Below are 50892 nucleotides of genomic sequence, written 5' to 3'. Positions count from 1 at the left end.
GTAGCCCACGCCCCAGACGGTCTGGATGTAGCGGGGGTTCGACGGGTCCGGCTCCAGCATCTTGCGCAGCCGGGAAATCTGCACGTCCAGGCTGCGGTCGAAGGGCTCGAACTCGCGGCCGCGGGCCAGCTGGGCCAGCTTGTCGCGCGACAGCGGCTGGCGCGGATGGCGCACCAGCGCCTTCAGCATCGAGAACTCGCCGGTGGTCAGTGTGATTTGGTCGCCGTCCTTGGTCAGGCGGCGCAGCGAGAGGTCGAATTCAAACGGCCCGAAGCTGACGACCTGCTGTTCCTTGGCCGGCGCGCCAGGCGCTTCCTGCGCCGGGCGGCGGCGCAGCACCGCGTGGATGCGGGCCAGCAGTTCGCGCGGGTTGAAGGGCTTGGGCAGGTAGTCGTCCGCACCGACTTCCAGGCCGACGATGCGGTCCACGTCCTCGACCTTGGCGGTCAGCATGATGATGGGCGTCGGGTCGCCGGCGGCGCGCAGCCGGCGGCAGATCGACAGCCCGTCTTCGCCGGGCAGCATCAGGTCCAGCACGATCAGGTCGATGGTCTCCCGGGTTTGCAGCCGGTTCAGGGCCTTGGCATCTTCGGCCAGCAGCACATCGAAACCTTCCTGCGTGAGGTAGCGGCGCAGCAGGTCGCGAATGCGGGCATCGTCATCTACAACGACGATGCGGTCCGGGCGGGTGTTGGCGTGGGTGCTCATGAGCGACTCCCAATTTGTAACAGCGGCGATTCTGACGGGCGGATCAGGGTCAAAACGGGATGCTGACGCGTTGTTACAAATGTTGCCCGAGCTGTCATCAGCCTTCAAATGACGGTCAGCGGCGCGGGTGCGGTCCCCGTTGAGGGAAGATGAAGCACATGCAACATCCCGTCTCCTCCCGCTTTTTCACTCCCGCGGCGATCCTGGTCGCCAGCCTTTGCGTGGCCGCTGCGCCGGCCCGTGCCGACGCGCCGCCGCCGTCTGGCGTGCTCACCCTCAGTGCCAGCGCCACCACCGAAGTCCCGCAGGACTGGATGCGCCTGAGCTTCGCGGTGCAGCGCGAGGGCAATGACGCCGTTGGCGTGCAGGCCCAGCTCAAGCAGGCGGTGGACGCAGCATTGGCCGAGGCCCGCAAGGGCGCCAAACCGGGCCAGGTCGAAGTGCAGACCACCGGCTTTTCGATCTACCCTCGCTACAACACCAAGGGTGCGATCAGCGGCTGGCAGGGCCGCAGTGAGTTGCTCGTCGAAGGACGCGACATGGCGGCCATCGGCGCCTTGTCCGGTCGCATCGGCACGATGACGATCTCGCAGGTCGGCTACAGCCTGTCGCGCGAAGCCCGCGAGACCGTGGAAGCGGCGGTCAGTGCCGAGGCCATCACCCGCTTCAAGGCGCGCGCCAGCGAGCAAGCCAAGCTGTTCGGCTATGGCAGCTACACGCTGCGCGAAGTCAGCACCAGCAGCGATGGCGGTGGGGCGCCGCAGCCGATGTTCCGCGCAGCCGCCGCGCCGAAGGCGATGCTGTCCTCGGCGGCCGACGGTGAATCGCTGGCGGTGCAAGCAGGCAAGGAAAGCGTCACCGCCACCGTCACCGGCAGCGTGCAGCTGAAGTAGCCCGGCGCTTATTGCGCGAGCCAGCCGCCATCCATGTTGATGGCGGTGCCGCGCATGTTGTCGGCCGCTGGCGAGCACAGGAAGACGGCCAGCGCGCCCAGTTCTTCCGGCGTGGTGAACTGCAGTGAGGGCTGCTTCTCGGCCAGCAGCGCGTTCTTGGACTCTTCCACGCTGATGCCCTGGGCCTTGGCGCGGTCGTCCACCTGCTTCTGCACCAGCGGCGTCAGCACCCAGCCGGGGCAGATGGCATTGACCGTCACACCGGTGGTTGCGGTTTCCAGCGCCACTGCCTTGGTGAAGCCGACCACGCCATGCTTGGAGGCGACATAGGCTGACTTTTGCGCCGAGGCGACCAGCCCGTGGGTGGACGCGACGTTCAGGATGCGGCCCCAATTGCGCTGCTTCATGCCGGGCAGCACCAGCCGCGTGCCGTGGAAGGTGGCGCTGAGGTTGATGGCGATGATGGCGTCCCAGCGCTCGACCGGGAAGTCCTCCACCGGTGCGACGAACTGGATGCCGGCGTTGTTGACCAGGATGTCCACCGGCCCGAGTTCGGCCTCGCAGGCCTTGACCATCGCGGCGATCTCGTCGGGCTTGCCCATGTCGGCGCCGTGATAGGCCACCTTCACGCCAAGCGCCTCCACTTCGGCCTTGGCGGCGGCGTATTCGCCGAAGCCGTTGAGCAGGATGTTCGCGCCTTGCGCGGCCAGGGCCTTGGCGATGCCCAGGCCAATGCCACTCGTCGAGCCGGTGACGATGGCGGTTTTTCCTTTGAGCATGTGCAGTTCTCCAATCAGCGATAGAAGCCGGGGTGCCACGCAGCGGACAAGGAAACTCGGGCACTGGCCATCGTTCTCCGCCGGGGGTTGCTACAGTCGATTATCTGGTCCCCAACCCAAAATCCGAGCCCTCCATGAACAAGCCTTTGCAGCTGCCGCGTGAACGCGAAGTCCAGTGCCTGGACGCCCGCGGGCTGCACCGCATGGCTTATGTGGAATGGGGCGACGCCGACAACCCCCGCGTGCTGGTCTGCGCGCACGGGCTGACCCGCCAGGGCCGCGACTTCGACACGCTGGCGCAAGCCATGGCCGGCGAGTTCCGCGTGGTCTGCCCGGATGTGGTCGGCCGAGGCCGCTCGGACTGGCTGGCGGACCCGGCCGGCTACCAAATCCCCGCCTACGTGGCCGACATGGTCACGCTGCTGGCACGGCTGGATGCGCAGCAGCTCAGCTGGGTCGGCACGTCCATGGGCGGCTTGATCGGCATGAGCCTGGCCAGCCTGCCGGGCTGCCGCTTCGAGAAGCTGGTGCTGAACGACGTGGGCCCGAAGATCGAATGGGCCTCGCTGCAGCGCATTGGCCAGTACCTGGGCCAGCCTTCGCACTGGGCCAACCTGGACGAAGCGGCCGATGCGTTGTGGGCCATCTCGCAAGGCTTCGGCCCCCACACCCGCGAGCAATGGCTGGCGCTCAGCGCGCCGCAGTTGAAGCCAGACGGCGACGGCTTCAAGCCCCACTACGATCTGGCGCTGGCGCAGCCTTTCCGCACCGTCACGCCCCAGGCAGCCACCGCCGGCGAAGCCATGCTCTGGGCTGCCTACGACCGCATTGCCTGCCCGACGCTGTTGCTGCGCGGCGCGGAGTCCGACCTGCTGGCGCGCGAGACCGCGGCCGAGATGACGCAACGCGGCCCACGCGCCACGCTGCACGAGTTCGCCGGCGTGGGCCATGCGCCGATGCTGGTGCAGGACGATCAGGTGGACGTGGTGCGCACCTTCCTGCTGGGCCAGTGAAAGACGAGTGAAAGCGAGCGCATGAGAAGCCAGCTCGGGCCGGACGGCGCCACCGCCCCCATTGTTTCCCTGGCCGGTGAGCTGGCCACGCCGCCGGGCGCACGGCCAGCCGAAGACGGCGCCAGCGGCCTTGCAAGAGCCCGTGCCTTTGCCGAGCCGCTGCTGGCCGGCCGCGCGCTGGACACCGGAGAAGACGCGTTTGATCACGCCGAAGGCATGGCCGCGCTGCTGGCCGGCATTGGCGGCGCGCCTTCGCTGCAGGCCGCGGCCTACCTGGTCTATGCCGCCGACTACCTGCAGCGGCCCGAAGAAGTGGTCGAGAAGGCTTTTGGCGCCTCCTATGCGAGCCTGGTCACGCTGACCCGCAGGCTGGTGCAGGTGCAGCGCGCCGCGCGCGAAGCGCAGGTCATGGGCACCGCACGCCAGGCCGAGCAGACCGAGCGTGTGCGCAAGATGCTGCTGGCCTTCTCGAAGGACTTGCGCGTGGTGCTGCTGCGCCTGGCCTCGCGCCTGCAGACGCTGCGCTGGTACGCGGCCAGCAAGCAGGGCTGCCCGGCGCTGCTGGCCGCCGAGTCTGCCCAGGTCTTCGCCCCGCTGGCCAACCGGCTGGGCATCTGGCAGTTCAAGTGGGAGCTGGAAGACCTGGCCTTCCGCTTCCTGCAGCCTGAGGAATACAAGCGCATTGCCAGGCTGCTGGCCGAGAAGCGCGTGGAGCGCGAAGCCGGCGTGGAAGTGGTGCGCAAGCAGATGGGCGCGGACCTGCAGTCGCACGGTGTGCCGGCGGTGGTCTACGGCCGGCCCAAGCACATCTACAGCATCTGGAAAAAGATGCAGGGCAAACACTTGCCGTTCGACCGCGTGATGGACGTGCGCGCGCTGCGTGTCGTCGTGGCCGACGTGCCGGCCTGCTACGCCGCGCTGAGCCGCGTGCAGGAACGCTACCGCGCGGTCGCCGCCGAATACGACGACTACATCGCCAAACCCAAGCCCAACGGCTACCGCTCGCTGCACACCGTGGTGCTGGGCGACGACGACCGGCCGATCGAGGTGCAGATCCGCACCCAGGCCATGCACGAGCATGCCGAATACGGCGTGGCCGCGCACTGGGCCTACAAGGAAGCCGGGGCCAAGGGTTATGCCGGCGTGGCCGCGGCAGGCGAGTTCGAAGAGCGTGTGGCCGAAGCCCGCAAAGCCGTGCTGCGCCAGTTGCTGGCCTGGGAACGCGACTTTGCCGGCCATGCCGAGCAAGGCCCCGAAGGGCGCTTCGACGACCGCATCTACGTCTTCACGCCGCAGGCAACCGTGATCGAGCTGACGGCGGGCGCCACGCCGGTGGACTTCGCCTACGCGCTGCACACCGACCTGGGCCACCGCTGCCGCGGCGCGAAGGTCGACGGCGCGATGGTGCCGCTGTCCACGCCGCTGGCCAACGGCCAGACGGTGGAGATCATCGCCGCCAAGGAAGGCGGCCCTTCGCTGGACTGGCTCAACAGCGAGCTCGGCTTCCTGCGCAGCCCGCGGGCCCGCGCCAAGGTCCGCGCCTGGTTCAACACGCAGGCCCAGGCCGGCACCATCGCGCGCGGTCGCGAGCTGGTCGAAAAGCTGCTGCAGCGCGAAGGCCGCACCTCATTGAAGCTCGCGGAGCTGGCTGACCAACTCGGCTTCAAGGACGCGGACGCGCTGTTCGAGCTGGTCGGCAAGGACGAATACTCGCTGCGCAACATCGAGCAACTGCTGCGCCCGCCGCCTCCGCCGCCGCCGGACAACGAAATGCCGGTGCTGCGCCGCCCGAAGGCAGACGGGCAGGGCGCTCGCGGCGGCGTGCTGGTGGTCGGTGTCGAAAGCCTGCTGACCAACCTCGCGCGCTGCTGCCGCCCGGCTCCGCCGGACGCCATCGGCGGCTTCGTGACCCGCGGCAAGGGCGTGGCCATCCACCGGCTGGACTGCTCGAACTTCCGCTACATGGCCCAGCGCATGCCCGAGCGCGAGATCGCCGTCGCCTGGGGCGCGACGCCCAAGGACCGCGTCGCCGCCTACCCGGTGGACGTGTCCATCGACTCGGCCGAGCGCCCCGGGCTGCTGCGCGACATCACCGAAGTCTTCTCGAAGGAAAAGATGAACGTGACGGGCGTGCACAGCAGCACCCTGAAGGAAGCCAGCGGCAGGAGCCTGCGCATGGTCTTCACCGTCGAGGTGAGCGACGCCGCGCGCCTGCAGCAGGTGCTGCGCCAGGTCGCCGCTGTCCCCGGCGTCCGCCAGGTCCGCCGAAAGTAATTGGAAGTTTTTTCAGCGTAGCTTGCCAATTTGCCGAAAGCCGGCATATACTGCGAGGCTCAGCAGGCGCGTAGCTCAGTTGGTTAGAGCACCACCTTGACATGGTGGGGGTCGTTGGTTCGAATCCAATCGCGCCTACCAAATTCGGTAGGAAGATCAAGCACTTGGCGGTAACGCCAAGTGCTTTTTTCTTGGTGCGCCCAGCATGGGCGCACTCCTGTCCTGCGGGTGCAATCCCGCCGCAAACTGACCACGGCGAGCGAAGTGAAGCGCAACTGCGCAACTGCATGAGGGCGACCGGGTGTGGGAAGGAAGCGTGGCGCGAAACCGGCATGTCGAAAGCTACAGTGGTCCAAGCGGACCGGGTTCCCCGCTCCCCTGGTCATTTTCCTGGCCGAGCAGGTCCGCCATCCGCACCAGATCAGGCACCGATTCGGCGCCCATTTTGCGCATCACCTGCCCGCGATGGAGTTTGACCGTGGCCTCCGCGATGCTCACTCTTTCAGCAATCTGCTTGTTCAGCAGGCCTGCGGTGACCAAAGCCATGACCTGACGCTCTCGGTCGGTCAGCAGCGCATGCCGGGCCTGCAGGGAAGTCATTCGTTCGACATCCTTGCGCCTCTTCGCTGCCTGTTTGATGGCTCGGTTGACGGCTTCCAACAAGTCCTGTTCACGCACCGGCTTGGCAAGCACATCGACGGCCCCGGCTTTCATGGCACGCACGGCCATCTGGACGTCGACGTGGCCGCTGATCAGGATGACGGCCTGAGGGGAGCCGCTTCTCGCCAGTGCCTCCTGAAATTCGAGGCCGCTTTGCCCAGGCAGTCGGATGTCGAGCACGACGCAGCAGGATCCGTCGGGCGGCTTTGCCGCAAGGAATGCCTGTACGGACCCATAGGTCTTCGTAGGGAGCCCAACGGACTCGAACAGGCCCCGCAGCGCCTCGCACACGCTGGTGTCGTCATCGATCACCACAACGCTTGGATCTCCGGTTTCCAACCCCTTGTTCATGCCATGGCCCCCACCGCCAAAGGCACCGTGAAGCTGAAGGTGCTGCCACGCGGCACCTCGTTCCGGGCGGAAACCGACCCACCGTGGGCTTCAACAATGGAGCGGCAGATTGACAACCCCATCCCGATGCCGCCGGGCTTGGTGCTGAAAAAGGCGTCGAAGATGCGGTCCATGTCGCCTCGCTGGACGCCCGTGCCTGTGTCGATGACGCTGACCTGACCGAACCCGTCTTCCCGCACGGCACTGCAGATCTTCAGGCGCCTGCCCACCTGCTCGGTGTCGGCCATCGATTCGACGCTGTTCATCACCAGGTTCAACAGCACCTGCTGCAATTGCGTACGGTCGCCGAGCACGATGAGCGGCTCCGCTCCGACGTCGAAGTTCGCATCGACGTTTCGGCGGCGGAATTCGCCGTTCAACACCAGCAACACGTCGCGAATCGCTTGATGCAGGTCCATGGGCTCCATGCGCGCGGGTGCCTTGCGGGCAAGCGCGCGAATGCCGGCCACGATTTCGCCTGCGCGATGTCCCTCTCTCACCACGCGTTCGGCTGCCTGCCGCGCGCGAGTGGCATCGAATTGCGCCTCGTCGAGCCAGCGCATGCAGGTCCCGGCATCGGTGACGATCGCCATCAACGGTTGATTCACCTCGTGTGCAATGGACACGGCCAGCTCTCCCAGGGTGGTCATTCGTGCGACGCGTGCCAGTTCGTTCTGGCTTTGGCGCAGCTCATCTTCCGCGCGTTTGCGATCTTCGATCTCGATGAGGGCCCCATACCACTTCACGACGTCTCCGTTGGCGTCCAGCAGCGGGCTCTGCCGAAACGTGAACCACCTGTATTCACCGTCGGCCCGACGAACGCGTGCATCGATCTCTTCGCCGCGCTTGATCGACCGCACGCGCTCCCAGCGGTGCAACATGGAGTCGACGTCATCCTGGTGGAACATGCGGCTGTAGCCTTCTCCCACAACGTCTTCGTACCGCAGCCCGCAAAAATCGAGCAGGTTCTTGCTGAAGAAATCGACGTAACCACCCGCATCAGAAGACCAAGCCATGACGGGGATGGTGTCGATGATCAACTTCAGTCGTTGCTCACTGGCCTTGAGTGCGTCTTCGGCGCGCTGAAGATCTTCGAAGTCGACATTGGCACCGACCCACCGGACCACGCCGTTCGCGTCGGTGATCTTCCGCCCGGAAAAATAGAACCAGCGGTACTCGCCATCGAATCGCCGGATCCGCCCCTTCAGGTCCATGCGGTCGCGCGTCTCGAGTGCGTCTTTCCATGTCTCGACCATGCCAGCCACATCATCGGGGTGGTAGAAGTTCAGGAAGCCCCACTCAAGGATCTGCTCGGCTTCCACGCCCGCGTATTCGGCCCAGCGTCGATTGACGAACTCGGCGGTGCCATCCGGACGGGCCACCCACGCCAGAACAGGAAGCGAGTCGACGATGAGGCGAATGTTCTGCTCGCTGGCCACGAGGGCCGACCTGGCATGCTTCAGGGCTTCTTCTGCGCGCTTGCGATCTTCGATGTCCAGGACAACGCCATACCACTTCGAGACCTTGCCGCTCGGGTCCAGCAAAGGGTTCTGCCGAAGTGTGAACCACCGGTACTCGCCATCGGCGCGCCGGATGCGGCCATCGATTTCCCTGGCGCGCTTGGACGCCATGATCTCCTGCCATGCCGCCAGCAGGTGCGGCATGTCGTCCGGGTGAAAGATGCGGTAGAAGCCCAGCCCCAGGATCTCGCTGGAAGAGAGTCCGACGAAGTCCAGGAAGTGCTGGTTGCAGAAGTCCAGCATGCCGTCCGGCGTTGCCGACCAGGCCATCGCGGGAATGGTGTTGATGATGAGGTTCAGACGCCATTCGCTTTCTGCGAGTGCCGCGCCGGTGGGTTTCTCCATGCGGGTGTCCGCCGGCGGCCGCAGGTCGTTCAGCTCGCGGATTTCCCGGCATGCCAGACCCGCCTGCATGGCCGCGACCTTCAGACGCAGCCATTCCGGACGCAGCGGGAAGCCGGTGCGCCGTGAGCCAACCACAAGCGAGCCCATGCTGGCAATCTCGCCCAGCGGCAACGCCGCCACATGCAACACCTCTTTCCCAACGGTCATTGCCGCTGACCCCAGCTCCGGATGGGTCCCAAGCCAGCTGTCGATCGAAGGGACAAGGTCTCCGGCGCTGTGCGTGGTCGAAAATGATTTGCCGATCCGCAGAAAGAGGTGGACGGTGTCGCTGAATCTAAGCGCGGCGAAGTCCAGTTCGAGAATGTCGACCAGCGCCTCAAGGAGGCTCTCGGCGATGGCCGTCGGGTCCAATCCCCGCCAGGTCGAGGCAAGCCGGAAGAGGTCTTCAAAGTGGTCATCGCTCCGCGGTGATGCCTTGTCGTCGGCGACCGCGTGTGGAAGCGTCGCCTGACGATCCGCGTCCATCGGGCCAGGCGGTGATTGTTCACTCACAGAAGTTCCTCGCGGCTTCCTCAGCCAGGACCATGTTCCATCCGTGCGAGCGCAGCCGCTTCTCGCGCTTGGTCGAAGACGACGAGCTTACCGTGCGCCCGATGTCGCATCCAACTCGACCATGGTCTAGGGCTGCTCGACCAATCGCCAGGGAGCCAGCGAATGGCAATGGCGCGACGGCGTGGCCGGTGCCTGCGCGTTGCAATCGCCAAGCGGTCTGCACAAAGAGGAGGTACAACTCGACCAAAGTCGAGCACCACCCCACCTCTCGCCGCCGATGGTCGACCAAAGAAGAATTGATTCGGTGTGCATCGGAAGATAGGCTTCGCCCGCCGAATTGATTTCCACAGTGTTTTGGATGTAAGGAGTACGCAGAGCCATGAACCATGCGGCGGAGCGTCCTCGCAGGGCATTCGCTTTCGGGCCATTCACCCTTTGGCCTGAACGACAGTTGCTGCTGAGAGGTGAAACGCCGCTGCGCATCGGTGGGCGTGCGCTCGACATCCTCACGGCGCTGGTGGAGCGCCCAGGGGAGATGGTGACCAAGCGGGGACTGATGGCGCGCGCATGGCCCACCACCATCGTCGACGAGAGCAATCTCAAGGTGAACATGGCTGGCTTGCGGCGCCTTCTTGGTGAAGAGGGCGGAGACCCCCGGTACATCGCGACCGTGATCGGCAGAGGGTATCGGTTCGTCGCCGATGTGCAGTTCTGGGGATTGGCAGAACCCTCCGTGAACCATGCGCAGCCCACGCGCAACCACAACTTTCCCACCGGCACCACACGCGTGGTTGGCAGGACGGAAACAATCGCCGCGCTGCAGCAGGACATGGAGGGAGCGCGGCTCGTGTCGATTGTCGGGCCGGGCGGGATCGGGAAGACGACCGTTGCGCTGGCGGTTGCCGAACGCGCGCTGCCGTTGTTCAAGGACGGGGCTTGGCTGGTGGACCTCGCGCCGCTGAAGGATTCGTCCTTGGTCCCCACCGCCATCGCGACCGCCGTCGGCATGGCGGCGCATTCGGCCAATGTGCTGGCCGCGCTTTGCGGCTTCCTGCGCGATCGCGAGATGCTGCTGGTGCTCGACAGCTGCGAGCACATCATCGACGCCGCCGCCGCTTGCGTGGACCGCCTCCTCACCGAGGCGCCGAATGTCAGGATCCTGGTCACCAGCCGGGAACCGCTCGGCTTGCAGGGCGAGCGGGTGCGAAGGCTGCCGGGATTGAAAACGCCACCTGTCGCTCCGGCGATGGACCGGGCGCAAGCCGTGGCCTTCCCGGCCGTGGAACTCTTTGTCGAACGCGCGGCCGACAGACTTGAGTCGTTCAAGTTGAGCGATGCGGACGCCCCCGCCGCGGCCGAAATCTGCCGGCGTCTCGACGGCCTCGCGCTGGCAATCGAGCTTGCCGCGACGCGAGTCGACGCCTTCGGCATCGACGAAATCCTGGCCTTGCTCAACGACCGCTTCCGGTTGCTGAAAGGGCGCCGGTCCGGTCCGGATCGGCACCAGACGTTGATGGCGACCATCGACTGGAGTTTTGACCTCCTGTCGAACAGCGATCAGGCCATCTTGTCTCGCTTGTCTGTGTTCGCAGGCGCGTTCACCTTGGCGTCGGCTTGCGCTGTGGCTGCTGACGACCACATCGATCGTGTCAAGGTTGTGGAAGGGGTGGCCAACCTTGTCGCCAAGTCGCTCCTCGCCGCGGAACCCGGCGAGATCGAGTTGGAATATCGACTGCTCGACACCACCCGCAGCTACGCATCGGAGAAGCTCGCCATGCACGACGAGCCGGACGGCGCTCGCCTGCGCCATGCCCTGCATTTTCTCGAGCTGGCGGAGCATGCAACGGCAGACGATGATCGTTTGACAGGGGCGGACTGGCTTGCCTGTCACGCCGAGAAAATCGACGACATTCGCACCGCGATTGACTGGGCTTTTGCCGGTTCAGCGCACGCAGCACTGGGGGTGAAGCTCACCGTTGCGGCAATTCCGTTCTGGGAACGCTTGTCACTTTTCGAGGAGTGCCGGCTGTTCGTGAAGCGGGCACTGGAGCGCAGCGCCAAGGCTGACCGAAGCACGCAAGACGAACTGACGCTGTACCTCGCTTCCGGTGGGGCGCAGTTGTTCACGCGCGGCCCCATGCGAGAAGTCAAAGACCTGTTCATGAAGGCTTTGGCGCTTGCCGAAGAAATGAACCGTGCGGACCTGCGGCTGGAATGCCTCAAGAGATTGTCGGAATACCATTTGTGGGAGGGCGACTCCCGATCAGCCTTGGCGCTTGCCGCCGAGATACGAGTGCTCGCCAGCGCGGAAGGTGACCTGATCGCGGTTGCCAATGCCGACGCTCACGCGGGATCCGCCTTGCACTACCTGGGCGACCTGTCCCAGTCGCGCCGCCATCTTGAAGATTTCCTTGCTTCACCGGTTCAAGCGCGTGCAGGCTGGGAAACCGCCCGATTCCAGTTCGATCAGCGTTTGGAAGCGCGCGGCTCGTTGGCGCTTGTGTTGTGGTTGCTCGGCTTTTCAGATCAGGCCGTCGAGACCGCGCGGCGCCAGCGTGCGGCGGCGGAGGGTTGCAATTACGCGGCGTCCGTTTGTTCTGCCATCGTGCTGACCTCGGCGCCCCTTGCCATCTACACAGGGGACTTCTCCGATGCGGACCATGCGCTGAATTTTGTCGAGAAGTATGCGTCCGAGCATGGCTTGCCGATGTGGGGTGCCATGGTGGCGTGCATGCGTGTGAAGTGGCTGCTCGATGCCGGCGGTGCCGTGGACTTGAAGCGCTACGAGGAAACGCTCATCCAGATCCGAGACGGGAGTCTTGGCATTCGATACGCGCCATTTCTGGCGAATCTGGGTCATGTGCTGTCGCTGCGCGGTGACACCACGGGCGCACTCGCGAGCATTGACGAAGCGATCGCGCTGTCGGTGAACAGCGGCCAGGTCTGGGGCATCCCCGAAATGCTGCGCTTGAAAGGAACGTTCATCGAAGCGGGCAAGCAAATCGGGTGGGCAGAGGCGGCGGCTGAGTGCTACAGCCAGTCGATCACCATGGCGCATGAGCAGGGAGCGCTTGCATGGGAACTCAGGTCGGCGACCAACCTGGCCGCGTTGTGGGCCGATGCCGGATTGCGCGAGCAGGCCAGGGACATGCTGTGGTCCATCTACCAGCGATTCAGCGAAGGGTTTGAAACGACTGACCTGCGAAGAGCACGAAGCCGTCTCGAAACGATGTGACGGTGACGCGACGCGTGTCCGCGGACCACCACGGCCAGCGCCCGTCGCCGGCTTTTGGCTTCGTCATGCATCGGTGGGGCCTGCGCGCTTGGTACTTGTGCCTGATGCAGGCCTTTGCGGTCATTGCGCTGACTTGTCCGGCCGCGCATGCTTTGCCTGCTCAATACAACATTTCGCAGCTGTATCACACGCAGTGGACCGTCCACGATGGTGTGCCGACTGGCATCGAGGCCATCGCCCAGACCTCGGACGGTTTTCTGTGGCTGGGCACCTCGGGTGGCTTGTTTCGCTTCGACGGCGTCGCCTTCGAACGCTTCTCCGGCACCAATGCCGTTGCGCTTCTGTCGCAGGACATTTTTTCCTTGCATGCGACCCCGGAAGACGGCCTGTGGATCGGGCATCACCTCGGCGGCATCAGCCACTTGCAGGGTGGCCACCTGGTCAACTATGGCCGGGCAGAGGGGCTGCCCGCTTCGTCCGTGACAGCCATCGGGCACGCAGGGGACGGGACGGTGTGGGCCGGGACGACACGAGGGCTGTTCCGACTCGAACGCGGGCTGTGGCAGTTGGCTGGTGCCGCCTGGAACGCACCGACGGATCCTTTGGAGGCGCTTGTTGTCGATCGCGACCGCACCCTGTGGGTGAAGGGCAACGAGCAGATTTTTTATCTCAGGGACGGCGCGACCCGGTTCGAGAAAATGCCGATCGCGCTCGGCAAATCCAACTTCATCACGATGCTCCTGGCACCCGGCGGCGCAGCCATGCTGTGCACTTCCGGGCACGTGCGCACGCTGGCGCTGAAAGTGCCGCTCGGCGCCAGCGCGCTGGTGCCGGAATGGCACGACAGGCAGGTCAGCGTCAGCGAGGAAGCCGCATGTGCTTTCGACAGGGAAGGCCACCTGTGGGTTGGCGGAAGCGAAGGCGCAGGCCGTTTCCCACCGCCCTCGGAGAACACAGCGTCCACTGTCAAGGCGTGGCGCGGCTACAAGACCGATCTCGCGCCATTGACTGGCGAATCCGTCTCGGCCGCGCTTGAAGATCTCGAAGGCAATCTGTGGTTTGCCACCCGCGCGGGCCTCGACCGCTTTCGAGCGCCGGCCCTGTTAAAATTGCCGCTTGATGTCGGATCGAACGAGTTTTCGCTGGCGCCTGCAGGTGAACGCGACGCATGGATCGGCACCTCGCGGGGCAACATCTTCCGCGCCGGTCCGGCCTCCCAGGCGCAGATCGACTTCAACAAGTTGGCGAGCGTGGGAGTGGATACCGTCTACAGCAGCGCCGAGGGTTCGCTGTGGGTGGCCGGCGGCGATTCGATCTGGGAGCTTCAGCCTGATCGACATTGGCGGCGTTCGGCCCGGCCTGGCGCGCAGGGTGGCCCGGCCGCCTACGCCTATTCCAACATCCAGACGATGACGCAGGACGCCCACGGTGCCATGTGGGTGTCCGTGCTGCGGGTGGGTGTGTACCGGGTGGTCGGGGACGCGTGGACCTTGTGGGGCGGGCGCACCGACATGCCCACGCAGAACACGACGGCCTTGTTCACCGACGCGCAGGGTCGGGTCTGGTTCGGTTACGACGATGGCACGGTGGCAGTTCTTGACAGTGACCGCCTGACGATCGTGACTTCGCCGCGAGACGCGCGGCCGCAAGCGAACCTCGGTGCCGTGAATTCATTCGTGCAGCAAGGCAGCCACATCTGGGTCGGCGCTGAAAAAGGTCTGTGGCACCTGGAGGGCCGCGTGCTGAGACCCATCACGGGAACTCGCGGCGCATTCATCGGGGTCTCCGGCATCGTGCCGGGTTCAAACGATGACCTGTGGCTGAGCACGGTCGACGGCGTGGTGCACATCGCGGCCGACGAGCTGGCGCAGGCGCTTGGCCGGCCCGAACATCCCGTCCGCCATGCGCTGCTGAACCACCTGGATGGCTTGCCGGGGCTGCCGGCAACCGCCATGGGCAACGGCGGCCGCATCTGGTTTTCAACGGTCAACGGCGTTGTCTGGACCGAGCCCTCGCGCATGCCGCGCAACGCCGTCGCCCCCTCCGTGATGGTGAAGACCATCGTCGCGGACGGCATTTCCTACGCATTCGAACCGGATGTGCCAACACAGTTGCCAATGCACACGCGCGACCTGAAGATCACCTACACGGCGCCCAGCCTGACGATGCCCGAACGCGTGATGTTCCGCTATCGCCTTGGCGAGGCGAATGCCGAATGGCAGGAGGTCGGCACGCGCCGGGAAGCGTATTTCAGGGACCTGCCGCCAGGCCACCATCGGTTCCAGGTCCTCGCTGCCAACAACGACGGCTTGTGGAATGAAACCGGCGCCAGCATCGACTTCGTCATTCCCCCCACTTTCGTGCAGACGCCCTGGTTCCTCGCGCTGTGCGGGGCGGCAGCGGCTGCGGCATTGGGGTGGCTCTACTGGTTGAGGCTGCGTGCCGTCAAGGCTCGCTTGCGCCTGCGCCTGGAAGAGCGGATGGTCGAACGCGAGCGCATCGCGCGCGAGTTGCATGACACCTTCCTGCAAGCCGTGAATGGCTTGGTGTTGCGGTTCCATGCCGTGATGGAACAGATCCCGTCGCAAGAGCGCGCCAGGGGCTTGATGCAAGACGCGCTGGATTGCGCCGACGAAGTGATTGCGGATGGACGCGATGCGGTGACCGATCTTCGGCTGTCGACGGACCGGTCGATGGGTTTCTCCCAGGACCTGCGGCTGATCGGCGAGCGGTGGTCGCAGGACTCGGGCGTTTCGTTCGACATGAGCATTGACGGCCCGGTCCGCGAGCTTGATCCGGTGGCCGTGCAGGAATGCCAGCGCGTTGCCACGGAGGCCATGAGCAACGCGTTTCGCCACGCCCAGGGCACGCGCGTCCAGCTGCACATGGCCTATGGGCCCAAGCAGTTCCTGCTCCAGGTCTCAGACGACGGCCACGGGTTCGACGCGAATCAGCCGCACGCCCGGCGTTGGGGCCTTGTCGGCCTGCGGGAACGGGCGGATCGCCTGAACGGGCGCCTGCGTGTCAGCTCGGGCGAGCGGGGCACGACGGTCGCCCTTGAGGTTCCCGCCAGGATTGCCTACAAACGCTGGCGACGCACTTGGGTCGAGCGGCTCATCGGCGTGCGCGGCCGTCTTGCCAGGTTCTCGCTGCGGGCATGACGAGATTTAACCGCGGTTAACTGGCACTCGATGCCACCCGGCGCGACCATGCAGGCTTCCAGACAAAGGAGCGATGCCATGGCTTTGTTCACCCCCGCAGTCATCGAGGTCACGCACGAGAACGCCGTCGTCGAGGCAGGGCTGCGCCGCATTCTTGGCGCCTGGCCCGAGTTCGAAGTGCGCGGTGCCAAGGGCGCCAGTGGCTTCACTGCACCAACAGGAGATCCTGACGTGATCGTCCTGGACCATGCGAGCGGGATCCAGTGGGCCAAGAACCTGCAGCGGCACCCGCGCACCAGCATCATGGTCGTGTCGATGACGGGACAGGAGACCGATGTGCGCAGCGCCCTGGCGGCGGGCGTGCGCGGCTATGTGTTGATCGACTGCTCGGCGGACGACATCGTCAACGCGGCGCGGGCGCTTGCCGCGGGGCGCCGGCATCTTTGCACTGCCGCCACCCTCCTGATGGCAGACAGCCTGGCGCAACCCACCCTGACGATGCGCGAGAGCGAGGTCCTGGCCCTGGTCTTCCGCGGCAACAACAACAAGGAAGTGGCGCGTGCCCTGGACATCTCCGTGGGCACGGTCAAGTCCCACGTGCGAGGGCTCTTGATGAAGCTCGGGGCACGGTGCCGGACCGAGGCCTTGTGGATCGCGTCGCAGCGGGGGTTGATCGCGCGGCCGATGGATGCGGTGGCTGACCTCAGCGCAATGTCCCGGCAGTCCTCATCCGATGGCAGCAGCGCTGCACTGCGGGTGACTGCTACTCGGCCCCGAACCTTGCCGACCTTGGGTGCCTTGCAAGTCTCGGCCGCATGGGGTTTGAGAAGGGCGGGATGAAACCGTGTTCGTGACGAGCGTGTTGGCGCTTGTGTTTGAAACTTGACCGAGGTTGCCTTGAATTCGAAATTGACAGCGCCGCTAGCAGCAGTGGCGATTTTTCTCTGTGGCTGGGGCCCATCGGCTTCCGCTGAATTGCCTGCCGGTGGCATCGACCTGAGCGCCCGCGACCTGCAGGTGCGCCCGGGCGACGACTTCTGGCGCCACGCCAACGGCGCCTGGGCCGCGCGCACCGAGATCCCGGCCGACCGCGAAGTGGTGGGCACCAGCGCCCAGCTGTCGGCCGACGTGGAGGCGCACCTGCGCGAGCTGCTCGAAACCGCCGCCGCCCATCCTGAAGGTGCCAGCGCCTCGATGCGCAAGGCCGGCGACCTGTACGCCAGCTGGATGGACGACACCGCCATCGGCGCGCGCGGCCTGAAGCCGCTGCAGCCTTACCTCGCGCGCATTGCCGCAGCGCACAGCAAGGCCGCGCTGCAGCTGCTGTTCGCCGCACCGGAGTACGCCTCGCCCATCGCCGTCGAGGTGATGCCCAGCTACGAGCACCCGGACACCCAGGTCATCGGCATCGGCCAGGGCGAGCTGGGCATGGCGCGGGACCAGTACCTGCTCGACGGCCCGCAGTACGCGGCCACGCGCAAGGCCTACCGCGGTCACGTGCAGCAAATGCTCGAGCTGGCCGGCGTGGCGCTGGCCGGGCCGAAGGCAGACGCCATCGTCGCGCTGGAAACCGCCATCGCCAAGGTGCAGTGGTCCGGTACACAGTCGCGCGACGAAGCGCGCATGAACGACCCGAAGACGCTGGCGGCGCTGCAGGCCGCCGTGCCGCAGTTCCACTGGGCGCAGCTGCTGGCCGCGTATGGCTTCAAGCCGCCGCGCAGCGTCGTGCTGGGGCACAACACCGCGGTGGCCGCCATCGGCCGCCTGTATGCCGACACGCCACTGCAGACCTGGCAGGACTGGCTGGTTTTCCGCTTCGTCAACGACAACGCCGACTACCTGCCCAAGGCCTTCGGCGAAGCGCATTTCGATTTCCACATGAAGACGCTGTACGGCGTGCAGCAGCAGCGGCCGCGCTGGGTGCGCGGCGTGCAACTGGTCAACGCCGTGATGGGCGAAACGCTGGGCCAGGCCTACACCGCGCGCTGGTTCCCGCCGGCCGCCGTGGCACAGGTCACCGAGATGGTGGACAACCTGCGCGCGGCCTACGGCACGCTGATCCGCCAGTCCGGCTGGATGGACAAGGCGACCCAGCAGAAGGCGCTGGCCAAGCTGGCCGCCTTCGAAGCGCGCATCGGCGCGCCGGCCGAACCGCCGAACGACGCTGGGCTGCAGGTCGACCGCAGCAACCTGCTGGCCAGCATGATGGGCCACGCCGGGCTGGCGCGCCGGCAGGTGGTGGCGCAGCTGGACCGGCCCGTGGACAAGCGCCGCTGGCTGATGCTGCCGCAGACGGTGAATGCCTATTACGACCCGTCGAGCAACCAGATCACCTTCCTCGCCGCGATGTTGCAGCCGCCTGCGTTCGACGCTGCCGCGGACCCGGCGGTGAACTACGGCGCCATCGGCACGCTGATCGGCCATGAGATGGGCCATGCCTATGACGACCAGGGCAGCGGCCACGGTCCCACCGGCAAGCTGGAGAACTGGTGGACCGCCGCCGCCAAAACGGCCTACCAGGCGCGCACCACGGCGCTGCGCCAGCAGTACGAAGGCTACGAGGTGCTGCCGGGCCTGAAGCTCAACGCCGCCTTCACGCTGGGCGAGAACATCGGTGACCTCAGCGGCATGGAAGCTGCGTACCTCGCCTACCAGCGCTACCAGCAGCAGCACGGCCCGGCGCCGGTGCTGGACGGCCTCACCGGCGACCAGCGCTTCTTCCTCTCGCACGCGCGCTTCAGGCGCTCCAAGATCCGCGAGGGCACGCTGCGCCAGCTCACGCTGATCGACACGCACGCACCGCCCGCCATCCGGCTCAACGCCATCGTGCGCAACATGGACGCCTGGTACCGGGCTTTCGATGTGCAGCCCTCCGATGCGCTCTACCTCCCGCCGGAGGCGCGCGTGCACCTCTGGTAGCGGCCCGTGGGCGGGTCCCGTTCAGCTCCGGCATCAATGCGACGTGCCATGTACTTGGCCGCTCGCATCCTTTTCGTCATTCGTCAGGAAATTTGACATGCGCTCACCCCTGAACCGTCTCCGCTGGCTGTCCACTTTTGCCATCTCGTGGCTCTTGGCGGCGGCAAGCGCCTTTGCGGCCGCGCCCACCAATGCTGGCGCTGTCGTTCGACATGAATTCGCCGAAGTCGATGGCCACAAGATCTTCTATCGCGAGGCGGGGCCTGCGGAGGCGCCGGTCGTGTTGCTGCTGCACGGGTTCCCCAGTTCGTCTCACCTGTTCAGGGAATTGATCCCCAAACTTGCGGGGAAATACCGCGTGGTCGCGCCCGACCTTCCCGGCTTCGGTTTGACCGAGGTGAAAACCGGCGTGCCCTTTCAATACACCTTCGACGAACTGACGCAAGTCGTTGACCGCTTCACCGAAGTGAAAGGGATCCGGCGCTACGCGCTGTATGTCTTTGACATCGGAGCCCCCATCGGTTGGCGGCTGGCCGTCGCCCATCCCGACCGGATCACGGCCATCGTGTCTCAAAACGGGAATGCCTACGAGGAGGGGCTCAGCCCCGCCTGGGCACCGATGCGGGTGTTCTGGGAGGACCCTTCGCCGCAGCGCCGCGATCCCTTGCGCATGCTGTTCAAGCTGGAAACCACCAAGTGGCAATACTTCGAAGGCGTGAAGGAGCCGTCCCGCATCGCCCCGGATGGCTACCTGCTTGACCAGCAGTTCCTGGATCGCCCGGGCCAGCAGGACATCCAGCTGGCCATCCTGCTGGACTACCGGTCCAACCTGAAGCAGTACCCGGCCGTGCACGCGTACTTCCGCAAGTACCAGCCGCCGCTGCTGGCCGTCTGGGGCGCGGCCGACCCGTTCTTCCTGCCCGCCGGGGCAGCGGCATTCAAGCGCGACCTGCCCAAAGCCGAGGTCCACATGATCGAGGGCGCCGGCCATTTCGCATTGGCATCGCATGGTGACGAGGTCGCGCGTCTGATGTTGGCGTTCCTCGACCGCAATCTCCATTGATGCCCAGCACCGGTCAAGAGGCCGATGCTGAGCTCGTCACACGGACGCGAGGAAACGCAGCAGGTGGCCGAAGTAGGCTGCCTGGTCGTCCCACACGGCCAGGTGGCTGCCGTTGGGGCAGATGGCCGCCTTGGCGTTCGGCATCATCTGCGCCATGCGCCGGATGTCGTTCGGATCCATCGTGTCGTGCTCAGCGCCGAGGAGCAGGGTGCGGGTCCTGATCTCCTTCAGGCGGTCCCAGCGGTCCCAGTCCTTCAGGCTGCCGCTCACCTCGAACTCGCTCGGCCCCTGCATCTGGACGTAGATGTCCTTGTTCATGTGCTTGAAGCTGCGCATCAGCGCATCGGGCCAAGGGTCCAGCCGGCAGATGATCTTGCTGTACAGGTGCGCCATGATGATCTGCGCGTACGCCGGATTCTCGAAGTCCTTGGCCTGCTCGAGCGCGTTGATCTGCTTCAGCAAGGGCGCGGGCAGCAAGGTCTCCTTGAGGTGATTGACCCGCTTCAGGTAGGCCTGCATGCCGGCCACCATGTTGGAGATCACCAGGCCCTTCAGAGCCTCCGGATGCTTCAGCGCGTACTCAATGGCCAGCACGCCGCCCCACGAATGGCCAAACAGCACGAACTTGTCCAGGCCCAGGCCGCGCCTGACTTCTTCCACTTCCTGCAGGTAGCGCGGCACCGTCCACAGCGAGGCGTCGGTGGGTTGGTCGGAGTTGTTGACGCCCAGCTGGTCGTAGAAATAGATCTCGTGGCCGGCCTCGGGCAGGAACGCGGCCATGACTTCCAGGTACTCGTGCGAGAAGGCCGGGCCGCCATGGAGCAGCAGCACCTTGGTCGCGCCATTGCCGACGCGTTTGGTCCACACCTTGTACTTGCCGCCGACCACGGGGATCAAGCGCACGCCTGCCGTGCGCACACCCACGGGATTGATGCCGTCGGGCACAAGGGTGGCAATGTCGGACGGTCCTCGCTGCGCTGCCAAGGCTGGCGTGGCGGTGAGCGCGACCGCAGCCGCGGCGCCGGTGGCGTTCAGAAAGTCTCTTCTATCGGTCATGAATGATGATGGGTGGTGTGTGTGAGGGGTGGTTCGGCCCTGTCGGACACCCGTCGTGGGGCTTTCCATTTGGGCCGTGCCGAGTGCTTGGCGGTGCTGGCGAGCGTGGGCGTGCAGCCCGTGCATCGTGGGTGAAGTCGTCTGCGGTGATCGCCGGGTCAAGGGGCTTGCCATCGGCGATGGTGTGGACGACCTGGCCGAGGTGGCTCGACAGGTGGCGCGAGTGCCTGGCAAGGACCAGGTGCTCTTCGTCACTCTGCCTCAAGCGCTGGCGGCTGCAGTGACGCGTGGTCCCGTGCAGAAAGTAGCGCGACTTGGCAGGACCCAGGTTCCCCGAGATGAGTGACTTGGCAGCGAGCTGCGCCAGGATCTCTGTCACCGAGGCAAGTGCCAGGTTCGAGACGGCCGACGCGCCCACGCAGTCAAACTCGCCCTCGAACACCGAGACCGCGCGCAGGACCGCTGCTTCGTCTGCTGAAAGAAGGTCGTAGCTCCAGTCGAAGCTCGCGGCCAGGCTTCGATGGCGCGCCGAACCCGCGCGGCGCCCCGTCAGCAGGTGCGTGTGATCATCGAGCTGCGACAACAGGCCGTTGAGGCCGAAGGCCGGGAGGCTTGTCACGGCGAGTTCGATCGCCAGTGCCAGGCCATCGAGCCTGCGGCAGACTTCGGCAATCGGATCGGCGTGCGAGTCGCGGAATTCGAACCGCTCGGAACTGGCGCTTGCCCTTTCAACGAACAGCTGCACCGCGGGGAAGCGCAGGGCCTGCGCAGCACTCAGGCCGGCCGATGGTGGCGGTGCGCTCAACCCCGCCAGCCTGCGCACGCGCTCTCCCGCAACCTGCAAGGGTTCCCTGCTCGTGGTCAGGATCTTGATTCCGGCCGCATTCGCCAGAATTTCGGCGGTGCAGCGGGCCGCTTCATCGATGAGGTGCTCGCAGTTGTCGAACACCAGCATCAGCTCGCGCTCGCGCAGGTGCCCACACAAGGCCGCCAGCGCGCCGGTGTCCTGCGCCGCGAAGCCCACCGCGCTGGCGATGGCGCCGGGCATCGACTCGGGGTGGGTGAGCGATGCCAGATCGATCCACCACACGCCGTTCCTGAACGCCCCGACCGCCTGCCTTGCCACGGCGAGCGCGACCGTGGTCTTGCCAACACCGCCGGCCCCGACAATGGAAAGCATGCGGGATTGCGCCAGCGCTTCCCAGGCTTCCTCGATCACCTCGGTCCGCCCCAGGACAGTGGTGCGGCTGGCGGGCAAGTTGTGGCTGCGGACCGTTGGCGCAGAAGCATCTGGCATGGCGCCGGGCGTGGCGCCTGGCTTGACGTCCGCGATGAACCGATACCCACGTCCGCTCACGGTCGCGATGTAGCGGCTTGCCGTCGGCGCGTCGCCGAGCACCCGTCGCAAGGCCGCCATGTGGGCCTTGAGGCTGCCATCCTCCACCACGGTGTCTGCCCAGACGCGCGCCAACAGTTCGCGCTTGGTCAGCAGTTGGCCCGCGCCACCCACCAGAACCGTGAGCAGCTCCAATGCGCGCTGACCGATCCGGACCTGCGTGCCGTTTCTGAAAAGCGCTTGACGCTCGGGAACGAGCACGAACTCGCCGAAGGCGTAAGACCTCGGCGTCGCTGCGATGGGTTCGTGTTGGATGATGGACCTCGCGTTGGTGAAACCGCCGTGCCAGGGCAGGCGCCAATGCCGGCGTCTGGCTGGGCGGGTGCGCGGCCCCGTCTGCAACAGGTCGTGAGTTCCTTGGCCGCATGCGCTGACTGGATGCGTCAGGACTTTAGGGAGCCCCAGCTCGCGTCGCCAGCCGTCATGCAGGGACGGGCGCCTCACTCGACCGAGGGAGGCGGGTCTTGTGGTTGTCGACGATGATTGCTCCGGGGCGTTAAGGTCCCGCAAGAACTTTGAACGCCCAAGGCGCGCCGCGCACATGTCCGAGACTACCGACCGCCCCATTCGCCTCCTCGTTGTCGACGACCATCCGATGGTCCGGGCCGGCATTGGGGCGGTCATCGCCGGCCAGCCGGACATGACCCTGGTCGGCGAGGCGGGTGACGGCATCGAGGCGCTGGCCCTGTTCGAGCAACACAGGCCGGATGTCACGCTGATGGACCTGCAGATGCCACGCATGAATGGCATGGCGGCGATGGGCGAGATGCTGAGCCGGGACCCCGCGGCGCGCATCGTCGTGCTGACCACCTACCGCGGAGACGTGCAGGCCCTTCGGGCGCTCAAGATCGGGGCCAGCGGCTACCTGTTGAAAAACACACTGCGCAAGGAGCTTGTCGCTGCCGTGCGGACCGTGCATGGCGGCAAGCGGTTCATCGCGCCCGAAGTGGCGCAGGAACTCTCGCTGCGCCTGGCTGACGAAGCACTCTCACCGCGCGAGGTCGACGTCATCACCCAGGTGGCTGCGGGGGGCGCCAACAAGCAGGTCGCGGACCGGCTCGGCGTATCGGAGGAGACCATCAAGACGCACATGAAGAGCATCCTCGTCAAGCTCGGTGCGAGTGACCGCCTGCAGGCCGTCGTCATCGCGATGCGTCGGGGCATCCTCAACGAAGAACTCTGAGCGGCCGCCACGTTTGCGGCAGCCGGTAGCGCGACGAATCCTTGGGCCATCACGCATCGTCGTCTGAAGGCGGTCGGCTGCCGCTTGACCCAAACTTGTAGGCAAGCGATGCGGAGATGATCAACTCGACTTCAGTGCCCGCACCGGGACGACTCCAGATGTCGAGCTGTGCGCCGATTCGTGCAGCGCGCGTCTGCATGCCAAAGACCCCGCCGTGATCGTCGACAGCCTCGCCCTCGAACATGCGCGCATCGATGCCGGTGCCATCGTCGCGGACGCGGATGCGCAGGCGGGTGTCGGTGTAGACGATCTGGACCTCGATGTTGGCCGCATGCGCGTGGCGAAAGGCGTTGAGCAGCGCTTCTCGGCCAATGCGATAGACCTCGGCCTTGACCTTGGGGACGAGTTCCTGTGCCGTGCCGTCGACGATGGTCTTGAAGGTGACATTGCGGCCTTGCCTCAGCGCCTCGCCGGTGGCGGCGTAGGCGACAGGCAGGTCGCCCAGCGGCTCTGCCGAGATGCGCAGGTCGAGCACCCGCTCGCGCCCCACAGCCAACACTGCATCGACACGCTCCAGCGTCTCGACCAATGCGGCACGCGCCGGATCTCCCTGCGGCATGTTGTCAAGCACCACCTGGAATTGCAGGATCAGCCCCTGTGTACTTTGCAGCAGCGTGTCATGCAGTTCGCGCGAAATGCGCGCTTGCTGTGCCATGCGTTGTTCCCAGCGGCCATGCATCCTGGTGGCGAGCCGGCGAACGCAGATCCGGAAGACCGCAACGAGCAGCAGGCCGAGGCCCATCGCGCAAACGACGAGGAGCCAAGCTCGTTGGACGATGGTTGGCTGGTTGGCAAGTTCGAGCATGGTGCCGATCCCGTCCCATTGCGAATTTGTGCATGCCGAGCGGCGGGCACACAAGTCCGAACCACGGCGGCGGGCAGGTCGCTCAATGCGATCTACGCGGACCTCGGTGACCTTGGTGACCTTGGTGACCTTGGTTAGGCCGACTCTACCGAGCAGCACTCGGCGCGCCATCAATCGAAAGGATGAATGGGTCCTAACTCGGATTGGCATTGGCTTTCCGGCGATGCCCTCATAGCGTGCGAGCCCATGCAAAGACTGTTTACCGGCTTCCCGGCGGGGCTGCCCGGGCTTGCGTTGTTGATCATGCGGGTTGCACTCAGCGTCCTGCTGTTGGCATGCGTTCTGCGGCAGCCTGGATGGCTTGGCTCGGGCGCGGCATCGCTGGCGCCGTGGGGCGTGGCGATCGCGCTGTGGGCCGGGCTTTTCACGCCGGCCATTTCAGCGCTGTGCATCCTCTGCGTGTTGCCGATGCTGCTGAATCAGGCTGGCGAGTGGGACGCAGTGGGCGCGGTGAGCGCTTGCACGATCCTTGAGGCTGCGGCGCTGTCGCTGTTGGGGCCAGGGGCGTATTCCCTGGACGCCAAACTGTTCGGGCGTCGGCGAATCATCCTTGCCCAGCATGGCGGAAGAGACCAGATTTAACCGCGGTTAACTCGCTCCGGTGACCCCTGTGGACGACGATGGGGAATCTCAATCCGGAAGGAGCAATCCCATGTCTTTGATCACACCCACGGTGGTGCAGTTGCATCACGAAAATGCCGTTGTCGAGGCCGGGCTTCGCCAGTTGCTTGGCGCATGGTCCGACTTCGATGTGCAGCCGCCTGCGAGCGAGGGCCACATGGCCTCGCCGCAGCCGAGCGTGCCGGACCTGCTGGTGGTCGACCACGACAGCGGCGTGCGGTGGGCCTTGAACCATCGTCTTGACCCGGTCGCGCACACCAAGGTCATGATTGTTTCGATGCGCGGGCAAGAGGCCGATGTTCAGCGTGCGCTGGAGGCGGGCGTTCGGGGATACGTGCTGATCGGCGGTTCGGCGGACGAGGTCGTGAGTGCTGCGAGAGCGGTGGCTGCGGGGCGCCGATACCTGTGCACCACCGCAACGCATCGCATGGCCGACGGCCTCGCCCGACCTACGTTGACCCGGCGGGAAAGTGAGGTGCTTGCCTTTGTGTTCCGCGGACGCAACAACAAGGAGGTGGCGCGCTCACTTGGGATTTCGGTGGGCACGGTCAAGTCCCATGTGCGCGCACTGCTTGGAAAGCTGGACGCCAGGTGCCGGACCGAGGCGGTGTGGATCGCGTCTCAATGTGGACTGGTCGGGGCGGTCGACCTGAGGCCGATTTCGACTCGGCCACATGGCGGATCAGCGGTCGCCGCGACGCAATGACACTGGTGAGACGGTCGTGAACCGACCGTGAAATTCCAACACTTGTCACTGTCACCCGAAAGGATGCCCCATGCCCATCGCCGCCAAGGCCACCGCTGCTGCCGGTCTTCTGACCCCCAAGGATCACGCCCTGCTGCTGATCGACTTCCAACCCCAGATGGCCTTCGCCACCACCTCCATCGACGCCACCACCCTGCGCACCAATGCGGCCATCATCTCCCGGGCGGCCGCTGGCTTCAAGGTTCCGACGGTGCTGAACACGGTGGCCGCGAAGGGCTTCTCCGGGCCCATGTTCAGCGAGATCACCGAGGCATTCCCGGGCCAGGAACTGCTGGACCGCACGTCGATGAACTGCTGGGAAGACGAGAACGTCATCAAGGTGGTGAATGCCATCGGCAAGGATCGCCTTGTCTTTGCCGGCCTGTGGACTTCCGTCTGCATCGTGGACCCGGTGCTGTCGGCCATCGAGCAGGGATTCGAGGCCTATGTGATCACCGATGCCTGCGGCGACGTGTCGGCCGAGGCGCATGAGCGTGCAGTGACGCGCATGGTGCAGGTCGGCGCCCGGCCGATGACTGCGATGCAGTACCTGCTCGAACTGCAGCGCGACTGGGCGCGCAGCGAGACCTACGATCTGACCACGGCCATCGCGCAGCAGGTCGGCGGGGCCTATGGGCTCGGCATCCTGTACGCCAAGTCCATGTTCGGCGCACAGGAAGGCTGAACCTCGGTTGCGGCGCGGACACCTGCCTGGGTGTCCGCGCCGAGCGTCGTCGACGCGTTGTCACATCCCGAGTACGCTCAGGCCCGGGTGATCGTCCGGCCGCCGGCCCAGCGGCCAGAAGAACTTTCGATCTGCTTGCGCGATGGGCAGGTCGTTGATGCTGGCATGCCGATGCGTCATCAGGCCCGCTGCATTGAACTCCCAGTTTTCATTGCCGTAGCTGCGATACCAGTTCGTGGCCTCGTCATGCCATTCGTAGGCGAAGCGAACGGCGATCCGGTGGCCCTCGAAGGCCCAGAGTTCCTTGATCAACCGGTACTCGAGTTCCCGCTGCCACTTGCGCTGCAACAGTGCCTGTGCGGCCGGCCGTCCCACAGCGAACTCGGACCGATTCCGCCAGCGGGTGTCCTCGCTGTAGGCCAGCGCCACGCGGGCCGGGTCTCGCGTGTTCCAGCCGTCCTCGGCCAGGCGAATCTTCTGAAGCGCGGTTTCACGCGTGAAAGGCGGCAGTGGCGGACGTGTTTCCATCGTTGTGTCCCAGGGGTTCTGAAGTTGAGGTACCCCATTCTTGACAAGGCCACTGAAGCAGTCATCCCGCTGGCGGCATAGCGGCTCCTGCGTCCGAGTGAGGGGCCTGCTTTTTTCCGCGGCGTCGGGCCGTAGCCTGGCCGCGCGCAGCCGTTTCCGTTCATTTTCTTGTTGTCAACCCATTCAGGAGATTCCATGGCACGCGCATTTGCAGAGATCACGTTCACACCGTCGGTGAAGGCGGCGCAACAGCGCTACGGTTCCCGGCAGTCCAACCGGGGGCTTGAGGTTTCGAGGGTGCGGCAGGACGAGCTGACCGAGGACGAAGCCCGGTTCATCGAGCGGATGGACGGCTTCTTTCAGGCCAGCGTCGGGGAGTCGGGCTGGCCCTACGTCCAGTTCCGCGGTGGGCCTCGCGGCTTCCTGAAGGTGATAGCCCCGAAGACCATCGGGTTCGCCGATTTTCGAGGCAACCTTCAATACGTCAGCGTCGGCAATCTCGATGCCGATGGGCGCATCGCGCTCATCCTGATGGACCACTCGCATCCGAGTCGGCTCAAGATCTGGGGCCAGGCACGGGTCGTCGATCGTGCTGTCGACGCCGACCTTGTCGAGTCGCTTCAGGTCCCTGGTTACGCCGCCAGGGCAGAGCGCGCCATCGTCATCGACGTGCACGCCTTCGACTGGAATTGCCCCCAGCACATCACGCCACGCTTCACCGAGGCGGAGGTCCTTGAGATGACCGCGCCGATGGTTGCGGAACTGGCGACGCTGAGGGCGAAGGTCGCAGCCGTGTCTGCAGCGGATCCGAAGCAGGATTGACCGCTGGCGCCAGCGGGCGGGCCTGTCCGAAGGTCACCCTCGACACCACCCTTGGCGGGATGTCATGGACAGGATCGGCGCCTACGCTGAGACCCGTCGACATCGCATACCGAGAAAGCGATGTCGCGACAACCACTCCCCGGCGCGCGGCATCCGTGAGTCGGAGGAGACCCGCAATCATTCACGAGGAATCACATGAACACGCCCATTGCCAATGGCGCTTCGCCGAACCCGATCCGCCATGAGCGAGTGAAGGTCGACGGTGTCGAGGTCTTCTATCGCGACGCAGGCCCTGAGGATGCCCCCGTGCTCCTGCTGCTGCACGGCTTCCCGACGTCGTCGCAGATGTTCCGCAACCTGATTCCGCTGCTGGCGGACAAGTTCCGCGTCATCGCGCCCGACTACCCGGGCTATGGACAGAGCGAGATGCCCGATCGCGCGAAGTTCGCCTACACCTTCGAAAACTACGCAAACCTCGTCGACAAGTTCACCCAGCTGCTCGGCCTGGACACCTACGCGCTCTACGTGATGGACTACGGCGCACCGGTGGGCTTCCGCTTGGCGGTGAAGCATCCCGAACGCGTCACCGCATTCGTGGTCCAGAACGGCAACGCCTACATGGAAGGCTTTGGCCATCCGTTCTGGGACGGCATCATGGCCTACTGGGAGACCGGCGCGGCCAAGGAGCGGGAGGCCATCCGTTGGTTGACCACGATGAAGGCCACGTACTGGCAATACAGCACCGGGTTCAAGGACATGAGCCTGGTCAGCCCGGACGCCTGGACGCTGGACCAGGCCTTGTTGGATCGCCCGGGCAACGACGAGATCCAGCTCGACCTGTTTTATGACTACCGGACCAATGTGCCGCTGTATCCGTCCTGGCACGAATACTTCAGCAAGCACCAACCACCCATGCTGATCACCTGGGGCTCGAATGACGAGATCTTCCCGGCAGCCGGTGCGGCACCGTACAGGCGCCATCTGCCGGACGCCGAGATCCACATGCTCGACACCGGCCACTTCGCCCTTGAAGATCACGGCGCGTTCATTGCCGGCCGGATCCGGGAATTCATGCAGCGCGTGGTTCCGGCGGCCGGCGCCAAGTAATTCGCAGCGGGCGGGTTGTGATGAGGCCCACGCCGGTAGGCGCCGGCCTCAGTCGCCGCTAGTCGGCGAGCGCTTTCGGCGAGCGCTTCAGCGAACCGTCTGGTCCACCGCACAGGTGGCGGTGGCGGGCCTCTCGCTTCGCGAACCAGCGGTCCGTGGCGATGTAGCCCAGGGTCATGGCCACCACCAGCAGCGCGCCCGCCAGGACCGGCGGTGCCGGTGACGGGACGCCGGTCCAGCGGCACAGCGCCCCAATCGCAAAGCCCAGCAGCAGCCCGAGCGCGATCTTGGTCTTCTGCGTTGCGGCGGTGTTCATGCCCGGCCTCGCATCAGTTGGTCGACGCCCATGAAGCCGAAGGTGATCGCCAGCACCAGCAGGGCGCCCACCAGCTTGGGCGGGGCCGGCAGCGGCAGGTCGAACCATCGGCAGGCAACGCCAATGCCCAGGCCGAGTGCAAGCGAGATCATCAAGTCATTCATCGGTTCATCCTCAGGTTGGAAGGTGCAGCGAACAGGCGTGCACGCGCGGGCACCGCTGTCCTCCCGGAGTGTGTTCGGCGCGTGGCTTCGGTCCGTGTGCATGGAGGAGGGCGGCACGGTGGCCAAAAGGCGCACCAAGCCTGGCGGCCTTGCCGAGCGCCGGAAAAGCCGCCGGAGCTCAACGACGAAGGACATGCCGAGTGCCACCTATGGAAGAGCCGGCACACGCCCCAGGGAGGACGCGGATGCGCCCGCATCAAAGGACATTGGCGTCACTTCATTTGATGATCGGACCCGCGATGACCCCCCCGCTTTTTCCCCGGCTGTCTGCCCTGACGATTGCGACAGGCCTGGCGCTGAGTTCCTGGTTGAATCCTGGCATCGTCGCCGCAGCGCCAGCCGAATCGCCTGGCCAACAACTCTCCGTGGTCCTGGTGCACGGCGCCTGGGCAGACGGTTCCTGCTGGAACGACGTGATCCCGCTGCTCCAGCAGAAGGGGTTGACGGTGGTCGCGGTGCAGAACCCGCTCAGTTCGCTGGCCGACGACGTGGCGGCCACGCAGCGCGCCATCGACCGGCAGCCGGGCAAGGTGCTGTTGGTGGGGCATTCCTGGGGTGGTGTGGTCGTCACCGAGGTGGGCCGGCAAGAGAAGGTGGCCGGCCTGGTTTATGTCGCAGCCTTTGCGCCAGCTGACGGTGAATCCGTGAACGACCTGTCCTCGAACAAGGACCTGCCGCAGCCGCCTGGCCTGGCCGGCATCGAGCCCGATGCGCACGGCTACCTCTGGATGAGCGCCAGGAACTTCGGCGAGCACTTCGCGCAGGACCTGGCCGTTGCCAGGACAGCCCTGATGGCCGTCACCCAGAAGCCGATTGCGGCCCGGAGTTTCGGCGACAAGGTAAGCGTGCCGGCATGGCGGAGCAAGCCGAGCTGGTATGTGCTGGCAGCGCAGGACCACATGATCCCGCCGCCCGCGCAGAAGGCAATGGCGGACCGGGCCCAGGCGAAGCTCACCAGCCTGGAGGCAGGCCACGCCGTGATGATGAGCAAGCCAGCCGAAGTGGCCGCGGTCATCGTCGCCGCCGCGCAGAGCCTGCGCCGCTAGTCACCCGACCCTTTGGCGAGGACCCGGGCCAGCCCTGTTCGCGCCAGTGGCGGCGCTGTTGGCCGTGCTGCTCACGGACCCGGGCCTAGTCGCGCCCGTTTACGTGGGCGTGTTCATGGACAAGATGGTGCAGTTCGTCAAACTGTACTTTCCGGTGTTCATGATGGGCGCCCTGTTCGGCAAGCTCATCGAGATCTCCGGCTTTGCCAGGGCCATCGTCGCGGCCACGATCCGGTTGGTGGGCAAGGCGCGCGCGATGTTGTCCATCGTGCTGGTGTGCGCCGCGCTCACCTACGGTGGCGTGTCGCTGTTCGTCGCGGTGTTTGCCGTGTACCCGTTCGCGGCCGAACTGTTCCGGCAGCTCGACATCCCCAAGCGCCTGATCCCCGGCACCATCGCGCTGGGCGCCTTCAGCTTCACGATGGACTCGCTGCCGGGCACGCCGCAGATCCAGAACATCATTCCCACCACCTTCTTCCGGAGTTTGGCGCCGGCATGAAGCACTGAGACGATCCCTCCAACATCCGGCGCTGGGGCAGGGCCGGAACCGAGGTGCAAAACAGGCTCAAGTGGCTGTCCAACTTGTCGAAATGTCCAAGAGACGCTGGTGCCCGCTCCATGTCAGCAAGACGCGGTGTGTTGATGCCGCGCCCACCTGGAGAAGACCCATGAAGATTCGACAGCGCCTGTGGACGCCGGCCGCCGGCTGGACAGACGGATCTCCTGCCGCCGGCGCCCTCGATCAACTCGTGCTTGCCTTCGGTTCACCCGGCACTCTTCGCCAACAAGGGCTATTCGATCAGTTGCGGGCGTGGCACCCGAACGCCCTGATCGCCGGTTGCTCGACCGCCGGAGAAATCCTCGGTACGCGTGTGCACGATGACTCCCTGGTGACGACGGCCGTGCAATTCGAGCGCAGCGCGATCGACTGGGTCCTTGTTCCGGTCGCCGAAGACACGGATGGCCGGGAAGCGGCAGAACAGATCGCGCTCAAGCTGGTGCGCCCGGGCCTGCGGCACGTGATGACGTTTTGCGACGGCCTTGTCGTCAACGGCACGTCGTTCGCCAAGGCTTTGCGCGAGCGCCTGCCCGAGGGTATTTGCGCTACCGGTGGGCTGGCGGCCGACGCCGACAGGTTCATGGAAACCTTGGTGATGTGCAACGGCATCGGGCAGAGCCGGCAGGTCGTCGGCATCGGCTTCTATGGCGACGACTTGCTTGTCGGATACGGCAGCGTCGGTGGCTGGGACAGCTTCGGGCCCCTTCGCACCGTGACTCGCTCGCGAGGCAACGTGCTTTTCGAGCTGGACGGCAAATCGGCACTGGAGCTCTACAAGATCTACCTGGGTGAACACTCGTGCGGATTGCCCGCAACGGGTTTGCGCTTCCCGTTGCTGCTGGAAGACGGGCGCGGCGGCGCCGGGCTGGTACGCACCGTGCTGGGCATCGACGAAGCCTCCGGCAGCATGACCTTCGGGGGTGACATCCCCGAAGGGGCCAAGGCCCGCCTGATGAAGGCCAACTTCGATCGCCTGGTCGATGGTGCGTCCGGTGCCGCGTCCGAAGGGCTGCGGCGGCTGGGCCGCGACAATGCGCAATTGGCGGTCCTGATCAGTTGCGTCGGCCGAAAACTCGTGCTTCGCCAGCGCATCGAGGAAGAGATCGACGGCGTTCGCGAAGTGCTTGGCGATACGGCGCTTGCCGGCTTTTACTCCTACGGCGAACTCTGCCCTCAGGGGACGCTTGGTGGATGCGAGCTGCACAACCAGACGATGACGATCACGACTTTCTCAGAGGTATGAGCTCCTCCCATCACAAGTTGCTTCGACGTCAGTTGCGGCGCGCATTCGGCGATACCTACTCGGTGCCCACCGGGCTGGAGCTGCTGCTGGGGGCTGTCAGCCAGGCGTACGAAGATGCGGACGGGGAGCGCATGCTCATCGAGCGGGCGCTCGAAATGATGTCTCTCGAACTCAACGAGCGCAATGAACAGCTGCGAGCCGACCTGCGCGAGCGTCAGCAGGCGCGTGACGAATTGCAGCGCCGGACCGACGAACAGCAGGTGCTGATCAAGCGTCTGGAGGAGGCCCACCATCAATTGCTCCAGTCCGAGAAGATGGCTGCCATTGGTCAGCTCGCCGCCGGAGTGGCGCACGAAATCAACAATCCGATCGCCTTCATCACGTCCAACCTCGGCACCCTGCGCGACTATTCGAAGTCGCTGCTCTCCATCGTTGCCGCGTACGAGGCGCAGGAGCATGTATTCAGTGCGGTGACCTTGTCGGAACTGCACCGGGTCAAGGACGTCAACGACTACGCATTTCTGAGCCAGGAGGTGCTGCAACTGGTGGACGAATCCAAGGACGGCGCCCTGCGAGTGAAGCAGATCGTCCAGGATCTGAAGGACTTCTCGCATGTGGGCGAGCAAGGCTGGCAGTGGGCAGATCTCCACAAGGGGCTGGACAGCACCCTGAACATCGCCAACAACGAGATCAAGTACGTCGCCGAGGTCAAGCGCTGCTATGGCAACATTCCGCACATCGAATGCTTGGCGTCGCAACTGAACCAGGTGTTCATGAATCTGTTGGTCAACGCCGCACACGCGCTTCAGGGCATGACGGGATGCATCGTCATCACGACCGGGCGCGAAGGCGATGACCGCGTCTTCATCGACATCTCCGACAACGGTTGCGGGATCCCGCCCGAGAATCTGAAGCAGATCTTCGATCCTTTCTTCACCACGAAGCCAGTCGGCAAGGGCACCGGTCTCGGGCTGTCGCTCTCGTACGGCATCGTCCGCAAGCATGGCGGCCACATCGCAGTCACCAGCGAGGTCGGCGTCGGCACCAGCTTTCGCATCTCGCTGCCGGTGCGGCAGGTTGCCGCCAGCGCACTCGACGACACGCACGCGCCATAGACCACCCCGAAGCCCGATCACTGCCAAGGGGCGACCTTGAACCGTGCAAATGCCAAGAGGTCCTGCGATGTGAGGTGGCCAGAGCGCTGGCTGTCGTTGCCTTGGCCTGCCCGTGCCTACCAGGTGGGAATGCTCAACAGGATGAACAGGATCAGCAGCGCCAAGGCGGCCAGTGCGAGTTTGCGGAAATTCGACATGTAGGAAGCTCCGAGTGAATGGGGCAGGGATCGCACGGTCGAGCCAGCGTCTGAACGCGATGCTGCACCGCGCCAGGATGCAGGCGCGTCGCGGATACGGTGCTTTCCGGCCAAGCCTGCATTCACGGGTTGCCTGCTGCTTCAGCCGCCCCACGCATGCATCAAAGCCGGGATTTCCTGGGGCAGCTCGCGTGCCAGGAAACCGATCGGGCCCAACCGTTCGGCCAGCACCCGGCCCGCTGCGGCATGCAGCGCAACGCCCCATGCGGCAGCCTGTTCCAGGCTGGCGCCACGCGCAGCCAGTCCGGTGATGATGCCGGCCAGCGCATCGCCCGAACCCGAGGTGGCCAAGCCTGCGTTGCCGGCCTCGTGCTGCCAGCAGCGGCCGTCCGCGGCGGCGATGCAGGTGCAGGCGCCTTTGAGCGCGACGGTGGCATGCCACCGTCGCGCCGCGTCCAGCGCAGCAGGCAATGGGTTGGCCAGGATGGCTTCTTTGGCGTTGCCGGTCAGGTGCGCCATTTCGCCGGCATGCGGCGTCAGCAGCACAGGACTTTCAAAGCGCGGGTGGCCGTTCACCGCGCCCATGGCGCCCGCGTCGAGAACCACCGGCGTGGCCACTTCGGCAAGCAAGGCATGCACGAACGCACAGCTTGCCGGCTCGTCCAGCATGCCGGGGCCAATCAGCATCGCGTGGGCGCGCTTTGCGAAAGGGGCCAGCAGCGACGCGCCTTCTGCGGTGAATCCGCCGGCCGCCGTCTCCGGCAATGCGACGACCCTGGCCTCTGGCATCGCCACTGCCACGCGGCTCGCCAGGCGCTCAGCAGTGGCGATCACCAGCTTGCCGGCACCGGCGCGCAAGGCCGCGGTTCCGGCCAGGATGGCCGCGCCGGCCATCTCCCGGCTGCCCGCGATCACCAGCGCGCGGCCGCGGCTTTCCTTGTCTTCCGTGCACGCGTGAACCGGCAGCGGCCAGTCGCGCAAGGTGGCCGGGGAAACAAGGTCAGGCGTGACGGGCCGATGCATGGGACGGATGCCTCGCCAGCAGCCACTCAGGATTTCGGCGCCGCCGGCACGTCGGCTTCGACGGTGACCGGCGCGCCGGCCCGCCGCAGCGGCGAGACGAAGTTGGCCACCTGCAGGACCAGCTTGCCCTTGGGTTTCACGGTTTCGTCGAGCACGTAGGTGGTCACGCCGCAGTTCGGAATGTCCCCCTGCCGGTCCATGGCCAGCACACGCGCCTCGTCCAGTTGGTCCAGCAGGTAGCGCATGCAGTTGACGATGACCTGGTGCCCCATGATCAGCACCCGTTGCCCGCCGTGTTCTCGGGTGACCATCTCCACCACGCTGCGCAGCCGCAGGATCACATCGCACCAGCTCTCGCCGCCGGGAGGGCGGAAGTAGAACTTGCCTACGTGTGCGCGTTGTTCGGTGAGCTCCGGGTATTTCTGGGAAATGCCGAGGTGGGTCAGGCGGTCCAGCGCGCCGAATTCCTTTTCACGCAAGCGCTCGTCGACCAGGAAGCACACCCGGTCTTCGCTCAGGCCGGCGGCCTTCATCAGCAGCCGGGCGCTGTCATGTGCGCGCACGTAGGGCGAACACAGGATGACCTCCGGCTGTTGGTCGGCCGGCTGGCTGCCGAACCACTCGCCCAAGGCCATCGCCTGCTGCTCGCCCAATGCAGACAGCGGTGTGTCCATGTCGCGTGTGGCGATGTCGATCAATGGCAGGCCGGCCGCCTCGGCGTTGTCCCGCGCGACATTCCCGGCGCTCTGGCCGTGCCGCACGATCCACAAGGTCTGGGGCCAGTGTTTCTCCAAGGCGCGTGCTCCGTCCCATCGGTTGCGTGTTCGTGGCGCGGTTCGTCCATGGTCACCTCGGTCGAGCCGCAGGCTTGGAACGCGCCGCGGTGCCGTTGCGGGCAAGCCTCATGCCCAACGGCCGGCAGCCACGGCGAGCGCCGGGAACGTTGCGGAGGCGGGTCGATGCCGAGATCCCCGGCTTCCTGCGGCATGGCCATCCGGCGTGACAGCCGACGAGGCCTGAATCCATCGGCGGCCTTGGGAAATCCGTGGGAAAGGGTTGCAGCAATCGCGCACCGGCGTCCGGCTGGCCGCTTTGCCGCAGCCATGCGACGCAAGGAACATGCATTGCTGTAAGCCCACCGCGAGGCCGATCGGCGTCGCGGCCCGCATGCCGACCGCATCACGGCATCAACCGGGCCCCACTTTTCAGGAGAGCACCATGAGCAAATTGACCAAGCTTCTCACCACCGCTGTCACGGCCGGCCTGGTGGCCAGCGGCAGCGTCCTGTACGCGCAGTCGGCTGGCGGCACGGGCAACACCGGCGGCGGCTCCGGTTCCAGCGCCACCACCGGCAGCGGCCAGTCGGGCAGCAACAACCTGAACGGCAGCTCGCAGAGTGGCAGCAGCTCGAGCGGCAGCGGCATGAGCGGCAGCACCGGCACGAGTGGCACGAGTGGCAGCACCGGCACCAGCGGCACGGGCGGCATGAACAACAGTTCGAGCAGCAGCGGCACCAGCAGCACCAGCGGCATGGGCAGCAGCAGCGACACCGGCAGCAGCGCGTCGGGCACGTCCTCGTCCGGCGGTGCCGGCGGCTCCAGCTACGGCGCCGGTTCCGGGACCGGCGACGCCCTGTCGGCCCGGCCAGACCGCAACTGAGCATGCGCCTGCATCCTCCGCCGGCCCCCCCGGCCGGCGGGCCGGTCGCGGCTTCGGTTTCGCGGCTCGCCGGGTGCCGGACCTTCCGGACACCCGCTGCCATGACACCGAAGCCGCTGCTGCCCTGTTGCCTCGCCGTCGCGTTGGTCGCCTGCGATGGCGGCAAGACGGCCTCGCCCGTCGATGCGCCGGGTCCGCCGACCTCGCTGAAGACGCGCGCGCTGGATGCTGGCGCCGCGCTGCTGCAATCCCGGCTGCCGGTCGACGCGCTCAATGCCTACCTGGACGGCTTCCACTTCTACAGCGGCCAGCCCGGCCAGCAGATGGAGGCGCACCACTACTGCAGCGAGCTCAACGAAGCGCTCACGCAGTGCGTGATCTTCGACGGCAACCAGCGCGACGCGAAGATCATGGGCGTCGAATACATCGTCAGCGCGGCGCTGTTCGCCACCCTGCCAGCCGAGGAGAAGCGGCTCTGGCACAGCCATGTGCACGAGGTGCACTCGGGCCAGCTGGTGGCGCCCGGCATTCCGGCGCCGGCGGAACACGCGCTGATGCAGAGGCTGGTCTCGACCTACGGCAAGACCTGGCACACCTGGCACACCGACCTGCAGCAAAGCCTGCCGCTCGGCGTGCCGCAGCTGATGATGGGCTTTACCGCCGACGGCCAGGCCGACCCGGCGATGGTGGCCGCGCGCGACCGGCGCCTGGGCGTGGACAGCGCCGAAAAGCGGCAGGCGCGTGCCGACCTGCCCAGCCCGCCGGTCGATCCGCAGGCCAACGGTGGCCAGGCTACGCCGTTCCAGATCGCCGACCCCACGGGCCATGTGCACGCAGGCCAGCGCGCGGCAACGCAACGCGCGCTCGCCGGCGCCCCGCCCGATGCCGCGGCCTCGAACGCGCATGCCGCTTCTCGCTGACCGTCCAAGGCCGGCCATGCACAACGCTCGACTGGTCGTGATCGGCGCCTCGCTGGGCGGCGTGGCCGCGCTGCGCGAGATCTGCCGCGGCCTGCCGGAAGACTTCGGCGCGGCCATCGGCGTGGTGCTGCATGTCGGCGCCTACCGGAGCGTGCTGCCGGCGCTGCTGAGTTCGGCCGGCCCGCTGCCGGCCGTCCATGCGGAGGACGGGGCGCCGCTGCAGAAAGGCCGCATCCATGTTGCGCCGCCGGACCAGCACATGCGCGTCGAAGGTGACGTGCTGCGCTTGCTCAGGGGGCCGAAGGAGCATCACTCGCGCCCCGCCATCGACCCCTTGTTCCGCTCCGCGGCGCTGTCCTTCGGTGCCCGCACCATCGGCCTGGTGCTGACCGGCATGCTCGACGACGGCACGCCCGGCATGCAGGCCATCAAGGACCTCGGCGGAACCTGCGTGGTGCAGGATCCGTCCGAAGCGGAGGCGCCCAGCATGCCGTTGAGCGTGCTCAGGCATGTCGCGGTCGACCACTGTGTTCCGGTCCGCGAGATGGCCCCGCTGCTTTGCAAGCTGATCGATCAACCTGTCGAGGAAAGCCCAGTGCCAATGCCGCAGCGCGATCGCACCGTTCATGAGGAGGCCGTGTTGCTGGGCCAGGGCGACGTCATCGCCCACCTGCGCGCCATCGGCCAGCCTTCGACCTTTGCCTGCCCGGACTGCGGCGGCACGCTGTGGCAGCTCGCCGGCACGTCGCCCCAGCGTTTCCGTTGCCACACCGGCCATGCGTTCACGCTCGAAACGCTGCGCGCGTCCCAGTCGCTTTCGACGGACGAGGCGCTGTGGTCGTCGATCCGGGCCTTGCAGGAAAAAAGGGAACTCGTGCTGCAGGCCGAAAAGGCGGCCGCGGCGCAAGGCAACACCCGGCTGGCCTCGGCACTGGCCAGCGAGGCGGCCACGCTGCACGATCACACCAGCGCACTGCGCGGGCTGGTGCAAGGCATTGGCGAAATCACCACAGCGAGATGTGAATGAGCCTGGAGAGGCCCGCGGAGGCCAGAGCCCTCAGGCCGCGGCAGCCGGCCGGGTGCCGCTGGCGCGCAGCGGGGTGCCGAAGTCACGCCCGGCCCAACGCTCGAATTCCAGGCTGTCGTGCGAGCGCCACCAGCAATGCGGCGGCGCGCAGCGGTTCATGGCAGCGAGAAGACATACAGCGTCCCTCCCTTGCCGGTGTGCTGCGGCAGGTCGGCCATCGCGCCGACAAAACCCTTGGCCAGCTTCGCGCGGCCTGCCGATCCAGGCATGTGCGTTGCCAACCGGGTGCTCCCGCTGCCGCCCGCTACACGGAGATGCCATGGCCTTGCCGCATGCCCAACTGCTCGATGTGATCAATGTCTCGCCGCTTGGCGCGCGGTTGCCTGGCAGTGCCAGCAGCAGCCTGCTGAAGACCGACCGGTTGCAGTTGCTGCACCTGGTGCTGGCCGCGCACCAGTCGCAGCCGGAACACCATGTGGATGACGAATGCACGCTGCATTGCCTGGAAGGCGAAGTGGAGGTGCAGATGCCGGGCGGCCTGCGTCACCTGCGTCCCGGCGAACTGCTGGCCTTGCCGGCCCGGCAGCCGCATGCGCTGAAGGCGCGTAGCGACGCCGCCTTGCTGGTCACGCTGGTGCTGCGCGACGGCGATGCCGGCGACGGCGGCGGCAGCAGCCGGCACCGTCCCGGATGAAGGCGCCGGCGCCGCTGATGTAAAGCCGCGTTGCCCTGGAACCTCCCTTGCCACGTGGCCAGGCTGCCTTCCTTTTCAACCCTCTCTGTCAACTTTCTATTGATTGGAATTTCCATGTTTGCTCACAACAAGCGACTGCAATACACGGTGCGTGTCAACGAATGCAACCCGGCGCTGGCCAACCTGATGCTGGAACAGTTTGGCGGGCCGCAGGGCGAACTTGCCGCGGCCTGCCGCTACTTCACGCAGGCGCTGGCCGAGGACGACCCGGGCCGCAAGGACATGCTGATGGACATTGCCACCGAGGAGCTGAGCCACCTCGAAGTGATCGGCACCATCATCGCGATGCTCAACAAGGGCGCCAAGGGCCAGCTTGCCGAAGCCACCGCCAGCGAGGCCGAGCTGTTCCGCTCGCTGCAGGGCGCCGGCAATGACTCGCACGTCACGCAGCTGCTCTACGGCGGAGGCCCCGCGCTGGTCAACTCCGGCGGCCAGTTGTGGAACGCCGGCTACATCGACAGCATCGGCGAACCGACCGCCGACCTGCGCTCCAACATCGCCGCCGAAGCGCGCGCCAAGATCATCTACGAGCGCCTGATCAACGTCACCGACGACCCCGGCGTGAAGGAAGCGCTGGGCTTCCTGATGACACGCGAAGTGGCGCACCAGAAGTCCTTCGAGAAGGCGCTGTATTCCATCAGCCCCAACTTCCCGCCGGGCAAGCTGCCGGGCAAGCCCGAGTTCGCCAGCGTCTACTTCAACATGTCGCAAGGCGAGGGCGACATGCGCGGCCCGTGGAACAACGAGCCGGCCTTTGCCTACGTGTCCGACCGCGAGCAGCAGATGGCCGTGGACGGTGGCGGCGGTGGCGCCTCGGTGCAGCTTTCCGCCGTCGAGGAACAGGCCTGTGAGCAGATGAAGCTGCGCAGTGCTTCGGACCCGCTGAGCGAGCCGGTCACCGGCGCCGAACTGGGCGCCGGCCTGACGCCGGTCGACGCGGCCACCGCGGCGATGACGCCGCCTGCCGCGCCGAATTGAACGATGGCGCGCGCATCTCAACCGGGAGAGGCCGCGCCGCCGGTTGCGTTGCCGTGGCGGCGCCTGCTGGGCTTCGGCATCGTGCTGCTGGGCGCGGTCGTCGGGCTGGCGGACCTGTTGCGGCAACTCGCGCCGTCAGGCTCGCTGGCGGCGGCGGCGTTGATGGCCGGCGGCATGGCGGCGCTCGCCACTGCGCTGGGCACGCTGCCGATGCTGCTGTCGCAGCGCTTTTCGGCGCGCAGCTTCGGCATGATGATGGGCTTTGGCGCCGGCGTGATGCTGGCCGCCTGCGCGTTTTCGCTGATCGTGCCGGCGCTGGCGCATTTGCGCCGGCTCGGCGCGCCGTCATTGTCGGCCGGCACCACCGTCGGCCTGGCGATGCTGCTGGGCGCGGCGCTGGTGCACTTGGCCGACCGTCTGCTGCCAGACGTGCATTTCCTGCACGATGAACACGGCCACGCCGATCCGGCGCTGCGCCGCACCTGGCTGTTCGTGCTGGCCATCTTGCTGCACAACGTGCCAGAAGGGCTGTCCATCGGCGTGGCCTTCGCGGGCAGTGACGCATTGGGCGCGAAAGCGCTGGCCACCGGCATCTCGATCCAGGACATCCCCGAGGGCCTGGTCGTCTCGCTGGCCTTGCTGGCCGCCGGTTATGGCCGCTGGCCGGCCGCGCTGATCGGTGCCGCGTCGGGGCTGGTGGAGCCGCTGGCCGCGCTGATCGGCGTGCTGGTGATGGGGCTGTCGGCCAGCCTGCTGCCCTGGGGCCTGGCAGGTGCCGCCGGCGCGATGCTGTACGTGATCTGCCACGAGGTGATCCCCGAATCGCACCGCGAGGGCCGGCAGGCCGCGGCCAGCGCGAGTTTCATGGCGGGCTTCGTGCTGATGATGTTCCTCGACACGACCCTGGGTTGAACAGCCTCCTGGCCAGTCGCGGCAGCCGCCATGCGGCGGCTGATCCGACGACCTGGCTGGAGGCCTGTGGGAGGCGAAGCTCGGGGCTGGCATCTCCTTGCGCGAACTGCCATCGAGCGGATCCTGCGATGGCACTCTTGAAAACATCCGGCCCGCAGCCATTTGGCCGGTTCATGGAGGTGACGGCTGCCTGGGCGCCGTGCCTCATGCCACAAGGGGAACCTGAACATGAGCTCTCGACGCATGGTGGTGCGCGATGGCGAGCGTGTCATCGCCCACACGATCAATGGCCAACCCTGCCGGCTGCTGCCCGGGGAATACGAGGTGCACTTGCTTCCCAGCAAGGTGCCAGGGCTGGCGCCAACCTTGCGGATCATTGCCGCTGGACCGCGTGGGCAGGATCTGCACATGCGGCTGTCGCCAGCGGATGAGCCGCACGCGTGGCAGGCGCGAGCGCCCTCTTGCGAGCCCGGTCTGGCGGCCAGGCTCGGCGGGGCGATCAAGAAATTCGCAGACGGCCCGGGCCGCCGGCCGGTCCAGGCCTCGTGAACCGGCCGCCAACAGCCGGGCCGCCTGCGTCAGCGAGGCGATGCTGGTGGCACGCGCATTGCCCACGGTGCGGACGCTTTGCAAGGACCGCACATGGCACTGCATTCTTCATCCGGGTTCGACCGCCTCGCGACTTCACTGGCGTTGGCTTCCGCCGCGCTTTGCCTGCCTGCCTGGTCGCAGCAGGGGGACGGCACCAACGTGCCCATCCGCACCGCCGTCTTCAAGCCGGACAAGGTGGCCGCCACGCCGGAGCGCATCGGCCAGCTCAGGTCGCCACCCGGCTTTGCCGTCAACGTGTTTGCGCAAGGGCTGAAGAACACCAGGATCCTGGCTGTGGCGCCCGACGGCACGGTCTATGTCAGCCGCCGGGACCAGGGCGATGTGCTGATGCTGCGCGACACCGATGGCGACGGCCGGGCCGATGGCGTGCCGGTGCAGGTGGCCACTCGCGCCGGCGCGCATGGCCTGGCCATCAAGGACGGCAAGCTCTACCTGGCGACGGTGAAGGAAGTCTTCGTTGCGACCATCCAGCCGGACGGGCTGCTCGGCCCGCTGGAGATGATCATCGGCGACCTGCCTGACGCGGGCCAGCATGCCAATCGAACGCTGGCCTTCGGGCCGGACGGCATGCTCTACATCAGCGTTGGCTCGACCTGCAACGCGTGCAATGAAACCAACCCCGAGAACGCCACGCTGCTGCGCGCCTCGGCGGACGGCAAGAGCCGGACGATCTTCGCCACCGGGCTGCGCAACACCATCGGCTTCGACTGGCAGCCCGGCACCGGCGAACTCTGGGGCATGGACCATGGCATCGACTTCCTCGGCGACGAGGTCCAACCCGAAGAGCTGAACCGGATCGAGAAGGGCAAGCAATATGGCTGGCCGCACATCTGGGGCGACGGCGGCGAAAACCCGCAGAGCACGCCGGTCGGCGACATCACCAAATCCCAGTGGCGCGAATTGAGCACGCCGATGGTCCTGGGCTACGCCGCCCACGCGGCGCCGATGCAGATGGTGTTCTACCAAGGCACGAACTTTCCGGCGGCGTACCGGGGCGATGCATTTGTCACCATGCGGGGTTCCTGGAACCGCAACCCGGCTTCAGGCTACGAGGTGGTGCGGGTGAAATTCGCCAACGGCCAGCCGCTTGGCTTCGAGCCTTTCCTTGCAGGCTTTCTCACCGATGGCGGGCGGACGCACATGGCCAGGCCGGTAGGGCTGGCGGTGGCCAAGGATGGCGCCTTGCTGATGGCAGACGACGCCAATGGCGTGATCTACCGGGTCGCCTACAACGGCACCGGCGCGAGGGCGCAACCCGGCGCACCGGCGCCCGCCGCCGCGATGCTCGCGCAGGCCGGCCGCGGCATTGGCGTGCCGCTGGCGATGCTGCGCGACGAAACCCGTGGCGGCACGTCCGGTCTCGGCCTGAGCGCACCGTCGTTTGCTGCGAATGGCGCGATGCCGCAGCGCTTCAGCGAGTATGCGGACGGCGTGTCGCCCGCACTGAGCTGGACCGCAGTGCCGCAGGCGCGGTCCTACGCGCTTGTGCTCGAAGACCCGGACGCCAAGCCCATCACGCCGTTTGTGCATTGGGTGGCCTGGAACATTCCGGGCACCATGACCGCGTTGCCGGAGGGCTTGCAGGAGCAGCCCCGGCTGACCGAGCCCGACGGCTTGCTGCAAGGCAGGAACAGCCGCGGTTCACCCGGTTATTACGGGCCGCGCCCGCCAGTGGGCGATCCGCCGCACCACTATCACTTCCAGGTCTTCGCGCTGGACACCATGCTCTCCGTGCCGCCAGGCGCGGAGCGGGACGAGGTGCTCGCCGCGATGAAGGGCCACGTGCTGGCCAAGGCCGAACTCGTCGGCACCTTCGCGCAGAGCGTGCGTCCGCCCAAGTAGATGCGGCGACGGGCCAGGCCGTGCACGCATCCGCCGTGCCGTCGGCTTGCCGTCACCCGAGGCTTGGGATGGGCCGGACGCCTGCTGGCGCGCGGCTCATTTGTAGCCCTCGCGAACGTTGTCCACCGCTGCCTGCTCCTGCTCGAGGTGCTTCCTGGCGGACGCGGCTTCGTCATCGCCTTGCCCGCTGCCTTCGGCGTCGGCGCCCCTGCCGGGTCGGTCCGGCTGGATCGGCTCCGCGCGACGGGGCGTTTTCTTGCCCGGGACGGGCTGGGGATCGCTCAAGCTGCTCATGGGGCACCTCTTTCCTGTTTCGGTTGCGGATGATGCTGGCTTGCGGCAAACGATGTTCCGCCCAGGTCAACAGCCGGTCGGGCGCAGGTACGCGCCTAACGCCGGCTCATGCCGCTTCCGGCACAGGTGCGGCAACACTGCGCAGCACGTTGATGAACGCCTGCGCCGCGGGTGTGAGGGCCTCGTCCAGCCTGGTGATCACGCCGTAGTCCGGCATGTGGGCTGGCAGGGCCACCGGTATGCGCGCCAGCAGGCCTTTCCTGACGTATTTGTCCACCAGCGCCGCTGGCTGCAACGAAAGCATGTCGGTGTTCTGCATCAAGGCCAGCGCAAAGAGGAAAGAGGGCGTTTCGACCACGCCCGAGCTGAGCGCCAGCCCGGTGTTGCCCAATGCCTCGTCCGACACGCGTCGCAAGGCCGTCGAAGTGGGGTAGAGGATCCAGGGCCAGTGCGCCAGCTTCGCCAGTTCCAGATCGCTTGCAGCACGAAGCGGGTGATGAACACCCGCGACCAGGTCCAGCGTCTCGCTGGAAAGGCGTTCGTAGTGGAACTGCGTTTGCTGGGCTTCTTCGGTGAAGCGGCCGATCATCAGGTCGATCTTGCGCTCGGCCAGCCAGACGATGAGCTGGTCGCTGCTGTGCTCCAGGATCTTCAGCACCAACAGCGGCCGAAGGCGCTGGATCTCGGCGACAGAAGCGATCAGCAAATGAGCAGCCGAGCCGGTGATGGCGCCGATGGTCAGGTGGCCGTGACCGCCCTGCCGCAGGGCGTTGAACTCGTCCACGAATTTGCGGTGGCCTGCCAGCGCGCTGGCCGCGTAGCGCAGCGTGAACAGCCCCAGTTCATTGGGCCGCATGCCGCGCGAGAGGCGCTCGAACAGCCGCGACTCCAGGATCTCCTCGATGTCCATCAGGATCTTGGTGGCCGCAGGCTGGGTGATGTGCATTTGCTCGGCAGTCAGGCGCAGGTTGCGCGTGTGGCCGAGGATGTCCAGGAACTGCAGATGCCGGAAGCGCAGGCGGGAACAGGCCTGTGCCATGGACAAGGGTTTGCCCGTAAAGGAGTCTGAAGTCATAACTGTCTGGAATGGATGCTAGCAAAAAATTGAGTAGACCCAGGGCCCGTGCAGACCTAACCTGCGCCGGCGCTGAAGGGGACCGACACAGGTTCACCAACGCGCCGCCGATGGCGCCCGATGGGTCCGTCGCGCCACTTCAAACCATTGGAGACAAGCATGAAATTCAAGACCCTCGCCCTGGTTGGCGCGCTGCTGTCCGTGCTGGCGGTGCCCGCCGCTGCACAAGTCAAGGAACACACGTTCAAGGTCGGCATCGGGCTGAGCGAAGACCATCCCCAGGCTGCCGCGGTCCGGTATTTCGGTGAGCAGCTTGCTGCCAAGAGTGGCGGCAAGATGACGGTCAAGCTGTTTGCCAGCGGCTCGCTGGGCAACGACATCAGCATGACCTCGGCCCTGCGCGGCGGCACTTTGGAGATGACCGTGCCAGACAGCTCGACGCTGGTCTCGATGGTGAAGGCTTTTGGCGTGATCAATCTGCCGCTGACCTTCAACACCGAACTCGAGGCCGACGCGATGCTGGATGGCCCGGTCGGACAAAAGCTGCTGGCCACGCTGCCGGAAAAAGGCCTGGTGGGCCTTGGCTATTGGGAAAATGGCTTCCGTGACGTGACCAACTCACGCCGGCCCCTCACCAAGGCCGAGGACCTGGCGGGCCTGAAGCTGCGCGTGATCCAGAACCCGCTGTTCCTGGACACCTTCAACACCCTGGGTGCCAACGCCACGCCGCTGCCGTTTACCGAGCTCTACTCGGCCATGGAGCAGGCCGCAGTGGACGGCCAGGAGAACCCGCCTGCCACCATCCTCGCCAGCAAGTTCTATGAGGTGCAGAAGCACCTGCTGCTGTCGCACCACATGTACAGCACCTGGGTGCTGCTGCTGTCCAAGAAGACATGGGACGGCCTGTCGGCGCAGGAGCAGAAGATCGTGCAGGACGCCGCCCGCGAAGCCACGCTCTACGAGCGCAAGACCATCCGCGCGTTCGGTGACAAGGCGCTGGGCGAGTTGAAGAAGGTTGGCATGCAGGTCACCGAGCTGCCGCCCGCGGAGCAGGCCAAGCTGCGCGCCAAGCTGCAGCCTGTGGTGGCCAAGTACGCCAAGGAATTCGGCGAGGCAACGACCGCCGAGATGATGGCCGAGCTGGCCAAGGTCAGGGGCGGCGCGAAGTAACGCCTTGCCCCCATTCCTGCTGCCTGCCCACGCTGCCATGGACAAGACCCCCCGCCGCCCGTTTCGGTCACGTGACTGGTTCGCCGACCCGGCGCGATCCGACATGACCGCGCTGTACCTCGAGCGCTTCATGAACTACGGGCTCACGCCTGAAGAGTTGCGTTCCGGTCGCCCCATCATCGGCATTGCGCAGACCGGCAGCGACCTGTCGCCCTGCAACCGCATCCACCTCGACCTGGCCAGGCGGGTGCGCGACGGCATCCGGGACGCTGGTGGCATCCCGATGGAGTTCCCGGTCCATCCGATCTTCGAGAATTGCCGGCGGCCCACCGCCGCGCTGGACCGCAACCTGGCCTACCTCGGCCTGGTCGAAATCCTCTACGGCTACCCGATCGACGCGGTGGTGCTGACCACCGGCTGCGACAAGACAACGCCGGCCGGCGTGATGGCGGCGTCGACGGTGGACATCCCTGCCATCGTGCTGTCGGGCGGGCCCATGCTGGATGGCTGGCACGACGGTGAACTGGTCGGTTCGGGCACGGTCATCTGGCGCAGCCGCCGCCAGCTGGCAGCCGGCGAGATCGACGAAGAAGAGTTCCTGCAGCGGGCCTGCAGCAGCGCCCCGTCGGCGGGCCATTGCAACACCATGGGCACCGCCTCGACGATGAACGCGGTGGCCGAGGCGCTGGGCCTGTCGCTGCCGGGCTGCGCCGCCATTCCGGCGCCGTATCGAGAGCGTGGACAGATGGCCTACGAGACCGGCCGGCGAATCGTCGGGATGGCACATGAGGACCTGCGGCCTTCGCGCATCCTGACGCGAGAGAGCTTTCTCAATGCGCTGTCGGTCATCAGTTGCGCCGGCGGATCCAGCAATGCGCAGGTCCACGTGATGGCCATGGCGCGCCATGCCGGGGTCGAACTGCATGCCAGCGACTGGCGCACCCACGCGCATGACCTGCCGCTGCTGCTGAACATGCAGCCTGCGGGCCAGTTCCTTGGCGAGCGATTTTTCCGTGCCGGTGGCGTTCCGGCGCTGATGTGGGAATTGCTGCAGGCCGGGCGCCTGCAGGGCGATTGCCTCAGCGTGACCGGCCGCAGCATGGCCGAGAACCTGCAAGGCCGCGAGACCCGCGACCGCGAGGTCATCAAGCCTTTCGACCAGCCGCTGATGCACCAGGCCGGCTTCCTGGTGCTGAGCGGCAACCTGTTCGACTTCGGCATCCTGAAGACTTCGGTGATCTCCGAGCGCTTCCGGGCAAGCTACCTCAACCGGCCCGGTGCCGAAGGCATCTTCGAGGCCCGCGCCGTGGTGTTCGAGGGCGCCGAGGATTACCACGCCCGCATCAACGATCCGGGCCTCGACATCGATGAAGCCTGCATCCTGGTGATGCGAGGGGCGGGTCCCATCGGTTGGCCGGGCTCCGCCGAGGTGGTCAACATGCAGCCGCCGGACGTGCTGATCCGCCGCGGCATCACCACCTTGCCCACGCTGGGCGACGGCCGCCAGTCCGGCACGTCTGACAGCCCGTCCATTCTCAATGTCTCACCCGAAAGCGCCGTTGGCGGCGGCCTGAGCTGGCTGGCAAGCGGCGACATGATCCGTGTGGACCTGAACACCGGCCGCTGCGACGCCTTGGTGGCACCGGAAGAGATTGCACGCCGCCGCCGCGAACTGCCTGCGCCGCCGGTGCCGCCCAGCCATTCGCCCTGGGAGGCGCTATACCGCGAGAAGACCGGCCAGTTGGTGGACGGCGCGACGCTTGACTTCGCGCTGGCCTATCGCCGCATCGCCGACAAGACCCCGCGCCACAACCACTGAATTTCCGTCCCTGCCGGCGCCGCGCGCCCGGACCGGGCCGCCGCGTTGCCGCCCCTGAATGCTTGAAGGACTCCACATGACTTCGCTGACCGCCCTGGCTGCCGACCTGGCCGCCATCCTGCCCGCCGACGGCTTGTCCGGCACGCTCGTGGCCCGGGTCTGGCGCAGCGATGGCATTGCAGGCCCGGCCGTGGTGGCCCTGCGTGAGCAGGGCGTGTTCGACCTCAGCGCGCAGTTCCCGACCATGAGCACCCTGCTCGAACGCGATGATCCGGCTCAGGCCGTGAGCCAGGCCGCAGGCGAACACCTGTGCAGTGTGGAGAGCCTGCTGGCCAACAGCCGCAGCGGTGCGCGCAACGAAGCGCTGCCGTGGCTGCTGGCCCCGTGCGACCTGCAGGTGGTCAAGGCCGCGGGCGTGACCTTTGCCGCCAGCCTGGTCGAGCGCGTGATCGAAGAGCAGGCAGGCGGCGATGCCAGTCGTGCGCAGAGCCTGCGCGCCCAGGTCAATGCGCTGCTCGGTGAGCGGCTGTCGGACATCCGGCCCGGGTCGCCGCAGGCCATGGCCTTGAAAGCCCTGCTTCAGCAGAAGGGCCTGTGGTCGCAGTACCTGGAGGTCGGCATCGGCCCGGATGCCGAGGTCTTCACCAAGGCACCTGTGCTGGCCTCGGTGGGCTGCGGCGAGGACATCGGCGTGCGTGCCGACTCGGCCTGGAACAACCCCGAGCCAGAGGTGGTGCTGGCGGTCAACGGCCGTGGCCAGATCGTCGGCGCCACGCTGGGCAATGACGTCAACCTGCGAGACATCGAAGGCCGCAGCGCGCTGCTGCTGGGCAAGGCCAAGGACAACAACGCCTCGTGTGCCATCGGCCCCTTCATCCGCTTGTTCGATGCCGGTTTCAGCCTGGACGACGTGAGGCGAGAGACGGTTCACCTGCGGGTGGCGGGTCTGGACGGCTATGAACTTCGCGGCATCAATACCATGGCCAGCATCAGCCGCGACCCCAGCGAACTGGTGGCGCAGACGCTGGCGGCCCATCAGTACCCGGACGGCTTCATGTTGTTCCTGGGCACGCTTTTCGCACCCATCGAAGACCGCGACCAGCCCGGCAGCGGCTTCACGCACAAGCTGGGTGACGTGGTCACCATCCACAGCCACTGGCTGGGCAGCCTGCAGAACCGCGTGACGCATTGCGAGGCCGCGCCGCCCTGGCGTTTCGGCCTGCGCGCCTTCATCGGCAATCTTGCCGACCGCGGCTTGCTGCAAGGGGCGCGGCTGTGACGTCGAGGTCATCTTCCCGCAGAGGCCATTTCCAAAAATGAAGGAGACAAGCATGCATCTGAGCACTGAACGTCGAATCAATTCTGTATTTGTCGCTCTGCCATTGGTATTGGCGGTTGCAACCGGCGCTGTGGCAGCTGATCGGCCTGCAAATCCCGCTGATTGGCCAGCACTGAAAGATGTCTACAAAGACTATTTCTTCATCGGCAACACTAATCTCAACGCAAACAACTTCGGCGCCAATGTAGTGCCAGGTGAAAATTCGGTCGCTGCCATGACCGTAAAACACTTCAACGCTGTGACGCCCGACAACGCGATGAAGCCCCAGTCCCTTTGGAGCGGTGGTATCACTGACCAAGCCCCCTCGTTCCTGACCAATGTAACTTCAGGCATTAATAATGATCTCCGCGCGGCCAATGCCCGCGGATTCAAAGTCACAGCGCATACGCTGCTTTGGCACAACCAGTCAGCTTCGTGGCCTGCGGCCAATGTACTCACGCCTGGAGGCGGCTGGGAAACCCCATGGGATTTCGTAGCGGCAAAGACGTATCTGGAATCGTACGTCAGAACGGTAGCCGGGCATTTCGATGGGGAACCGTTCAAGGTCTACGCGTGGGATGTCGTCAACGAAGCGTTCAAAGACAACCCCGAAAACCCTGCCGACTGGAGGAACGCCCTGCGCACCGGTTACAACCCGGAGGAGCGGCCTTCCAGGTGGGCCCAGGCCTATTCCAAAGGCGGGAAAAGCTGGGACTACATGTATGACGCCTTCTTCTACGCACGCCAGAACACGACGGCGCTACTGAACTACAACGACTTCAACGACAGCGAGAGGGCGTCGAAGGCCAACGCGATCGCTTCGATGGTCGAGGAGTTCAATGAACGGTACGCGGCCGAGTCGGCCGCAGGCAAAGGCCGGATACTGCTGGATGCCAAGGGAAAGCCCAGGCCGCTGATCGACGTCATCGGGACGCAGGGGCACTGGGACATGCGGCTCAATCTGGACGCCTTCGAGAGGACCATCAAGACCTATCTCGAAACCGGCGTGAATGTCGATCTCACCGAACTCGATCTGGCGCCCACCCTGGGTTTGGACAAAGGCCAGCGGATTCAGAACGGCCCTGAAATGAACGCGCTGTTCATGGAGCAGGGCATCCAGTACGCGAAACTATTCAGCTTGCTCAAGGAGTACGCCGCCGGCCGTGGCGGTCGTCACCCCCACTACAAGGGGGGCGTGCACCGAGTCACCTGGTGGGGAATGACGGATCCGGGCTATCACACCAACGGGTACCTGTGGTCGGCAGTCGGTCAACCGAAGGAAGCGTATTGGGGTTGATGTCCCAGGAAGTGGTGTAAGTCTTTCGTCGCGGCAAGGCGCGTAGGGCGTAGCCCGAAGCGGCTTGCCGCGCGGCGACGGCGATCCCGATCGGGGTGGCCATCGTGGTCCCGGATATGGTTGAGGTGCGACCCACCAACCTGTCCAAGGAGATTTCCACGATGACCACCGCCACTATGGCATTGACCGAGCTGGCCGAGAAGGGAGCCGACGTCGACGTGCTGCGCCAGATGGTTCAGTTCATGGCCCAACGCCTGATGGAGCTTGACGTCGAGGGGCGCTGCGGCGCTGGCTACGACGAGAAGACGCCTGAGCGCATCAACAGCCGCAACGGCTACCGCGAGCGCAGCTGGGACACGCGCGCCGGCAGCGTCGAGCTGAAGATCCCCAAGCTGCGCCAGGGCAGCTACTTCCCCGAGTTCCTGGAGCCCCGGCGCACGGCTGAGAAGGCGCTGACCGCGGTCATCCAAGAGGCCTATGTGCAGGGCATCTCCACCAGCTCGGTGGACGACCTGGTCAAGGCCCTGGGGATGAGCGGCGTCTCCAAGAGCCAGGTCAGCCGCCTGTGCGGCGAACTCGACGAACGCGTGGGCGCCTTCCTGAACCGCCAGATCGAGGGCGACTGGCCGTACCTGTGGATCGATGCCACGTACGTGAAGACGCGCGAGGCCGGGCGCATCGTGAGCGTCGCGGTGATAGTGGCGGTGGGCGTCAACACCGACGGCCAGCGCGAGGTGCTCGGGTTGAAGGTCGGGCATTCGGAGGCCGAGCCGTTCTGGACCGAGTTCCTGAGGAGCCTGAACCGGCGTGGCTTGCGTGGCGTCAAGCTCGTCATCAGCGACAGCCACGAGGGCATCAAGGCGGCCGTCGCCAAGGTCTTCAAGGCCACCTGGCAGCGTTGCCGGGTGCACT

The 50892-nt window shown here is 66.0% G+C and carries 46 protein-coding genes, 1 tRNA gene and 1 pseudogene; 32 read left to right on the top strand and 16 right to left on the bottom strand.

What is annotated here, in order from left to right; all coding sequences use genetic code 11:
* The coding region (gene ompR, locus ACAH41_RS06880; protein WP_370538232.1) for a two-component system response regulator OmpR at positions 1 to 708 on the bottom strand (708 nt) is incomplete at its 3' end.
* Positions 709 to 866: 158 nt separating this feature from the next.
* Here ompR and ACAH41_RS06875 point away from each other — a divergent pair.
* Positions 867 to 1601 carry an SIMPL domain-containing protein gene (locus ACAH41_RS06875; RefSeq protein WP_325652353.1) on the top strand — a complete coding sequence of 245 codons (735 nt, stop codon included), beginning with the start codon at positions 867 to 869 and terminating at the stop codon, positions 1599 to 1601.
* Positions 1602 to 1609: 8 nt separating this feature from the next.
* Here ACAH41_RS06875 and ACAH41_RS06870 read toward each other — a convergent pair whose 3' ends face one another.
* On the bottom strand, positions 1610 to 2380 hold the full coding sequence (locus ACAH41_RS06870; RefSeq protein ID WP_325652352.1) for a 3-hydroxybutyrate dehydrogenase: 771 nt from the start codon (positions 2378 to 2380) through the stop codon (positions 1610 to 1612).
* Between the two features lie 134 nt (positions 2381 to 2514).
* On the opposite strand from ACAH41_RS06870, the gene ACAH41_RS06865 reads away from it, so the two are divergent.
* The 3 genes from ACAH41_RS06865 to ACAH41_RS06855 all read left to right on the top strand — a co-directional run bounded on the left by ACAH41_RS06865 (position 2515) and on the right by ACAH41_RS06855 (position 5808).
* Complete coding sequence (locus ACAH41_RS06865) at positions 2515 to 3393, top strand: alpha/beta hydrolase (protein WP_325652350.1); 879 nt, start codon at positions 2515 to 2517, stop codon at positions 3391 to 3393.
* Positions 3394 to 3414: 21 nt separating this feature from the next.
* Positions 3415 to 5667: a bifunctional (p)ppGpp synthetase/guanosine-3',5'-bis(diphosphate) 3'-pyrophosphohydrolase gene (locus tag ACAH41_RS06860; RefSeq protein ID WP_325652348.1), complete on the top strand. Its 2253-nt coding sequence runs from the start codon at positions 3415 to 3417 to the stop codon at positions 5665 to 5667.
* A gap of 64 nt (positions 5668 to 5731) precedes the next feature.
* Positions 5732 to 5808, top strand: a tRNA-Val gene (locus ACAH41_RS06855).
* A 201-nt stretch (positions 5809 to 6009) separates the two neighbouring features.
* Here the strand turns inward: ACAH41_RS06855 and ACAH41_RS06850 are convergent.
* Both ACAH41_RS06850 and ACAH41_RS06845 read right to left on the bottom strand, forming a co-directional pair.
* Positions 6010 to 6678, bottom strand: a complete 669-nt coding sequence (locus tag ACAH41_RS06850) for a response regulator (RefSeq protein ID WP_325652346.1) — start codon at positions 6676 to 6678, stop codon at positions 6010 to 6012.
* Positions 6675 to 9107: a PAS domain S-box protein gene (locus ACAH41_RS06845; RefSeq protein WP_325652344.1), complete on the bottom strand. Its 2433-nt coding sequence runs from the start codon at positions 9105 to 9107 to the stop codon at positions 6675 to 6677. Before ACAH41_RS06845 ends, ACAH41_RS06850 begins: the two co-directional genes overlap by 4 nt.
* A 406-nt stretch (positions 9108 to 9513) precedes the next feature.
* Here ACAH41_RS06845 and ACAH41_RS06840 point away from each other — a divergent pair, with 406 nt between their 5' ends.
* The 5 genes from ACAH41_RS06840 (at position 9514) to ACAH41_RS06820 (ending at position 19512) form a co-directional block, all read left to right on the top strand.
* On the top strand, positions 9514 to 12369 hold the full coding sequence (locus tag ACAH41_RS06840; RefSeq protein WP_325652343.1) for a winged helix-turn-helix domain-containing protein: 2856 nt from the start codon (positions 9514 to 9516) through the stop codon (positions 12367 to 12369).
* 14 nt (positions 12370 to 12383) lie between these two features.
* Positions 12384 to 15530, top strand: a complete 3147-nt coding sequence (locus tag ACAH41_RS06835) for a triple tyrosine motif-containing protein (protein WP_370538231.1) — start codon at positions 12384 to 12386, stop codon at positions 15528 to 15530.
* A 78-nt stretch (positions 15531 to 15608) separates the two neighbouring features.
* Positions 15609 to 16370, top strand: a complete 762-nt coding sequence (locus tag ACAH41_RS06830; RefSeq protein WP_325652340.1) for a response regulator transcription factor — start codon at positions 15609 to 15611, stop codon at positions 16368 to 16370.
* 135 nt (positions 16371 to 16505) lie between these two features.
* Positions 16506 to 18449 carry a M13 family metallopeptidase gene (locus ACAH41_RS06825; RefSeq protein WP_325652338.1) on the top strand — a complete coding sequence of 648 codons (1944 nt, stop codon included), beginning with the start codon at positions 16506 to 16508 and terminating at the stop codon, positions 18447 to 18449.
* A gap of 97 nt (positions 18450 to 18546) precedes the next feature.
* Positions 18547 to 19512 (top strand): alpha/beta hydrolase, encoded by a 966-nt coding sequence (locus tag ACAH41_RS06820; RefSeq protein ID WP_325652337.1) that lies wholly within the window; start codon positions 18547 to 18549, stop codon positions 19510 to 19512.
* Positions 19513 to 19548: 36 nt separating this feature from the next.
* Here the strand turns inward: ACAH41_RS06820 and ACAH41_RS06815 are convergent, their stop codons facing one another.
* Both ACAH41_RS06815 and ACAH41_RS06810 read right to left on the bottom strand, forming a co-directional pair.
* Complete coding sequence (locus tag ACAH41_RS06815; protein WP_325652336.1) at positions 19549 to 20568, bottom strand: proline iminopeptidase-family hydrolase; 1020 nt, start codon at positions 20566 to 20568, stop codon at positions 19549 to 19551.
* Complete coding sequence (locus ACAH41_RS06810; RefSeq protein WP_325652334.1) at positions 20558 to 22165, bottom strand: winged helix-turn-helix domain-containing protein; 1608 nt, start codon at positions 22163 to 22165, stop codon at positions 20558 to 20560. Before ACAH41_RS06810 ends, ACAH41_RS06815 begins: the two co-directional genes overlap by 11 nt.
* A 340-nt stretch (positions 22166 to 22505) precedes the next feature.
* Between ACAH41_RS06810 and ACAH41_RS06805 the strand changes: the two genes are divergently transcribed.
* The gene (locus tag ACAH41_RS06805; RefSeq protein ID WP_325652332.1) at positions 22506 to 23147 is read left to right on the top strand and encodes a response regulator transcription factor; all 642 of its coding nucleotides are present in this window, start codon (positions 22506 to 22508) and stop codon (positions 23145 to 23147) included.
* 49 nt (positions 23148 to 23196) lie between these two features.
* On the opposite strand, the gene ACAH41_RS06800 is transcribed toward ACAH41_RS06805, so the two are convergent.
* The gene (locus ACAH41_RS06800) at positions 23197 to 24012 is read right to left on the bottom strand and encodes an ATP-binding protein (RefSeq protein WP_325652330.1); all 816 of its coding nucleotides are present in this window, start codon (positions 24010 to 24012) and stop codon (positions 23197 to 23199) included.
* A gap of 246 nt (positions 24013 to 24258) precedes the next feature.
* Between ACAH41_RS06800 and ACAH41_RS06795 the strand changes: the two genes are divergently transcribed.
* From ACAH41_RS06795 to ACAH41_RS06785, 3 genes are all read left to right on the top strand, one after another.
* Positions 24259 to 24654, top strand: a complete 396-nt coding sequence (locus ACAH41_RS06795) for a hypothetical protein (protein ID WP_325652328.1) — start codon at positions 24259 to 24261, stop codon at positions 24652 to 24654.
* A gap of 70 nt (positions 24655 to 24724) precedes the next feature.
* Positions 24725 to 25399, top strand: coding sequence for a response regulator transcription factor (locus ACAH41_RS06790; protein ID WP_325652326.1), 675 nt, complete (start codon positions 24725 to 24727; stop codon positions 25397 to 25399).
* Between the two features lie 70 nt (positions 25400 to 25469).
* Entirely contained in the window at positions 25470 to 26123 is a 654-nt protein-coding gene (locus ACAH41_RS06785; RefSeq protein ID WP_325652325.1) for a hydrolase, read from the top strand.
* A gap of 60 nt (positions 26124 to 26183) precedes the next feature.
* Here the strand turns inward: ACAH41_RS06785 and ACAH41_RS06780 are convergent, their stop codons facing one another.
* Complete coding sequence (locus tag ACAH41_RS06780; protein WP_325652324.1) at positions 26184 to 26651, bottom strand: nuclear transport factor 2 family protein; 468 nt, start codon at positions 26649 to 26651, stop codon at positions 26184 to 26186.
* 195 nt (positions 26652 to 26846) lie between these two features.
* Between ACAH41_RS06780 and ACAH41_RS06775 the strand changes: the two genes are divergently transcribed.
* A complete protein-coding gene (locus ACAH41_RS06775; RefSeq protein WP_325652323.1) occupies positions 26847 to 27473 on the top strand; it encodes a pyridoxamine 5'-phosphate oxidase family protein in 627 nt (208 codons plus the stop codon).
* A 195-nt stretch (positions 27474 to 27668) separates the two neighbouring features.
* Complete coding sequence (locus tag ACAH41_RS06770; protein ID WP_325652320.1) at positions 27669 to 28580, top strand: alpha/beta hydrolase; 912 nt, start codon at positions 27669 to 27671, stop codon at positions 28578 to 28580.
* A gap of 58 nt (positions 28581 to 28638) precedes the next feature.
* Here ACAH41_RS06770 and ACAH41_RS06765 read toward each other — a convergent pair whose 3' ends face one another.
* Positions 28639 to 28896: a DUF1427 family protein gene (locus ACAH41_RS06765; RefSeq protein WP_325652318.1), complete on the bottom strand. Its 258-nt coding sequence runs from the start codon at positions 28894 to 28896 to the stop codon at positions 28639 to 28641.
* On the bottom strand, positions 28893 to 29060 hold the full coding sequence (locus ACAH41_RS06760; RefSeq protein ID WP_325652317.1) for a DUF1427 family protein: 168 nt from the start codon (positions 29058 to 29060) through the stop codon (positions 28893 to 28895). The genes ACAH41_RS06765 and ACAH41_RS06760 overlap by 4 nt, the downstream gene beginning before the upstream one ends.
* 299 nt (positions 29061 to 29359) lie before the next feature.
* Between ACAH41_RS06760 and ACAH41_RS06755 the strand changes: the two genes are divergently transcribed.
* The 4 genes and pseudogenes from ACAH41_RS06755 to ACAH41_RS06740 all read left to right on the top strand — a co-directional run bounded on the left by ACAH41_RS06755 (position 29360) and on the right by ACAH41_RS06740 (position 33083).
* Complete coding sequence (locus tag ACAH41_RS06755) at positions 29360 to 30166, top strand: alpha/beta hydrolase (RefSeq protein WP_325652315.1); 807 nt, start codon at positions 29360 to 29362, stop codon at positions 30164 to 30166.
* 25 nt (positions 30167 to 30191) lie between these two features.
* Positions 30192 to 30650: pseudogene (locus ACAH41_RS06750) on the top strand (GntP family permease); the annotation flags it as partial.
* A gap of 184 nt (positions 30651 to 30834) precedes the next feature.
* Positions 30835 to 31968 carry an FIST N-terminal domain-containing protein gene (locus tag ACAH41_RS06745; protein WP_325652313.1) on the top strand — a complete coding sequence of 378 codons (1134 nt, stop codon included), beginning with the start codon at positions 30835 to 30837 and terminating at the stop codon, positions 31966 to 31968.
* The gene (locus tag ACAH41_RS06740; protein WP_325652311.1) at positions 31965 to 33083 is read left to right on the top strand and encodes an ATP-binding protein; all 1119 of its coding nucleotides are present in this window, start codon (positions 31965 to 31967) and stop codon (positions 33081 to 33083) included. Before ACAH41_RS06745 ends, ACAH41_RS06740 begins: the two co-directional genes overlap by 4 nt.
* A gap of 116 nt (positions 33084 to 33199) precedes the next feature.
* On the opposite strand, the gene ACAH41_RS06735 is transcribed toward ACAH41_RS06740, so the two are convergent.
* From ACAH41_RS06735 to ACAH41_RS06725, 3 genes are read right to left on the bottom strand one after another with little or no spacing between them, the layout of a single operon-like run.
* Positions 33200 to 33406 carry a hypothetical protein gene (locus tag ACAH41_RS06735; protein ID WP_325652308.1) on the bottom strand — a complete coding sequence of 69 codons (207 nt, stop codon included), beginning with the start codon at positions 33404 to 33406 and terminating at the stop codon, positions 33200 to 33202.
* 15 nt (positions 33407 to 33421) lie between these two features.
* Positions 33422 to 34303 carry an NAD(P)H-hydrate dehydratase gene (locus ACAH41_RS06730; protein ID WP_325652306.1) on the bottom strand — a complete coding sequence of 294 codons (882 nt, stop codon included), beginning with the start codon at positions 34301 to 34303 and terminating at the stop codon, positions 33422 to 33424.
* A gap of 26 nt (positions 34304 to 34329) precedes the next feature.
* On the bottom strand, positions 34330 to 35097 hold the full coding sequence (locus ACAH41_RS06725; protein WP_325652305.1) for a histidine phosphatase family protein: 768 nt from the start codon (positions 35095 to 35097) through the stop codon (positions 34330 to 34332).
* Positions 35098 to 35521: 424 nt separating this feature from the next.
* Here ACAH41_RS06725 and ACAH41_RS06720 point away from each other — a divergent pair, with 424 nt between their 5' ends.
* The 3 genes from ACAH41_RS06720 (at position 35522) to ACAH41_RS06710 (ending at position 37909) form a co-directional block, all read left to right on the top strand.
* The gene (locus ACAH41_RS06720) at positions 35522 to 35962 is read left to right on the top strand and encodes a hypothetical protein (protein ID WP_325652303.1); all 441 of its coding nucleotides are present in this window, start codon (positions 35522 to 35524) and stop codon (positions 35960 to 35962) included.
* Between the two features lie 101 nt (positions 35963 to 36063).
* Positions 36064 to 36882, top strand: coding sequence for an OBAP family protein (locus tag ACAH41_RS06715; protein WP_325652301.1), 819 nt, complete (start codon positions 36064 to 36066; stop codon positions 36880 to 36882).
* Positions 36883 to 36898: 16 nt separating this feature from the next.
* Positions 36899 to 37909 (top strand): chemotaxis protein CheB, encoded by a 1011-nt coding sequence (locus ACAH41_RS06710; RefSeq protein WP_325652299.1) that lies wholly within the window; start codon positions 36899 to 36901, stop codon positions 37907 to 37909.
* Positions 37910 to 37939: 30 nt separating this feature from the next.
* On the opposite strand, the gene ACAH41_RS06705 is transcribed toward ACAH41_RS06710, so the two are convergent.
* Positions 37940 to 38068 carry a hypothetical protein gene (locus tag ACAH41_RS06705; RefSeq protein WP_325652297.1) on the bottom strand — a complete coding sequence of 43 codons (129 nt, stop codon included), beginning with the start codon at positions 38066 to 38068 and terminating at the stop codon, positions 37940 to 37942.
* 160 nt (positions 38069 to 38228) lie between these two features.
* Between ACAH41_RS06705 and ACAH41_RS06700 the strand changes: the two genes are divergently transcribed.
* The 5 genes from ACAH41_RS06700 (at position 38229) to ACAH41_RS06680 (ending at position 43007) form a co-directional block, all read left to right on the top strand.
* Entirely contained in the window at positions 38229 to 38603 is a 375-nt protein-coding gene (locus ACAH41_RS06700; RefSeq protein ID WP_325652295.1) for a cupin domain-containing protein, read from the top strand.
* A 114-nt stretch (positions 38604 to 38717) separates the two neighbouring features.
* Entirely contained in the window at positions 38718 to 39641 is a 924-nt protein-coding gene (locus ACAH41_RS06695; RefSeq protein ID WP_325652293.1) for a manganese catalase family protein, read from the top strand.
* A 3-nt stretch (positions 39642 to 39644) separates the two neighbouring features.
* Positions 39645 to 40553, top strand: coding sequence for a ZIP family metal transporter (locus ACAH41_RS06690; RefSeq protein ID WP_325652291.1), 909 nt, complete (start codon positions 39645 to 39647; stop codon positions 40551 to 40553).
* A 228-nt stretch (positions 40554 to 40781) separates the two neighbouring features.
* Positions 40782 to 41102: a hypothetical protein gene (locus ACAH41_RS06685; RefSeq protein WP_325652289.1), complete on the top strand. Its 321-nt coding sequence runs from the start codon at positions 40782 to 40784 to the stop codon at positions 41100 to 41102.
* 93 nt (positions 41103 to 41195) lie between these two features.
* Positions 41196 to 43007, top strand: coding sequence for a YbhB/YbcL family Raf kinase inhibitor-like protein (locus ACAH41_RS06680; RefSeq protein WP_325652288.1), 1812 nt, complete (start codon positions 41196 to 41198; stop codon positions 43005 to 43007).
* A gap of 96 nt (positions 43008 to 43103) precedes the next feature.
* On the opposite strand, the gene ACAH41_RS06675 is transcribed toward ACAH41_RS06680, so the two are convergent.
* Complete coding sequence (locus ACAH41_RS06675; RefSeq protein ID WP_325652286.1) at positions 43104 to 43301, bottom strand: hypothetical protein; 198 nt, start codon at positions 43299 to 43301, stop codon at positions 43104 to 43106.
* A gap of 106 nt (positions 43302 to 43407) precedes the next feature.
* Positions 43408 to 44340 carry a LysR family transcriptional regulator gene (locus ACAH41_RS06670; protein WP_325652428.1) on the bottom strand — a complete coding sequence of 311 codons (933 nt, stop codon included), beginning with the start codon at positions 44338 to 44340 and terminating at the stop codon, positions 43408 to 43410.
* A gap of 195 nt (positions 44341 to 44535) precedes the next feature.
* Here ACAH41_RS06670 and ACAH41_RS06665 point away from each other — a divergent pair, with 195 nt between their 5' ends.
* The 5 genes from ACAH41_RS06665 to ACAH41_RS06645 all read left to right on the top strand — a co-directional run.
* Positions 44536 to 45546 carry a TRAP transporter substrate-binding protein gene (locus ACAH41_RS06665; protein WP_325652285.1) on the top strand — a complete coding sequence of 337 codons (1011 nt, stop codon included), beginning with the start codon at positions 44536 to 44538 and terminating at the stop codon, positions 45544 to 45546.
* A gap of 37 nt (positions 45547 to 45583) precedes the next feature.
* A complete protein-coding gene (locus ACAH41_RS06660) occupies positions 45584 to 47365 on the top strand; it encodes an IlvD/Edd family dehydratase (protein WP_325652283.1) in 1782 nt (593 codons plus the stop codon).
* A gap of 76 nt (positions 47366 to 47441) precedes the next feature.
* Positions 47442 to 48644: a fumarylacetoacetate hydrolase family protein gene (locus tag ACAH41_RS06655; RefSeq protein ID WP_370538230.1), complete on the top strand. Its 1203-nt coding sequence runs from the start codon at positions 47442 to 47444 to the stop codon at positions 48642 to 48644.
* A 52-nt stretch (positions 48645 to 48696) separates the two neighbouring features.
* Positions 48697 to 49980: an endo-1,4-beta-xylanase gene (locus ACAH41_RS06650; RefSeq protein ID WP_370538229.1), complete on the top strand. Its 1284-nt coding sequence runs from the start codon at positions 48697 to 48699 to the stop codon at positions 49978 to 49980.
* Between the two features lie 161 nt (positions 49981 to 50141).
* On the top strand, positions 50142 to 50892 hold a 751-nt coding region (locus tag ACAH41_RS06645), incomplete at its 3' end, for an IS256 family transposase (protein WP_370538228.1).

It is taken from the genome of Ideonella sp. (assembly GCF_041287625.1).
Taxonomy (GTDB): domain Bacteria; phylum Pseudomonadota; class Gammaproteobacteria; order Burkholderiales; family Burkholderiaceae_C; genus Ideonella.
This window is presented reverse-complemented; position numbering and strand designations above follow the sequence as displayed.

Excerpts from the sequence above, each read along its gene's own strand:
- ACAH41_RS06875 (WP_325652353.1), top strand. The coding sequence starts at position 867 with ATGCAACATCCCGTCTCCTCCCGCTTTTTCACTCCCGCGGCGATCCTG.
- ACAH41_RS06870 (WP_325652352.1), bottom strand. The coding sequence starts at position 2,380 with ATGCTCAAAGGAAAAACCGCCATCGTCACCGGCTCGACGAGTGGCATT.
- ACAH41_RS06865 (WP_325652350.1), top strand. The coding sequence starts at position 2,515 with ATGAACAAGCCTTTGCAGCTGCCGCGTGAACGCGAAGTCCAGTGCCTG.
- ACAH41_RS06860 (WP_325652348.1), top strand. The coding sequence starts at position 3,415 with ATGAGAAGCCAGCTCGGGCCGGACGGCGCCACCGCCCCCATTGTTTCC.
- ACAH41_RS06850 (WP_325652346.1), bottom strand. The coding sequence starts at position 6,678 with ATGAACAAGGGGTTGGAAACCGGAGATCCAAGCGTTGTGGTGATCGAT.
- ACAH41_RS06845 (WP_325652344.1), bottom strand. The coding sequence starts at position 9,107 with ATGGACGCGGATCGTCAGGCGACGCTTCCACACGCGGTCGCCGACGAC.
- ACAH41_RS06840 (WP_325652343.1), top strand. The coding sequence starts at position 9,514 with ATGAACCATGCGGCGGAGCGTCCTCGCAGGGCATTCGCTTTCGGGCCA.
- ACAH41_RS06830 (WP_325652340.1), top strand. The coding sequence starts at position 15,609 with ATGGCTTTGTTCACCCCCGCAGTCATCGAGGTCACGCACGAGAACGCC.
- ACAH41_RS06820 (WP_325652337.1), top strand. The coding sequence starts at position 18,547 with ATGCGCTCACCCCTGAACCGTCTCCGCTGGCTGTCCACTTTTGCCATC.
- ACAH41_RS06815 (WP_325652336.1), bottom strand. The coding sequence starts at position 20,568 with ATGACCGATAGAAGAGACTTTCTGAACGCCACCGGCGCCGCGGCTGCG.
- ACAH41_RS06805 (WP_325652332.1), top strand. The coding sequence starts at position 22,506 with ATGTCCGAGACTACCGACCGCCCCATTCGCCTCCTCGTTGTCGACGAC.
- ACAH41_RS06800 (WP_325652330.1), bottom strand. The coding sequence starts at position 24,012 with ATGCTCGAACTTGCCAACCAGCCAACCATCGTCCAACGAGCTTGGCTC.
- ACAH41_RS06795 (WP_325652328.1), top strand. The coding sequence starts at position 24,259 with ATGCAAAGACTGTTTACCGGCTTCCCGGCGGGGCTGCCCGGGCTTGCG.
- ACAH41_RS06790 (WP_325652326.1), top strand. The coding sequence starts at position 24,725 with ATGTCTTTGATCACACCCACGGTGGTGCAGTTGCATCACGAAAATGCC.
- ACAH41_RS06785 (WP_325652325.1), top strand. The coding sequence starts at position 25,470 with ATGCCCATCGCCGCCAAGGCCACCGCTGCTGCCGGTCTTCTGACCCCC.
- ACAH41_RS06780 (WP_325652324.1), bottom strand. The coding sequence starts at position 26,651 with ATGGAAACACGTCCGCCACTGCCGCCTTTCACGCGTGAAACCGCGCTT.
- ACAH41_RS06775 (WP_325652323.1), top strand. The coding sequence starts at position 26,847 with ATGGCACGCGCATTTGCAGAGATCACGTTCACACCGTCGGTGAAGGCG.
- ACAH41_RS06770 (WP_325652320.1), top strand. The coding sequence starts at position 27,669 with ATGAACACGCCCATTGCCAATGGCGCTTCGCCGAACCCGATCCGCCAT.
- ACAH41_RS06765 (WP_325652318.1), bottom strand. The coding sequence starts at position 28,896 with ATGAACACCGCCGCAACGCAGAAGACCAAGATCGCGCTCGGGCTGCTG.
- ACAH41_RS06760 (WP_325652317.1), bottom strand. The coding sequence starts at position 29,060 with ATGAATGACTTGATGATCTCGCTTGCACTCGGCCTGGGCATTGGCGTT.
- ACAH41_RS06755 (WP_325652315.1), top strand. The coding sequence starts at position 29,360 with ATGACCCCCCCGCTTTTTCCCCGGCTGTCTGCCCTGACGATTGCGACA.
- ACAH41_RS06745 (WP_325652313.1), top strand. The coding sequence starts at position 30,835 with ATGAAGATTCGACAGCGCCTGTGGACGCCGGCCGCCGGCTGGACAGAC.
- ACAH41_RS06740 (WP_325652311.1), top strand. The coding sequence starts at position 31,965 with ATGAGCTCCTCCCATCACAAGTTGCTTCGACGTCAGTTGCGGCGCGCA.
- ACAH41_RS06730 (WP_325652306.1), bottom strand. The coding sequence starts at position 34,303 with ATGCATCGGCCCGTCACGCCTGACCTTGTTTCCCCGGCCACCTTGCGC.
- ACAH41_RS06720 (WP_325652303.1), top strand. The coding sequence starts at position 35,522 with ATGAGCAAATTGACCAAGCTTCTCACCACCGCTGTCACGGCCGGCCTG.
- ACAH41_RS06715 (WP_325652301.1), top strand. The coding sequence starts at position 36,064 with ATGACACCGAAGCCGCTGCTGCCCTGTTGCCTCGCCGTCGCGTTGGTC.
- ACAH41_RS06710 (WP_325652299.1), top strand. The coding sequence starts at position 36,899 with ATGCACAACGCTCGACTGGTCGTGATCGGCGCCTCGCTGGGCGGCGTG.
- ACAH41_RS06705 (WP_325652297.1), bottom strand. The coding sequence starts at position 38,068 with ATGAACCGCTGCGCGCCGCCGCATTGCTGGTGGCGCTCGCACGACAGC.
- ACAH41_RS06700 (WP_325652295.1), top strand. The coding sequence starts at position 38,229 with ATGGCCTTGCCGCATGCCCAACTGCTCGATGTGATCAATGTCTCGCCG.
- ACAH41_RS06695 (WP_325652293.1), top strand. The coding sequence starts at position 38,718 with ATGTTTGCTCACAACAAGCGACTGCAATACACGGTGCGTGTCAACGAA.
- ACAH41_RS06690 (WP_325652291.1), top strand. The coding sequence starts at position 39,645 with ATGGCGCGCGCATCTCAACCGGGAGAGGCCGCGCCGCCGGTTGCGTTG.
- ACAH41_RS06685 (WP_325652289.1), top strand. The coding sequence starts at position 40,782 with ATGAGCTCTCGACGCATGGTGGTGCGCGATGGCGAGCGTGTCATCGCC.
- ACAH41_RS06680 (WP_325652288.1), top strand. The coding sequence starts at position 41,196 with ATGGCACTGCATTCTTCATCCGGGTTCGACCGCCTCGCGACTTCACTG.
- ACAH41_RS06675 (WP_325652286.1), bottom strand. The coding sequence starts at position 43,301 with ATGAGCAGCTTGAGCGATCCCCAGCCCGTCCCGGGCAAGAAAACGCCC.
- ACAH41_RS06670 (WP_325652428.1), bottom strand. The coding sequence starts at position 44,340 with ATGGCACAGGCCTGTTCCCGCCTGCGCTTCCGGCATCTGCAGTTCCTG.
- ACAH41_RS06665 (WP_325652285.1), top strand. The coding sequence starts at position 44,536 with ATGAAATTCAAGACCCTCGCCCTGGTTGGCGCGCTGCTGTCCGTGCTG.
- ACAH41_RS06660 (WP_325652283.1), top strand. The coding sequence starts at position 45,584 with ATGGACAAGACCCCCCGCCGCCCGTTTCGGTCACGTGACTGGTTCGCC.
- ACAH41_RS06655 (WP_370538230.1), top strand. The coding sequence starts at position 47,442 with ATGACTTCGCTGACCGCCCTGGCTGCCGACCTGGCCGCCATCCTGCCC.
- ACAH41_RS06650 (WP_370538229.1), top strand. The coding sequence starts at position 48,697 with ATGCATCTGAGCACTGAACGTCGAATCAATTCTGTATTTGTCGCTCTG.